Below are 57,381 nucleotides of genomic sequence, written 5' to 3' on the forward strand. Positions count from 1 at the left end.
ATTCAATATAACGTTGTTTGTACTTTTTCTTTCATAAAGAAAGAATGGTGGCTACTGCGGGATTCGAACCTGCGACCCCATCATTATGAGTGATGTGCTCTAACCAACTGAGCTAAGTAGCCATCTGAGAGCGAAGTAATATAATATAATCTCGCTTCCAATGCCATTATCTTTTTAAAGATAATTACACTTTAAATTGTGGCTGGGCTACCTGGATTCGAACCAGGGAATGCTGGCATCAAAAGCCAGTGCCTTACCGCTTGGCGATAGCCCAACAATGATATCATTTAAGATATCTAAATAATGGTGCGGTCGGAGAGACTTGAACTCTCACACCTCTCGGCGCCAGAACCTAAATCTGGTGCGTCTACCAATTCCGCCACGACCGCTTTATTTCCTAAAAACTCTTTGTTGTCAAAAGACATACGTTTAATAACAAACAGAGTGCTTAGGAAATGGTGGCTACTGCGGGATTCGAACCTGCGACCCCATCATTATGAGTGATGTGCTCTAACCAACTGAGCTAAGTAGCCATTTCCAAATTGTTGCTCATTTCGAGACGTTGCCGCTTCGTTGTGAACGGGGCGCATTATGCGGAGTTGAGTGAAACCCGTCAACTTTTTTTTTGAATAAATCACGAATAAACATCTGTTCGGTTTCTTTTTAGTCAAAGAGGCGTATTTGTCAGCAAGAAATAGGTTCAAATGCCGATATATATAGGAAGTTAAGTTTTGGATAAGAAGCTCTTTAGAAAGAGCGAAAACGAAAAAGGCCAGTGAATTCACTGGCCTTTTATTAGATGTTTATCGGTAATTAAACGTTGAAACGGAAGTGAACAACATCACCGTCTTTAACGATGTATTCTTTGCCTTCAAGACGCCATTTACCTGCATCTTTTGCTCCGCTTTCACCGCCAAATTCGATGAAATGTTCGTAACCAACTACTTCTGCACGGATGAATCCTTTTTCGAAGTCGGTGTGGATCTTGCCTGCAGCTTGTGGCGCAGTCGCACCTACAGGGATCGTCCAAGCGCGAACTTCTTTAACACCTGCAGTGAAGTAAGTCTGAAGAGTAAGTAGTTCGTAACCAGAGCGGATCACTCGGTTAAGGCCTGGTTCTTCGATACCCATGTCTGCAAGGAACTCTTCACGATCTTCATCGTCAAGTTCAGAAAGCTCAGATTCGATTGCAGCACAAACAGCAACAACAACGTTGTTCTCTTTTTCTGCGTACTCACGAACTGCGTCTAGGTAAGAGTTGTTTTCAAAACCATCTTCAGCAACGTTTGCGATGTACATTGTTGGCTTAAGCGTTAGGAAGTTAAGGTAGTCGATCGCCGCTACTTCTTCTTTAGCAAGTTCAACAGTACGAGCCATACCACCTTCTGTCAGGATAGGTAGTAGCTTTTCAAGAACCGTAGTTTCGAATTTAGCGTCTTTATCGCCGCCTTTTGCTTTTTTAGCATTGCGGAATATTGCACGTTCACAGCTATCTAGATCGGCAAGAGCAAGCTCAAGGTTGATCACTTCGATATCTTCGATAGGTGATACTTTGCCTGAAACGTGAACGATGTTTTCGTTTTCAAAGCAGCGTACAACGTGACCGATAGCATCAGTTTCGCGGATGTTAGCTAGGAACTTGTTACCTAGACCTTCGCCTTTAGATGCGCCAGCAACTAGGCCTGCGATATCTACGAATTCCATTGTCGTTGGAAGGATCTTCTGTGGATTAACAATTTTTGCTAATGCATCTAAGCGTAGATCTGGAACCGGAACGATACCTGTGTTTGGTTCGATCGTACAAAATGGAAAGTTTGCTGCTTCGATGCCTGCTTTAGTCAGTGCGTTAAACAGAGTTGACTTACCAACGTTTGGTAGACCAACGATGCCACATTTAAAACCCATGATATAAACCTTATTCTGCTTTGAACGTATGTAAGCGATTTTGTGCTTTTGGTAGGCCATCTTTCAATAAGATGTCTAGGCTACGAACCGATTCGTCAACGACAGCCTCGATACACTCTTGCTCTTTCGCAGGAGCTTTGCCTAATACATAACCTGCAACTTTATCTTTGTGTCCTGGATGGCCAATGCCTAATCTAAGACGATAGAATTCTTTATTGTTACCCTGTTTGCTGATGATGTCTTTCAGACCATTATGTCCACCATGACCACCACCTTTTTTAAACTTTCCAATACCTGGAGGAAGATCTAACTCATCGTGAGCGACCATGATCTCTTCTGGTTTAATTTGGTAAAACTTTGCTAAGGCCGCAACAGCTTTGCCTGACAAGTTCATAAAAGTCGTTGGGATCAGCAAACGAAGATCTTCACCATGAACCATGATACGACCCGTTAGGCCAAAGAACTTTGGTTCGTTCTTCAGTGTCACGTTGTGTACACGTGCTAATTCTTCAACTACCCAAGCACCCGCATTGTGGCGAGTTTTGGCGTATTCTGGACCTGGATTAGCCAGTCCAACGAGAAGTTTTATTTGTTGGCTCAAGGTATGGATCTCTCTTGGGATTTCAAAAAGCGCCGTATGATATCACAGTTTATGAAAAAGGTGCGAGCTAGCTGATAGCAACTCAATGATTCAAACTGTGGTCAAATTCACTTTGTGGTCGTTATACCAATCGTAGTAAATAACTGGTCACCCTAGCTGGTTAAAATGCTCGATAACTGCGTTATAATTTTTGATTGTAGAATAACTACTTATCAAAAAATCACGCCTTGTTCTCAAGCTTTTTTCCTGCGCTATTTCTGAATACTTACTTACTGTGATTGGTATTAGATATAAAAAAAGCACTTCATCGAATGAAGTGCTTAATATCTTTTTCAGATTGTTCTGCTAAAGCAAAGCTATAGAGCTTTGATTAGTTGAACATCGCAGAGATAGACTCTTCGTTGCTGATACGACGAATCGCTTCAGCAAGCATGCGAGAAAGGCTTAGCTCAGTCACTTTACCTGTCGCTGCCATTTCTGGAGAAAGCTTGATTGAATCGGTAACAATAACTTGGTCTAGAACTGAATTGCGGATGTTTTCTGCAGCAGTACCAGAGAATACTGCGTGAGTTGCGTAAGCGAATACACGCTTAGCACCGCGCTCTTTAAGCGCTTCAGCTGCTTTACACAGTGTGCCACCAGTATCGATCATGTCATCAACGATAACGCAGTCACGACCTTCAACATCACCGATTAGGTTCATTACTTCAGAAACGTTAGCACGTGGACGACGCTTATCAACGATAGCGATGTCAACATCACCTAGCGCTTTAGCTGTAGCACGAGCACGTACAACACCACCAAGGTCTGGAGAAACCACTACTGGGTTTTCTAGGCCACGGTTAGCCATGTCTTCTAGAAGAACTGGAGTGCCGAAAATGTTATCAACAGGTACATCGAAGAAGCCTTGGATTTGCTCCGCGTGTAGGTCGATAGTAAGAACGCGGTCAACGCCAACGTTAGAAAGGAAATCTGCAACAACTTTTGCAGTAATAGGCACACGAGCAGAACGTACACGACGATCTTGACGGGCATAACCGAAGTAAGGGATTACAGCAGTAATACGGCCAGCAGAAGCACGGCGCATTGCGTCAATCATTACCACCAATTCCATAAGGTTGTCATTGGTTGGTGCACAAGTTGATTGAATCAGGAATACATCGCTACCACGAACGTTTTCATTGATTTGAACAGCGACTTCGCCATCAGAAAAACGGTCTACAGTAGCATCGCCAAGAGAGATGTATAGACGATCAGCAATACGTTGGGCTAGTTCAGGTGTTGCGTTACCAGCAAATAGCTTCATATCAGGCACGGTGGAAACCTCGGGTTGCGTCCAGTTTTAAATAGATTGTGGGTGGGCTGATTGGTATTCAGCCAAAGTTTCTTTCAAAGGCGAAATGTTTCGTCCTTTCGCGACAAACGCGGAAACTGTGTCAGGTAGTTGCTCTAGCACCAGTTCGGCTTCTTTTTTGCTGCTAAATTCAGCAAAAACGCACGAACCTGTACCAGTCAATCTCGACGGCGCGTATTGTAGCAGCCATGAAAGTTGCTTATCAACCTCTGGGTACAGCATTCGCACAATTTTTTCGCAATCGTTTACGTATTCTTGCTCTAGAAGCGTTGATAGTGCTCGCTTCGGCGTATTTCGAGTTAATTCTGAATGTGTGAATATATCTACAGTTGCTATGCTCACTTGAGGTTTAACAACGAGATACCATTTTTCATCCGGATTAGCGGGTTGCAGTTGTTCACCAACACCTTCAGCAAAGGCGGCGTGGCCTCTAACGAAGACCGGAACGTCTGCACCAAGCTTTAAGCCAATCTCTGCTAACTGGTCATCAGACAGGTTGAGTTGCCATAAATGGTTGAGAGCGACTAACACGGTTGCGGCATTTGAAGAACCTCCGCCAATGCCACCTCCCATAGGAAGCACTTTCTTTAACTGAATATCCGCACCGAAAGTCGTCGATGTATGTTGTTGAAGGGCAGTTGCGGCTTTCCAAATCAGGTTATCTTCTGTCGCAACACCTGGAATTTCAGGTGTGATTGTTATCGAGCTTGTTTCTCGGTTTGCGGTAACCGTAAGTTCATCGCCAAAGTCGACAAACTGAAATAGGGTCTGAAGTTCGTGATAGCCATTGTCGCGTCGGCCAGTGATATAGAGAAATAAATTCAGCTTAGCTGGCGAAGGCCAGTGCGTTGGCGTTGTTATCATTTTTTCAGTGTCCACTTCGAAACTACAATGTTGATTTTGTTCTCGTCTTGCTTGAATGACAATCGAGTAGGGAGGGGAATTGTCTCTACCTTTGCGTTGTCTTCATCTGATAGTTGCTTACTCGGCATCTCTGTATTGCGATAGTTAGCAAAATTCAGTGTCCATAATTGACTGCTGACTTGTTTAGACAGAGATTCAAGCGTGTTGGTGCTGTTGAGTTGGTAGCTATCTGCTTGGTCGGGAATGCCAAGGAACCATTGCGGCAGGTGATCAATGGGGATCTGCAATCCAGTAAGTTGCTCTACCAATACAGATGCACTTGCATGGGTGAATACCTGATCATCATAAGTGACTACTTTGGCACCCGAGTTGTCAATCGTGAGGTTCAAGGCGGTCTGACCAAGGAAAGTGGTCAGTCTCAATTGGCTTTGATTTGGGGAGTGCTTCCAAATGAAATTAAGGCTTTGGCGTTGCTCTGGAGAAATGTAAGCGAGCTTGCCTGAGGCTTGGTAGTTTTCTATCTGTAGAAGACGGTTTTGGTGACTTTGCCACTCAACGCTGGTCGGTTGTTCTGGTATAGACGAGCAACCCACCATAATTATGGTCATAAAAATAAGAGACGTGATTTTACGAAGCTTGCTCATATTTGCTCACAACTTGTTCAAATTTATCTAAAAAACGCTTCAACTATAGCATTGAATTCACGAACTCAGGAAAACAAATCCCGCTTGCTCTTTAAATAGAGCCATGCATCAAGTAAAATTCGCCCCTTGTTTCCATTCCCTGATCGAGAACTTCTGATACATGTCTTTGCTTGCCGTAGGTATCAATCACAATACAGCGTCGGTTGAATTGCGAGAAAAAGTCGCTTTTGGTCCAGATAAATTATCTGAGGCACTTAAGCAACTTAACGCAAATGCACACGTAAATGGAAGTGTCATACTTTCTACCTGTAATCGAACTGAAGTGTATTGTGACGTCAAAGGCGTGGCAAAAAACAAGTTGATCGATTGGCTGTCTGTATTTCATCAAGTTAGCCCTGAAGAATTAAAACCGAGTATCTACATCCATGAAGAACAAGCCGCGATTAAGCATTTAATGCGCGTTGCCTGTGGTCTGGACTCTCTGGTTCTGGGCGAACCGCAAATTCTTGGTCAGGTAAAACAGGCTTACACCGATTCGCGAGAGAACAAATCTGTTGATGCTTCAATGGAAAAACTGTTCCAGAAATCATTTTCTGTTGCGAAGCGAGTTCGAACTGAAACCGAAATTGGTGGCAGTGCTGTTTCTGTTGCTTACGCAGCCTGTACGTTAGCTAAACACATCTTTGAATCAATTGCTGAATCAACGGTGTTATTGGTGGGTGCGGGAGAAACCATTGAACTGGTTGCTAAACACTTGTCAGCTAATGGTTGTACCAAGATGATTGTGGCTAACCGAACTCGTGAGCGTGCTTTAGGGCTAGCTGAAGAATTTGGTGCTGAAGTGATCAGCCTGAATGAGATTCCTGATCATCTGCATCGAGCGGATATTGTGATCAGCTCAACCGCAAGTCCGTTACCTATTATTGGTAAGGGCATGGTAGAGACCGCGCTCAAGACAAGAAAACATCAACCGATGTTGTTGGTTGATATCGCTGTGCCTCGTGATGTTGAGTCTCAGGTCGGTGAACTGAGTGATGCTTACCTGTATTCCGTTGATGATCTTCAGTCGATCGTTGATGGCAATATCGAGCAACGTAAAGTTGAAGCAATTCAGGCTGAAGCAATAGTCAGTGAAGAAAGCGCCGCGTTCATGAGTTGGATGCGTTCACTGCAAGCGGTAGACAGTATTCGCGACTATCGTAAATCGGCCAATGAAATCCGAGAAGAATTATTAAGTAAGAGTTTACAATCACTTGCTGCTGGCGGTGACCCTGAGAAAGTCTTACTTGAGCTAAGTAATAAGCTCACAAACAAATTGATCCATGCTCCAACGCGTGCACTTCAAAGTGCAGCAGAGCAAGGAGAACCTGCAAAATTAATGGTCATTAGACAGAGTTTGGGTCTAGAAAACCCTCAATAATATTCGACCTCCAACAGAATAAGACATTATGAAAGCCTCGATTCTAATAAAGCTTGAAACACTTGTTGAACGCTATGAAGAAGTTCAACATCTACTTGGTGATCCCGATGTACTTGGGAATCAAGATAAATTCCGTACCTTGTCAAAAGAGTATTCTCAATTAGAAGAGGTGACGGGGTGCTTTAAATCATACCAGCAAGCTCAAGAAGATTTAGAAGCTGCTGAAGAGATGGCAAATGAAGACGACGCAGAAATGCGTGAAATGGCTCAAGAAGAAATCAAAGATGCGAAAGCGAACATTGAACGTCTGACTGATGAGCTGCAAATTCTTCTGATTCCAAAAGATCCAAACGATGAGCGTAACTGCTTCTTAGAGATTCGTGCCGGCGCAGGTGGGGATGAAGCGGGTATCTTTGCGGGTAACCTTTTCCGTATGTACTCTAAGTTTGCCGAGAAAAAAGGCTGGCGCGTCGAAGTAATGAGCAGCAATGTTTCAGAGCAGGGCGGCTTTAAAGAGATGATCGCTAAAATCAGTGGCGACGCTGTTTACGGCACAATGAAGTTCGAGTCTGGCGGTCACCGTGTACAACGTGTACCTGAGACTGAATCTCAAGGTCGTGTTCATACATCAGCATGTACCGTTGCGGTTATGCCTGAGATCCCAGAAGCTGATCTACCAGAAATCAAAGCTGGCGACCTTAAGATCGACACTTTCCGTGCATCTGGCGCGGGTGGTCAGCACGTTAACACCACGGATTCAGCAATCCGTATTACTCACTTACCAACAGGTACAGTTGTAGAGTGTCAAGACGAGCGTTCTCAGCATAAAAACAAAGCGAAAGCGATGGCTGTTCTTGCGGCTCGTATCGTTCAAGCTGAAGAAGAGCGTCGTGCTGCCGCGATTTCAGATACACGTCGTAACCTATTAGGTTCTGGTGACCGTAGTGACCGTATTCGTACGTACAACTACCCTCAAGGCCGTGTTTCTGATCACCGCATTAACTTAACTATCTACCGCCTGAACGAAGTTCTAGAGGGTGATATGCAAAGCCTGCTTGATCCTGTTCTACAAGAGCACCAAGCCGATCAACTAGCAGCACTTGCTGAGCACAACTAATTACTATGCAGTCAGCATATACGGTTGAAAGTGCTTTAAAGTCAGCAATCGTACAGCTTCAAGAGGGCGATAACACGTCGCCCTCGATTGATGCTGCGGTACTGCTTTGTCACGCCTTAGATAAACCTAGATCTTACCTACTGACTTGGCCTGAGAAGCATCTCACTTCAGAACAAGAATCCGAATTCCATATCCTTCTAAAACGTCGCTTAATCGGTGAGCCTGTGGCTTATATTGTTGGTGAACGTGAGTTTTGGTCGCTACCGTTAAAAGTCTCTCCTTCTACTTTAATCCCGCGTCCAGATACGGAACGTTTGGTTGAAGTGGCGTTAGACAAAACGTATGGCAAGCAAGGTGCGATTCTCGATTTAGGAACTGGTACAGGTGCGATTGCTTTGGCATTGGCGTCTGAGATGCCGAACCGACCAGTGACGGGAATTGATCTTCGTCCGGAAGCGCAACAACTTGCGACAGAAAACGCTCAGCGATTAAATATCACTAACGCCACTTTTTTACATGGCAGTTGGTTTGAGCCTTTGAACCTGGCTAACTCTGAAAAAGAAGCGGTGAAGTTCTCGTTGATTGTCTCTAACCCACCTTACATTGAGAAGAATGACCCTCATTTATCTCAAGGTGATGTGCGTTTTGAACCGATCACAGCGTTAGTGGCTGAAGATAAAGGTTTAGCTGATATTCGATACATCTCTGAAAACGCACGAAGCTTTTTAGAAAACGAAGGTTGGTTAGCGTTTGAACACGGTTACGACCAAGGTTTAGCTGTACGTGAGATTATGCAGGCGCTCGGATATCTCGATGTTGTGACAGAGAAAGATTACGGTGGTAATGACCGAGTGACATTGGGTCGTTACTGTTCATAGGCTGCTGTTAATCATCTTGTGAGCAATAGATGATTAACTTGCTAAATTGATACCTTTAACTCGAAAATACACTTAGCTCGATAATGCATTTAACGCAGAAATACAGAGATTTTACGCAGAACTACAGAGCATTAACGGGTATTGTGTGGCTCGTGTTAACGAAAGACATATAAAAATATAAAGGAATACCATGTACGAAGGTCTAAAACATTTTCACCTATTAACGATTGCTATAAGCGCACTGCTTCTTTCGATTCGTTTCGTTCTTATGATGGCTAACTCACCGAAGCTTAAGCATCCTTTCTTACAGCGTTTCCCTCATATCAATGACTCATTGCTGTTGCTTTCGGGTATTGGTTTGATTTTTATCACTGGCTTTATTCCATTTACACCAGCAGCACCCTGGTTAACCGAAAAACTAACCTGTGTTATGGCTTACATCGCATTGGGTTTCTTTGCGCTTAAGCTAGGTAAAAACAAGCTACTGAGAGTGTTCTCTTTCTTTGGTGCGCTTGGCTGGTTAGCGATGGCAGGTAAAATTGCAATGACGAAGACACCAACATTTTTCGGTTAATTATCTCCTTATTTCGGTTAACTACCTATGTACGAATTTTTTGATGAAGACTTTGACCAGCTAGAGTTAGCTGAAGGTGCATTGATCTTAAATAAAGCGATTAACCCAGAAACTCAAGACAGTTGGGCAGAACAAGAGTTGGCGAGATTGTTGAAAGACGCCGAGTTTGCTTTGGTTAACGAAACGGATGAACAGCAGAAATTTGAATCCTTTATTCGACTATTCTTTTATGAGTGGGGTTTTGCTGGGGATAAAGATGCGTATTTTTCTTCGGAAAACGCATTTATCGATAAAGTACTTGAGAGAAAAAAAGGCATTCCAGTGAGTCTTGGTGCGATCTTTCTGTATCTAGGTCGCAAGTTAGGCTTCCCTGTTGAAGGCGTATCTTTCCCAACTCAATTCTTACTTAAAGTGAGTTGGTTCGGGCAAGCTGCTGTATACATTAACCCGTACAACGGCGAGTACGTTGGCGTGCAAACTTTACGAGCATGGCTTATTGGGCATGATGGCCCACTAGCTAAGGTAAAAGCTGAACACTTAGAAGTTGCTGACCACCCAACGATTATTGGTAAGTGGCTAGCGTTACTTAAGAGTGCATTGCTGCGAGAAGAGCGTTATACGCTTGCATTGAAGTGTACTGACCTTGCGTTAACGTTTGTGCCGGATGATCCGTATGAAATCCGCGACCGCGGCTTTATTTATCAGCAGCTAGACTGTCATCAAGTCGCTGCTACGGATTATCAATATTTTATCGACCAATGCCCAGATGACCCTGCATCTGAGCTACTAAAATCTCAAGTGAACGTCATGAACGAAAAGACAGTGGTTGTTCACTAATTAATAATTATTTAGAGAGAATATGATGGAACAGAAAACAGTTCACATTGGCAATATGCCAATTGCTAATGACAAGCCATTTACGCTATTTGCAGGTATGAACGTTCTTGAATCTCGCGATCTCGCTATGCAGATCTGTGAGCACTACGTGAAAGTAACAGAGAAGCTGGGTATCCCTTATGTATTTAAGGCGTCTTTCGACAAAGCAAACCGTAGCTCAGTTCACTCATACCGTGGTCCTGGCATGGAAGAAGGTCTTAAAATTTTCCAAGAGCTGAAAGATACTTTTGGCGTGAAGATCATTACTGATATTCACACAGAAGCACAAGCTCAGCCTGTTGCTGATGTGGTTGATGTAATCCAACTTCCGGCGTTCCTAGCTCGTCAAACCGACCTTGTTGAAGCGATGGCTAAGACTGGCGCGGTAATCAACGTGAAGAAACCTCAATTCATGAGCCCAGATCAAGTGGGTAACATCGTTGATAAGTTTGCTGAATGCGGCAACGACAACATCATTCTTTGTGAACGTGGTTCTTGCATGGGGTATGACAACTTAGTTGTTGATATGCTTGGCTTCGGTGTAATGAAAAAATCATCAAACGGCAGCCCAATCATCTTTGACGTGACTCACGCGCTTCAAATGCGTGATCCATCAGGTGCTGCATCTGGCGGTCGTCGTGAGCAAACGGTTGAACTAGCTAAAGCGGGCATTGCGACGGGTATTGCTGGTCTATTTCTTGAGGCTCACCCGAACCCGGATCAAGCACGCTGTGATGGCCCATCGGCGCTACCGCTAGATAAACTAGAACCGTTCTTGAAGCAGATGAAAGCACTTGATGACCTTATCAAAGGCTTCGAGCACATCGAAATTAAATAGTTTTATCTGATGTTAAGTCACTAGTATTAACTAGAGAATGTTAACTCGTTATTTGATTGCAATAGACAAACGCCCAACTCTTAGAGTTGGGCGTTTTTTAATGGAACATCCGTTGAGTTCACCGAAGCCTCGGCCTATTTGGGCTATGACTAAGCTGTCTGAATGGCTGTTCACGAACTTGTTTTTCAGTGCGTCAATCTACGATAGGCGATTAAATTCTTGTTAACAGAGCCTCTGATTCCCTAAGAAAGGGGTATAGGTGTGTGAGGTCTGTCCTGTTTGTAGTGAATTGCTGACATTCATCACACTTTATAAGTAAACGATTGCCTGTGATGCAGGGGAAGTTTGAGTGTAATCTCATAATTTTGTTACACTTAACTGTTGATCTATGCGTGACCAATTCGACATAAATATGAAATCGTCGTGTTACATTTAGAATGTTAATTTAAGATTAGTCATGTTGAAGTCTTATTGTTCGAACTCCAGACAAGGAGTCGCAATGGATTATAGAAAGCAGTGGATTCCCCTAAAAAGTTCAAAGGTATGACAATGAAGCAACGCCTTATTCTAAAAACAGCACTAAGTGCTGCAATCCTAGCTACTTTGGCTGGATGTGCGTCTCAATCAGCTCATGATTGGAACCAAGACGAAACTTATAAGCTAACTATCCTGCATACGAACGACAACCATGGTCGTTTTTGGCAGAACAAATATGGCGAATACGGCATGTCTGCACGTAAAACGCTTGTTGACCAACTTCGTGCAGAAGTTGAAGCTGAAGGCGGTAGCGTGTTGCTTCTATCTGGCGGTGACATCAACACTGGTGTACCAGAGTCAGACCTTCAGGATGCAGAACCTGATTTTAAAGGTATGAATAAAATTGGTTACGATGCAATGGCATTAGGTAACCACGAGTTCGATAACTCACTAGACGTACTGCAAAAACAGATCGACTGGGCAAACTTCCCAATGCTATCTGCAAACATCTACGACAAAGCGACAGGCGAACGTAAATTCCAAGCTTACGAGATGTTTGAAAAGCAAGGTATCAAGATTGCTGTTATCGGTCTAACGACTGAAGATACTGCGAAAATTGGTAACCCAGAATTTATTGCTGGTATCGATTTCCGTGACCCTAAAGAAGAAGCGAAGAAACTGATCGCTGAACTTAAAGAAACAGAAAAACCAGATCTTATCTTCGCTGTGACTCACATGGGTCACTACGAAAATGGTCAGCGTGGTGTTAATGCTCCGGGTGATGTAGCACTAGCTCGTTACCTAAATGAAGGCGATCTAGATATGATCGTTGGTGGTCACTCTCAAGAGCCTGTATGTATGGAAGGCCCTAACGTTGCGAAGCAAAACTTCAAGCCGGGTGATGAGTGTAAACCAGACGTTCAAAACGGTACTTACATCGTTCAAGCTCACGAGTGGGGCAAGTACGTAGGCCGTGCTGATTACGAATTCCGTAACGGCGAACTAGAGATGGTGAGCTACGACTTGGTTCCCGTTAACCTTAAGAAGAAAGTTAAGATTGACGGCAAGAAGCAACGAGTTCTTATTCAAGATGAAATCGCACAAGATCCAGAGCTGCTTGAATTCCTACGTCCTTTCCAAGAACAGGGCCAAGCTCAGTTAGAAGTTCAAATCGCTGAGACAAATGGCAAGCTTGAAGGTGACCGTAACGTAGTTCGCTTCCAACAAACTAATCTGGGTCGTTTGATTGCTACTTCTCACATGGAGCGTGCAAAAGCAGACTTCGCTGTGATGAACTCTGGTGGCGTTCGTGACTCAATTGAAGCCGGCGATGTGACTTATAAAGATGTACTAACAGTACAGCCTTTTGCAAACATCCTGACTTACACTGATATGACTGGTAAAGAAGTTCTAGATTACCTAAACGTAGTGGCGACTAAACCTGTTGATTCAGGTGCTTATGCACAGTTTGCAGGTATTTCTATGACTGTCGCTGACGGTGAAGTATCGAATGTCTTCATCGGTGGCAAGCAGCTTCGTTTAGATGAAACATACCGCTTTACGGTACCAAGCTTTAACGCTGCTGGCGGTGACGGTTACCCTAAACTGTCTGATCACCCTGGCTTTGTGAACACAGGTTTTGTTGACGCTGAAGTACTAAAAGAGTACCTAGAAGCAAACAGCCCTGTTGATGTGAACAAGTACGCGCCTTCAGGTCAAATGGTTTACAAGTAATTGAACCCAGTTAATTGAATCACTAGGTGCTAAATTAGATTGACTCTAGCACCATGATAAATTTAACTAAAGCGACGCCTCGGCGTCGCTTTTTGTTTATCTATCGTTTGGATTTGTTATGACCCCTGCAATCAATCTCGCCAAGAAAAAGAAAATCGCTCACAGTGTGCATCAGTATCATCATGATGCGAATAACACGAATTATGGATTAGAGGCTGTCGAAGCGCTTGGTCAAGATCCCAAACGTGTATTCAAAACGCTTTTGTTCAGCTTGAGTGGTGTGGCGAAAGATTTGGCGGTTGCCGTTATTCCCGTCGATCAGAAGCTAAATCTAAAGTTTGCAGCAAAAGCGGCGAAAGGTAAAAAAGCAGAGATGGCTGATCCAGATATTGCTCAGAAAACGACAGGTTATGTGGTGGGAGGAATCAGTCCTCTTGGTCAGAAAAAAGCATTGCCTACCTTTGTTCATTCCAGCGCTACCGATTTTGAAACGATATGCGTGAGTGCAGGGAAGAGAGGGTTAGAGATCGAGCTAGACCCGAAAGACTTAGTACTACTTACGCGTGGTCAGTTTGCTGAACTATGCCTGTAGCTTGCGCTTTCCATAACGATAAACGTACATGATCATAAATAAAACGCCCGCTAGACTAATCTAGCGGGCGTTTCTTTATCGACAGTCCCGTTTTGAAAGGATTCTGACTACTTTTTCAAACCTAAAGTACCACCAACACGTTTCGTTACAGGCTTGTTCGGTCTGTTTGAATCTGGACTGCGGTTTGTCGGTTTACCGCTTCTACGTTCGTTATTGTCGCGATCTGTGCGATTGCGATCCGAACGGTTTTTATCTGAATTAGAACGCTCTGAACGAGAGTTTGATTTCCAGTTCTCGGTATTGCCACCGCCACCGCTTTCACCGTTCGATGAGTTACGGCCACGCTTTGAGTTAGGCGCATGACGGAATTCATCCGCATTGTTACCGCGATAAGTGCGAGTACGGTTCTCGTTTTGATTACGGCGCGCTGTTGAAGTTTGGTTCTCTTCACGGCTATCAAAAAGTTTCGCGTCAGTCGCTTTACGAATGCGTTGACCTTTCGCGTTCATTTTTGACGCATCTTCAGTACTTACTGAGCCTTCACACATCGCCAAGATTTCAGTAATCTCTTCGTCGCTCAGGTAGCGCCATTTTCCGTTAGGAATGCCGTCTAATGAGATGTTCATAATACGAACACGGCGAAGCTTAAAGACTTCATATCCGAGGGCTTCACACATACGGCGAATCTGACGGTTAAGGCCTTGCATTAATGTGATGCGAAACGAGAACTTGGTCTCTTTCTCTACCTTACATGGCAAGGTAACAGTGTCGAGAATATGAACGCCAGCGCCCATTTGCTTCAAGAACTCAGTCGTAATAGGTTTATCTACACGAACCACGTATTCTTTTTCGTGGTTGTTACCTGCACGTAGGATTTTGTTTACGATATCGCCGTCGTTGGTCAAGAAGATAAGACCATCAGAAGGCTTATCTAGACGACCGATAGGGAATATACGCTTGTGGTGACCTATAAAGTCGACGATGTTGCCTGGAATATCACGCTCAGTAGTACAGGTGATACCTGTTGGTTTATTAAGAGCAATGTAGATCGGCTTTTCTCTTGAACGAACAGGTTTATTGTCGATCTCAACATCATCACCAGGCAAGACTTTAGTACCCATTTCAGGGATCTTACCGTTAATAGTAACTCGGCCAGCATCAATGAGCTTATCGGCTTCGCGGCGTGAGCAAAAACCAGTTTCACTGATGTATTTATTAAGGCGTTTAGCTTGGGATTCTTGTGACATGATATTCTCTTAGCGTTTCACAACGGAAATATAGATAAACAAAAAGCAACCTTTGGATAGTTGCTTTGAGTTGGGATTCGTTAACTGAGGACAATTTTAGCACTTGGTGTGAGTCTAGGCACGAAATATCGCTCTTGATGCAAGACCGCTATTAGCTTACTTATCTATCTCAACTTATCAACTGCTGCGCTTTTGATGGCGCTCTCTGTTCTCTAGCTTTTTGTCATTACTCTTTCTGAGCATGGCATAGACCGCACCTGTACCACCGTGAAATTGCTGAGCTGAATGAACACATTGAACATCGTTAATTTGTGTTAGCCAATTTGCCACGTAGCTTTTCATCATTGCTGGTGGATTCGAACGCTCACCTTTACCGTGGACAATGATAACGGTGCGAACATCCATTCTTAAACACTGGCGTAAAAATGAGAGTACTTCGTTACGAGCGTCTTTCAGTGTTTTCCTGTGAAGGTCGAGTTTGGCTTGAATTGGATACTTGCCCAAGCGCAGCTTTTTGTATACGCCTTCTTGTACGCCATCTTTTTTATAAGCAATGACATCGTCAGGTTTGATCATTGGAGAGTAGTCTAATGATAAGTAGTCTTTCTCGTCGTCAGACAGCCACATAGCGGCTTCACGCTTAGCAAGGTGAGATTCTGTGACTCGGTGTACTTTCTGGTGTTCGGCGGTGTCATGGTCGATACGTTTAACATCGCCCATCATTTCTTGGAATAGATCTAAGTCGTCATCATGAGACATAGTGTGTATCTCAAGTTGGATAAGGATAAGGTAAGTATACCTAAGTTGAGGCCGGGTTTAAAAATGAAAAAACCGGAGAAGACAATAAGTCGGCTCCGGTGCAAAGCGTTTTTACATCTACCTAAAGAAAATGATACTTAAAAGTAGATGATTTAGGCTGAGCGATTCTAGTGAGGAGATTTTTCAGTCATAACTTTGTAGATGAAGAAGCCTCCATAGAACATCATGAGACCCAGAGCCCCGAATATTACTATCATTGAAGATAGCCCCACCGCATTACCAAATAGGAGTTCTAGCCAAAAGTCCATGTGTATACCTCAAAGTTATATGACACGAGTTAGTGTATTAACTGGTGTTATCAATTCACTGATCTGGATCAATCCTGTTTCATAAGTTAAATACTTGTTGGTAACTGTGTGTTTTTCGTCACATTGGCATTTCACTTGTACGTCTTTTGTTCGAACGATTCGATATTGTAAAAAAGAGTGAAAAAAGCCCTTGCGGATAAACTCAGAATCCGTATTATACGCTTCATCGACAGGCAATCAGCCAGTTAGATATCTCGGTGAATAGCGCAGCTTGGTAGCGCATCTGGTTTGGGACCAGAGGGTCGGGGGTTCGAATCCCTCTTCACCGACCACATTAAGAAAGCCTGCTCAATGAGCAGGCTTTCGTCGTTTTAGAGCGTTGGAAATAGGATTAGAACCAAAGTGGGGTTCGCCTGATGTTCAAAATAAGATCTTCACTGCCACATTGAAGAAAGCCGTAGCACTCTCGTAATAGAGGGGGCTACGGCTTTTTTGCATTTTGGTATATGTGTCATTCCCTAGAGCGACGAAGGAGCGAGTCGGGAATCTCTTGTTGTTCTAAACATCCCGTATAGAGAAAGGATTGACTCAATAAGCCAGCCGAAAATCTGTTTACTTCACATCACACGTGATGTTCTTGATTGGCGTCTCTGAAGTAACAAAGCAAACATACGCTTCAACAGGGTTATTTCGACCAATTCGAATGTAACCCGCCTGTATTTCATCTTCGTTAAACGTCACCGAGTGAGAGTTACTCGTTTGGCCATCGTAAAAGCTCGCTTCAAATTTTCTATTCATTTGGCTCGCGATACGGTTGCGTGTCGTCGATGTAATGAACGTAATATTGGCACAGCGCATCGGTGGCTTCTCAGTGATCAGAAACTGGCCGCTTTCTTTATCTAACACACCGCCTTTTGTATCCGGTTGAATGTCTATCGCCTGAAACTGTTCGATGGTACAAGTTTCTTTAGCCGTCACTACCGTAGGCATGAGGATCGCTAGGGCTAAAGGTAAAGCAAAGAGTACTAGTTTCATGAGAACAACACCGTATATAAAAAGAGAGAAAGATAATAACACCGTTATGGTGCGATTAAGTGTAATGATTCAGTTATTAGGTAATGGTTATATTATGAGAAGGTCATGGTATCGAATTTAGTTAGTTGTCGTCACTAGTCTCAAATTGACACCGGGCCTGTTGGCTTTGTGATTGTTGAGTGACATTGAAACCTTTCTCTTCTAACAACTGCAATAAGTTACCTTCTCCTATTAGGTGCAAGGCGCCAACCACAATTAAGTAGCTCTCTTTCGAGTCAAGTTTCCAATCATTGGCGGATAGTTTGTTTGCCCAGTCTATATTGCGATCGGTTAAAAATGCTTTCTCTAGTTCAGGTGACATCTCAGACAGCTCTGCGAAAGCTTCCAGCTTCGCTAAATCACCCGCTTTCCAACTTTCGATTAAGCAATGAACCACACGATCAGTTTGGTCAAACTCTTCAAGGCTACTGACTAACCACTCCTTACCGTCGTCCTTTTGTTTTGTCATCAGGTCTATTTGGAATTGAAGCGGCTCTAAGCTGATAACGGGAACATCTTGGATAGTCGCTTTGTAAGCTAGCGTCGCATCAACGCCGCCGGCGGAGCCATAACCAAGTTTTTTTAACTGCTGCATCTGTATCGATAGAGAGGTTGCCCAAGGCGGTGAGTTAAGCAGTTGTTGCGTTGGCATACCCAATGATTTTGATATGTCGGTTAATAATTGTTTTTGTTGTTTGTTTAATACATCAGCGGTGGTCACTTTGGTCGTCGGATAAACGACACCCTCTGTCTTTCTTATATCCGTTTCGATAACTAAGCCATCACTGTTTTTTAGCGCGTCGGTGATGGCCGAAGGAAGTGGGTACATACTTTTATCCCCAACGTGCACAGAACCTAAGATAGTAAGCGTCAGATCATCCTTTTTGGCTTGCCAATAAAGAGGCTCGGCCGCAGCTTGTTTGGCTGAAAATGCGAGAACGAATAAAGTTACGTACAAAAATGTGCGCAAGGAAAGCTCCTATTAAAAGATATGAACTCGTTAAAATTGATTTTGACGGCGTTTTTTAACGGTTTTTTTTGAGAACGATGTCACGTTGTTTGTACGAAAAGTATAACCACACGAACAAACTCTTAAACCTTTCTCCCTACCAACAACACGATTTTATGAAATCCTTTAAAAAGATTGTGATTCAATTCTCAGTTTTTACGTCAAAATAAAAATGACGGAAGTGCCGTAGGTTGTAACTTTATGATTTTAATATAATTAATTTTATCAGTGTTTTTGAGATTTGAAGCCGATCACTTTATTAACCTGATTTAATTCACGGCAAAAAATAAGCCCATATAGTTTATCTAACTTTCGAAGCGCTCCACTTTGCTTCTAACTCAATTTTAAATTTATGGGTGAATACGATGTTGAAGAGAAACTTACTATCTGTAGCGGTACTGGCTGGTTTGACGGGTTGTGCTGTAACGCAAGCACCTGAGCAACAGGTGGTTAATGCACTGGCTGATAACCTTGATGTGCAATATGAAATTCTAACCAATCACGGTGCGAATGAAGGCATGGCTTGTCAGGACCTAGGTGCTGAGTGGGCGTCATGTAATAAAGTGAACATGACCCTGACCAATGACGGTGAAGCGATTGATTCGAAAGATTGGACTATCTACTTCCATAGTATTCGCCTTATTTTAGATGTTGATAACGAACAATTTAAAATCACTCGTGTAACGGGTGACCTACACAAACTAGAACCTACAGATAAGTTCGATGGTTTTGCCGCTGGTGAAGAAGTGATTCTTCCGTTAACGAGTGAGTACTGGCAACTGTTTGAAACTGACTTTATGCCGGGTGCATTCGTAACTGCGCCAAACGCAGAACCTAAGATGATTGCTTCATTGAATACTGAAGATGTCGCGTCGTTCGTAACAGGTTTGGAAGGAAACAACCTTAAGCGTACACCTGATGACAACAATGTCATGGCGACTGCGGTTACGCGTTTCGAAAAGAATGCGGATCTAGCAACGCAAGACGTTTCAACAACGCTTTTACCAACCCCAATGTCGGTAGAAGCGGGGGAAGGTTCAGTGAGTATTGCTGGTGGTATCGCCCTACCTAAAGAGGCATTCGATGCTGAGCAGTTCGCTGCAATTGAAGAACGTGCAGATGTGGTAAACGTAGATGTGAGTGGCGACCTACCTGTTAGTGTTGCCGTTGTTCCTACTCAGTTTACGGGTGATTTAGCAAAATCTGGCGCTTATGAACTAAGCATCTCGGAAGAGGGGATTGCGATTAAAGCGTTTGATAAAACAGGTGCTTTCTACGCAGTTCAGTCTATTTTTGGCCTAATAGACAGTCAGAACGCTGAATCACTACCACAACTGTCGATCAAAGATGCACCACGCTTTGATTACCGTGGTGTGATGGTGGATGTTGCTCGAAACTTTCACTCAAAAGATGCCATCCTAGCGACGCTAGATCAAATGGCTGCATACAAGATGAATAAACTTCACCTTCACTTAACTGATGATGAAGGTTGGCGTTTAGAAATCCCAGGTTTACCAGAGCTAACGGATGTAGGGTCTAATCGTTGTTTTGATTTGGAAGAGCAAAGCTGTTTACTGCCTCAGCTAGGTTCAGGTCCAACAACAGACAACTTTGGCTCTGGTTTCTTTAGTAAAGCGGATTACGTCGAGATCTTAAGCTACGCAAAAGCGCGCAGCATCGAAGTAATTCCAGAAATTGATATGCCAGCACACGCTCGTTCTGCTGTGGTATCAATGGAAGCGCGTTACACTCGCCTAATGGCGGAAGGCAAAGAAGCTGAAGCAAGTGAATATCGCTTGATGGATCCACAAGATACTTCAAACGTGACGACTATTCAGTTCTACGATAAGCACAGCTTCATCAACCCATGTATGGAATCATCGACTCGCTTTGTTGATAAAGTGATTACTGAAATTGCAGCAATGCACAATGAAGCGGGTATGCCGCTAACGACTTGGCACTTTGGTGGTGATGAAGCGAAAAACATCAAGCTAGGCGCAGGCTTTCAAGATGTTGATGCTCAAGACAAAGTGGCATGGAAAGGTAACATTGAGCTAGACAAGCAAGACAAGCCATTCCAACAGTCTCCACAATGTCAGTCTTTGATTGCTGATGGTTCAGTGAGTGATTTTGGTCACCTGCCTGGCTACTTTGCAAAAGAAGTATCAAAAATTGTTGCAGACAAAGGCATTCCTCACTTCCAAGCTTGGCAAGATGGCTTGAAGTATGTGGAAGAGGGTGAATCTGGCTTCGCTACTGAAACTACTCGCGTTAACTTCTGGGACGTTCTTTACTGGGGCGGCACTTCATCAGTGTACGACTGGTCAGCGAAAGGTTATGACGTGATTGTCTCTAACCCAGATTACGTATACATGGATATGCCATACGAAGTTGACGCAGCAGAGCGCGGTTACTACTGGGCAACGCGTGCAACGGATACTCGTAAGATGTTTGGCTTCGCACCAGAAAACATGCCACAAAACGCGGAAACCTCATTAGACCGTGACGGCAATGGCTTCACTGGTAAAGGCGAGATTGAAGCAAAACCTTTCTACGGCTTGTCTGCACAGCTTTGGTCTGAAACAGTACGTACCGACGAGCAGTATGAATACATGGTGTTCCCTCGCGTACTTGCAGCAGCAGAGCGCGCATGGCACAGAGCTGATTGGGAAAACGACTACAAAGTGGGCGTTGAATACTCTCAAGATACCGACCTAGTAAATAAGCAGTCTTTAAACAACGACTTTAATCGCTTCGCGAATATTGTTGGTCAACGTGAACTGGCTAAGCTTGAGAAAGCGGGTATTGATTACCGACTACCAGTTCCGGGGGCAAAAGTTATTGATGGCAAGCTAGCGATGAACGTTCAATTCCCTGGCGTAGAGCTTCAATACTCAGCGGATGGTGAAAACTGGTTAACGTACGATGAGCAACAACGTCCTTCGGTTTCAGGCGAAACTTACATCCGCTCTATCTCTGAAAGTGGCGAGAAAGTAAGTCGAGTGACTTCGGTGAAATAATCGATAAGCAACATTAATAGATGAGCTCCCTAACTATTATCTTACTCAGATAAAAGTGGGAGCTTTTTTTTCGTCCAAACTAAGTTCGGTACATTCGTTAAACTGAAACATATAGAAATAACCTTTGTTTATAACGTCAACAATGCACATAAGGTGAGCTTCATCGCAAAAGTGACGCACTTCTCATTCTTCTCTTCAAAAAATAAGTCCGCCATAAAAAACTATAAATCAGGTGTGATTGAAACAACTGAATCTAATTTTATGCCGTGAAATAACGTGATCTTGATCCGTTTTGATTATTGGGTTTCTTTTTTTATCTATTTTTATGTTTTTAAGTTGTTGATTTATTTAGGTTAAATAACTTTCCTTTTTTTGATGGTGAGAGAGATCACTCTGCTTGCCTTTTTATTTTGAAACGTAAATTAAATCGAGCAAGATAGATTTCATGCCAGGGAGGCTACCAATTACTCAAGCGGCGAAGGTGAATGATATACCGAAGATATGTCGCTGAAAAATTTAAACTAAGGCAGTTTACTATGAAAAAAATTATCGCTCTAAGTGCACTTTCTCTTGCTTTCGCTTCTAGTGCTTTCGCTGGTTCTTCTTACGTTACAGGTAATATCCAATTTCACGACGATGGCCGTATCCACGGTTCTGATATGACTTCGACTCTAGAAGCTGGCCACACGTTTGACAACTCTCTAGGCGGTTTAACTGTTTACACTGAGTTTGATGGCATCCAACTTGGCGACCTTGAAGGTCTAACTGCTGCTGAAACTGGTGGCGACGCAACAATTGGTCAAGCAAATGCATTCATCACTGTTGGTGGTGAGCAAGCTTTCAATATCACTGACAACCTATGGGTTACAGCGGGTTACCAACATGTCTTCTCTGCTGGCGAGAGCATTCAGTTCCGTCCACTGGTTAAAATTGGTTACAACTTCGACAACGGTATCTCTATTAGTAACCGTACTCGTGCACACATCGATGACACTTCTGCAGATGCTGACACTGATTACCGCATGGATAACCGCATTGCTTACTCTGTAAACGAAGACCTAGCGCTTAGCTACAACAACGTATACATGATTGATGCTGAAGCTATGGATCACGAGCTTCGTGCAACATGGACTCGTCAAGGTGTTCAACCTTACTTCGAATTTCGTAGCCAAGCTAACGGAGTTGATTTCGCGAACGGCGCGTCTAAAACAAACAACGCATTCGTATTCGGTGCATCTTACGGCTTCTAAGCTGACTCACTTGGCTGCTTAATCGATTAGATTATTAGCCAAGTGAGTTTCTTCGCTAATTAGCTTTTTTGTTAAATAGAGTTTTTGCTAACTAGCGACGAAAACATAGTGGTACTAACAGCCCGGTTGGTGCCGCGACAAGATTTGCTTTACTGTCCAAAAGCAAAGAGCCTAGTAAGTAAACCAGAGTCTTGGGTTTACTTAATGCTAGGCTCTATTTTTATTGCTGTTCGTAGGTCTAATTACGCTCTATTTTCCGTTGTAATGACGGTATTCAAACACCTGACCTTTCTCGTTAAACGCATACACAGAATACTCGTCTTTCTTATCGCCATACTCCATGCCCGGAGAGCCCATTGGCATGCCTGGAACCGCCAAGCCAATCGCATTGCGTGGTGGGTTCTCTAAAAAGGCTTTCACGTCCTCTGCAGGAATGTGCCCCTCAAATACGTAACCGTCGATCTCTGCCGTATGGCAAGAAGCCAGTTCTGGCGTTACTCCTAACTTCTGCTTGATTGGGTTCATGTCATCATGGAGTTTCTCTGTGACATCGAAACCTGCGTCTTGCATGTGTTCTGTCCATTCTGTGCAGCAGCCACAATATGGAGACTTATGGTTTAGTACATTAGTAGCGAGAGCTTGTCCTGAAATTGCAGCGAGTGCAGTAAGAGTCATAACTTTACGAATCATGGTGAACCTCATGAATATGGTTTTTGTTGATATTATAATGAGTGGGTTTGAACAATCTTAATCTGTTGGCATTGCTGACTACGGTGATTGATGACATCGCCATCGCAGCGCCTGCAACGACAGGGCTAAGTAAAAACCCGAAGAATGGGTAGAGCACACCAGCCGCAATTGGAATACCTAACGAGTTATAGATGAAGGCACCAAACAGGTTTTGCTTCATATTTCTCACGGTCGCCTGGGAGAGCTCGATCGCATTACTCACAGACAGTGGCGACGAGTTCAGCAGCGTCATTTGCGCACTTTCAATCGCCACATCACTACCACTGCCCATTGCGATTCCTATATCCGCTTGAGCAAGAGCTGGTGCATCGTTAATACCGTCTCCTACCATGGCAACGCTCTTATATTGTTGAAGCTGAACAATATGCTGAGCTTTCTGCTCTGGTAGTACTTCCGAGATAACCTCGTCGATACCGACGTTTTTACCTATTGCTTGAGCCACAGAGTCGTTGTCGCCCGTTAATAGTACGGTGTGAATTCCGGCGGATTTTAGTTGAGCAATGGCTTGTTTGCTATCTATTTTTAACGAGTCTGAAATGCCCAATATGCCTTCCAGCTTTTGATCGATTACAACGAAGATGGGTGTCCATGCTTGTGTACGACAAAGCTCGATGAAATCCGCGCCAATGTCTGTATTGACACCGAGTTGGGTGAGGAACTTAAGCGAGCCAACTTGCACGTTCTTGCCGTTAATTATTGCCTGTACCCCAAGCCCTCGTTGGTTTTCAAATTCGCTGTGGGGTAGTGCTGAAACTTGTAAGCTCTCAGCATATTGGCAAACGGCTTTCGCTAATGGGTGTTCTGACCCTACCTCTACCGAATAGGCGTAAGCCAGCAGTTCTTGTTCTGTTAAGTCGCCATAAAAGGCCTGCTGAACGGTTGGTTTACCTTGGGTTAGGGTGCCTGTTTTATCAAATACGACAGCATCAATTTTGCTTGCAGATTGCAACACATCTGCATCCTTGATCAGAACACCAAACTCAGCGGCTTTGCCAACGCCAACAGTAATAGAGAGCGGTGTCGCTAAGCCCAATGCGCATGGGCAGGCGATGATTAGCACTGTTGTTGATACCACTAGCATGTAACTTGCACTCGGTTGTGGTCCAACAAAAAACCAAACTAGGGCGGCAATGGCTGCGATCGCGACCACAACTGGTACGAAAACGGCAGAGATAGAGTCGGCAAGCTTCGCAATCTCAGGCTTGCTGCTTTGTGCTTGGCGAACCATCTGAATGATTCGAGCCAACATGGTACTTGAGCCAATCCCCGTAGCTTCAATGATTAAGCTGCCATCACCATTAATGGTACCTGCTGAAACGCCATCATTAATTGATTTAACGTTGGGAAGCGGTTCGCCAGTCAGCATCGATTCATCGATATAAGATTCGCCAGATACCACGACACCATCGACAGGGACTTTTTCTCCCGGTTTCACTCGTACGTGCATACCGACTTGAATAGCCTCGACGGCGATGGTTTGCTCTTTACCATCGACGATAACCACAGCCTTTTGTGGTTGTAAATTAATCAGTGCCTGCAAAGATTTGGTGGTGCGTGCCTTGGCTTTGGCTTCAATGTAGTGACCCAAAGAAATAAGGCCAACAATCATTGCGCTCGCTTCAAAATAGACATGGCGTGATGGTTCTGGGAACCATGATGGAATCAGCACAACCAACATTGAATAGAACCACGCAGCGCCTGTACCCAAAGCAACTAACGTGTCCATAGTAGCGCGCTTGTGCATCAGTGATTGCCAAGCGTTCGTGAAGAAGCTGCGTCCTGAAGTGGCTAGCAGTACCAAACAGACGACACCGACCAATCCCCAAGCCAATTGGTCGTTAAATGTAGCAATGGTCATGCTGCCACCGAACAGACCCCACGCCATCATTGGAGCACCGATCAGCAGCGCGCTTACTGAGTTCTTTAGGAAAGCTTTTTGGGTACGAAGTTGTTGTTCTTGCTGTTTTTGTTGTTGAGTTGCCGCGTCATCAACGAACTCGGCACCGTAACCTGCGTTTTTCACCGATTCTATTAGCGCGCTCTCGATGACGTCACGTGTTTCAGATGTGAAGACCAAGGCTGTCTGTTCAGCGAGGTTGATCTGAGCTTGGTCGACGAACTCATTCTTTTTCAGCGCTTTCTCTACCGAAGAAACACAACTCGCACACGTCATTCCCTCAAGAACAAGGTGATAGGTATATTGGCTAGCAGCAGGTTTATCTTGTGTCTGCTCCACTGGCGCTGTTTTTTTATCGTCTTCTGAATTAGATAAAGGCTCATTAACCTCAGAGTAGGGAGCCGCGTGATAACCCACACTTTCGATTAGCTCAATAAGCTCGGATTCTGAAAGCAGAGTAACCAAGGACAATTCATGTTTGCTGACTTCTAGGTCTGAGATTTGCTCGGTCTGCTCAAGCGCTTGTGTCATCTTGTTCACGCACTTACCGCAGCTAAGACCGGATAACGAAAGGTGCAGTTTATTGCCCATGCTATAACCAAGCGTCGCTAACTGTTGGTTGAGTTGAACGTAATTAAAAGGAGTAGAAATATCGATGTGGGTCGGCGATATATCATTGATCGTCGTGTTGTCGAATTCGCCAAACAGTGTGCGAACTTTCTTCGCACAACCCATGCAATTTAGGCCGTTGAGCATAGCTGTGTAATGGTTCATATCGATACTCCAATTCTCATCTACGCCTAACATAAACCTTCCCGTAAGGGTAAGGTCAAACATAAATTCAAGAATTTGATATTTGCTGGAATATTGAGTGATGGAATAGATGAGGTTTATCGCGAGCGTGGCGAGAATTTGCCGTTTTAGAGCATTTGACATGTGCTTGAGCTATTGGTTTGCTCCTTCTACGATAGCTTTCGTACAAGATCAGCGCATTAATCATTCACTACTGATTGTAGATTTAAGCGGTGGTGATAAAATAGCGCCCAAAATTTAGTGATATTTTTCTGTTGCAGGCTTTGTAATGGCAATCACTAAAAGAATCACCTACATAATCAAGGTATTTAAATGACGGTTAAAACTCGTTTTGCTCCTAGCCCAACTGGCTATCTTCACGTTGGTGGTGCACGTACTGCACTTTACTCTTGGCTATTCGCTAAGAATCAAGGTGGTGAATTCGTTCTGCGTATCGAAGACACGGACCTTGAGCGTAACTCTCAAGAAGCGGTTGATGCAATTCTAGAAGGCATGCAATGGATGGGTATGGAATGGGATGAAGGTCCTTACTACCAATCTAAGCGTTTTGACCGTTACAACGAAATGGTTGATAAGCTACTTGCTGAAGACAAAGCTTTCAAATGCTATGCGTCTAAAGAGCTGCTTGACGAAATTCGTGCAGAGCAAGAAGAAAACAAAGAGATGGCTCGTTACGATGCGAACCACCCTAAAATTGTTGCAGCAAACGAAGCAGCAAAAGAAGGTGATGCATGCGTTATCCGTTTCCGTAACCCTAAAGAAGGCAGCGTAGTATTTGATGACCAAATTCGTGGTCGCATTGAAATTTCTAACAGCCAACTTGATGACCTAATCATTCGTCGTACAGACGGTGCACCAACATACAACTTCGTTGTTGTAGTGGATGACTGGGACATGGGTATTACACACGTTGTACGTGGTGAAGACCACATCAACAACACACCTCGTCAAATCAACATCTATGAAGCACTAGGCGCGCCAGTTCCAACTTTCGCTCACTGTGCAATGATTCTTGGTGATGACGGTGCGAAACTTTCTAAGCGTCACGGTGCTGTTTCTGTAATGCAATACCGCGACGAAGGTTACCTACCAAATGCACTAAACAACTACCTAGTTCGTTTAGGTTGGTCTCACGGTGACCAAGAGATCTTCTCTCAAGAAGAGATGATTGAATTCTTCAGCCTGAACGCTATCAGCAAGTCTGCTTCTGCATTCAACACTGATAAGCTACTTTGGTTGAACAACCACTACATCAAGACTTCTGAGCCTGAGTACGTTGCTAAATACCTGCAATGGCACCTAGATGCACAAAAGATCGATACAACAAATGGCCCGGCTATCACTGAAGTGATCACGCTAGTTGGCGAGCGTTGTAATACGCTTATCGAACTTGCTGAACAGTCTCGTTACTTCTACGAAGATTTCTCTGAGTTTGAAGCTGGCGCAGCGAAGAAGCACCTACGTGGTGTTGCTAAAGGACCACTAGAGCTTGCTCTTGCTAAGGTTGAAGCGCTTGAGGATTTCACTACTGCAAACATCAAAGATGGTGTGATTGCAGCAGTATGTGAAGAGCTAGAGGTAGGCATGGGTAAAATCGGTATGCCACTTCGCGTAGCAGTAACAGGTGGCGGCCAGTCTCCTTCTGTTGATGCAGTGATGGAGCTTGTTGGTAAAGAGCGCGTAATCGCTCGCATTAAGATGGCTCTTGAGTTCATCGCTGAGCGTGAAGCTAACGCTTAATTGAGCATTAGCTAGATTGAAAAAAGGGTCAGTAACTTGGTTACTGACCCTTTTTATTTGTCTTGAGTTTTATCTAGCTAAGCTCAGATTTTCTTGAAGATGATTGAAGTGTTGATTCCGCCAAAGGCAAAGTTATTACTCATTACATACTCAACATTCAATTCGCGACCAGAACCTGTAATGTAATCGAGTTTACCGCAGCGTTCGTCGATGTTTTCAAGGTTCAATGTTGGGCTGAACCAACCGGAATGCATCATTTCTAGGCTCAACCAAGCCTCAATGGCACCACACGCTCCAAGCGTATGACCAAAGTAGCTTTTCAATGAACTGATTGGCACTTCACCAAAAATGTTCGCGGTCGCATTACTTTCTGCAATATCGCCTTTATCTGTTGCCGTTCCGTGCGCCGAAACGTAACCAATTTTTTCAGCAGGAAGCTGTGCATCTTTCAGCGCTTTCTCCATACAGATTTGCATGGTTTCCATTTGAGGTTGGGTCACATGGGCAGCATCGCAGTTGCTGGCAAAACCGATGATTTCCGCGTAGATCTTTGCACCGCGAGCAACCGCATGTTCATACTCTTCAAGAACAAGCGTACCAGCACCTTCACCGATAACCAGGCCATCGCGCTCACTGTCGTAAGGGCTAGGGGATTTTTCTGGCGTGTCGTTTTTTAAACTGGTAGCAAAAAGGGTATCGAAAACGGCAGATTCGGTTGGGCATAGCTCTTCACCACCACCGGCAACCATCACGGTTTGGTAACCGTGTTTGATTGCTTCATAGGCGTAGCCAATCGCTTGGCTACCTGAAGTACAGGCACTGCTGGTGGGAATCACACGTCCACGTAAGCCAAAGAATAGCCCGACGTTGACCGCTGCGGTGTGTGGCATCATCTGAACGTAAGTCGTTGCGGTGATAGCTCGTGTCGATTTCTCGTTAAGCATCACGCCAAATGCACCAACCGCATCAGTACTGCCAGTTGAAGAACCATAGGCAATGCCTGTTTCGCCATTAGTCAAAATGTCGTGGCCAATCAGCCCTGCTTGCTCTAGTGCATTTTCGGTTGCCACTGTTGCTAGGCGAGACACGCGGCCCATGCCACGAACCTGTTTGCGCTTATAGTGCTTAGGTAGTTGGAAGTCATCAATAGGTGCGGCAAGCTTAGTGTTGAGGCCATCGTACTGCTCAAAGCTAGGCATATACTGGGTCGCATTTTCACATGCTTTTAGTTTTGGCTCGATGTGCTGCCAATCGTTGCCAAAAGCGGTAACGCCTGACATGCCAGTTACAACAACGCGGCGGGTCATACTAAGCCTCCATTAACTGAAATCACTTGGCGAGTTACGTAGCCGGCAATATCCGACATTAGGTAGCTGACTAGGCCTGCTACTTCTTCTGGTTCACCCATGCGGCGCAGTGGCACTTGTGGAAGCGCATGATCTTTCACGTGCTCATCCACCATGCCAGTATCTATTAAACCCGGAGCGACACAGTTTACTGTGATTTTACGTTTCGCGAGCTCTAAAGCCAGAGACTTAGTAGCGCCAATCACGCCCGCTTTTGCTGCGGCATAGTTGGTTTGACCGCGGTTACCCATGATGCCGGATACAGAAGCCAGAGTAACGATTCGACCGCCTTTGCGTTTTTGAACCATTGGCATCACGCACGGGTGAAGTACGTTGTAGAAGCTGTCGAGGTTGGTATGGATAACACCATCCCACTCTTCTTCAGTCATAGCTGGGAATGCCGTGTCACGAGTAATACCGGCATTATTCACCACACCATAGTAAGCGCCGTGTTCGGCAATATCTGACTCAAGCGTTTCGCGACATTCGCTGCGATTGCTGATATCAAATTGGATCAGACGTCCTGCAGCACCGAGCTCAGTGATCGACTTTAATGTGTCTTCAGCACCTTGCTTGTCACCCATGTAATGAACGGCGATTTCAAAACCGTCTTTCGCGAGTTGAATAGCGATCGCTTTACCAATGCCTTTACTGGCACCAGTGACTAAAACCTGACGGCTCATGATGGGCTCCTAGTTTTCATTTCTTGTAATTTTTGTTCGGTCGGCACGTAGACGTTGAGTTGGCATTGAGCCACTAACTCGCCTTGGTCTTCGACTCGGGCGGTAAACACGGCCATGCCACTGTCTTCCATGAGTTGTTCAGCATAGATATCAAGGGTTTGACCTTGAGTAAATTCATCACACAGTGACTTGTAGCGACGAGAACCGAGTAAGAAGCCGATTGGAGGAGTAGTGCCGTTTTTCATCGCATGGTATCCAGACCAAGCTGCAACAGACTGCGCCATAAACTCGATGCCAACATAAGCTGGGACCGTTTGAGATTCGGCGTCAAAGAATAGGTTGTGCGCGCCAATATCGACCTGGCAGTGAATCGACAATGCCTCAACGTTGATAGCTCGATCGATTAATATCATCGGATCATCGTGTGGGAGAAGTTGGTCTACAGAAGGGATATCAGTCATTTATTACACCAAAAATCAGGCTAATGTTGTTGCCACCAAAAGCGAACGAGTTGCTTAAGATGTTCTTTACTTTAAGTTTCTGGGAACAGTTTACCAAATCAATCTCAATATCTTCAGCTTTATACTGACATTTTTGTAAGGGGAGTGGTAAGTCATATTTTAGAATATGCCACGCAATTGCAGCCTCTATCGCACTTGCCGCTCCAAGAGTATGTCCTGTTAGAGGTTTGGTTGAACTGACGGGAACCTTGTTTGCAAAAATACGATGGATGGCTTTGCTTTCCATTGAGTCATTGAGTGGGGTTGCGGTGCCATGGGCATTAATATAACCGATGTCTTCTGCTCGTAACTGTGCAGAATCTAAAGCCTTTTTCATTGCTTGCTCTGCGCCATTCCCTTCAGGGTGGGGCGCTGAAATATGGTGTGCGTCGGAGCTGTCGCCATAGCCTAATAGGGCTATATTCGAAGTGCTTTGAGTTGTATTGGTAGCGGTTGGTTTTGTCTTGCTAAGCAACATAAATGCCGCTGCTTCTCCGATGTTGATGCCATCACGAGAGGCGCTAAAGGGCTTACAATGTGTGGTTGATAGCGCTTCAAGACCATGAAAGCCATTGAGCGTCAGTTTACATAGTGTATCGACACCTCCAACCAACACAGCATCAGCCATTCCTGAATCTAACAAACGTTGGGCAGTAACAAATACACGGCCACTTGATGAGCAAGCAGTCGATATCGCATAGCTTGGCCCGGTTAATGCACAATGTTGGCTAACAAACTCAGAGGTGTTGCTTAGCTCTTGTTTTGAATAGTGGAAATCTTCGGGGAAAGAGTCATGTTCTAGTTTGTGTTTAAACGCCGTTTCACCATCAGAAATTCCCGAGGTGCTTGTGCCGATAACTACAGCAATCCTATCGGCACCAAATTGTGATTTTGCTTGCTCGATAGAGTCTTTGATTTGATTAACAGCCGATAACGCCAGTTGATTGTTGCGAGTGGCGTATTCCGCTTGTTCTGATGGGATTTCTGGTAATTCGCCAGCCACCTTACCAACGACCGTCGGCTTACCGTCGTTTAGCATGTCGCTCACTTCAACCATGTTTGATTCATGCTCGCCTTTGAGGCAGCCATGAATGTCAGCAACGCTTGAGCCTAATGCGGAGTGGAAACCACAGTCTTGGATATAAATAGGCATGATGTTTAGCTCTTACTTGGGTTATCGACAATCGTTGAGTTCAACGTTTGTATCGTGATGGTGTAGCCTTGAATCAAATGCTTGAAAACAATGTTGCCTGCGGTTTTGTGTGTTCCGGGCTCTGCTTGGTAATCAATTTTAATGATTGGCTGTTGGTTTTCATCAAATACGGAGCGGCTGTTTTCGGTATCGACCAAATACCAACCGATGTCTTGTAAAGGTTGAGCCCATGCTTCAACTGGCCATAGAGTCAGCATCAAATTAAATAGTACTTGCTCGGGTAGCGGCAGGGTAGCGCCAAGACCAGATAGAACTTGAGTATCAATCGTTTGGTTTTGGTATTGCAGCGATAGAATGCGAGTACCCCAAGAGGAGAAACCCGCCAACACGACTTTGTCTGATGTGACTTCGACTTGAACAGGAAGTTGCTGCGTATCATCTTGCCATGTTGCGCTGATCAGCTGGCTTGCCGTAAATGAGTATCCCAGTTCAGCAGGCAGCGGCAAGGCGAGCTCTGTGTCTTTGTCGATTGCGACACTTGCGCCTGTAGGCTGTTGAGACACCATCGAACAAGCGCTGAGTAGTAAGCCCAATCCAACGGCGAGCGCTATCTTGATTGTTTTGTTCATCTAAAAGCCTCTCGAGAGTTTGATTTTTCCGCTGCTTGTTCGTTGTTGATTGCAAGTGGCGAAAGCAACCACGCGACGAAAATACCAGTTAGGACGGTAACACCGAAGCTATGAATGGCATGAGTCTGACTCAGTGACAATAAGCCAAATGAGAGTAGCGTCGTGAGGCCTGACAAAGTAATCGCTAATAAGGTGCTTAGTGATTTCTTCTGTTCAGCAAAGAACAGGGTATAGTCGATACCAATCCCTAGAATCAGAATCAGTCCAAGCAGGTTAAACAGATTCAGTGTCGAGCCTAAAATTCCCGTGACCGCTAAACCAGCGACTCCGGCAATTAATGAAGGCAACAGCATTAATAGGCTTTGCTTCACACCATAACGCCAACCCAACACCATGCCAATAGCCGCTAATGCTATCAATAACAACTCGGTGATCTTGACTCTATATTCCGCAAAGAGAGCAGAGATTTCATCGGCTTTATTGAGGTGCTTTACACCTTGTTGCTGAGCAAAGCTTGAATCGAGCCATTGAGAGAACAGGTCTGAATCTGTGACGTCTTTGATCAAAATGACTGACGCGGCTTGTCCGTCGATCGGTTTTAACCAAAGTGGTCGAACAGGTTCTGACACTGGTGATTCTAAAAATCCAGATACCGTGATTGCCTCGAACTTTGGTAACTCTGGAAAGCTAGGCCAACCAAGAGTGTTCTGTAAGATATGGCTTTGTTGGCCATAGAGTTGCTCAACTAACTGATAGTTATCATGTTGTTGTTGCTTGCTTAGCAACTGTTGATTGATGCTGCGATATCCGGAGATACCTTGGCTATCGACCAAAGAATCTAAGCTCGTAGTGATCCCAGCCAGTTTTTTTAGCAGTTTTTGATCGCTGTTGGCGGTCACCAGCAGCATATTTTGACCACTGCCTAATCCTGATATCTCAGTAATGGCTTGTTCTTGCTGTTTTAGTTGATCAGGCATCGCTTGAAGTTGACGAATATCGTCGTCGTAGCGAATTTGACTGAGTGATATCAAACTAACGACAGTCACTATTAACGGTAAGCCAATTCTAAATTTTTGGTTGTTCCAGAGGCTTAACCAAGTATGCCAAAGCTTCGACAGAGGAAGTGGACGCTCTTGGCTTGGTTTTGCCGCTAAAACGGGGTACCAACACACCACGCTGGCGTAAGCGGCAATAAGTCCAATTGACGAGAACAGAGCAAGTTGCTGCAAGCCAGGGAAAGGTGCCACCAATAGACCTAGGTAGCCAATCAAACTGGTGATCAGACCCAAGGTGATCGCAACGAGAATGTGCTGCAAGCCTTTTTCACTTTGCCATTTACTCCCAGCTGCTAAGCGGTCAGTCAGGTAGTGAAAGGAGTAATCGATGGATACGCCAATTAAGCTGGCACCGAACACCAAACTAAACAGGTGAACTTTGCCGAAGATAGCGACGGTGCTTGCCAGTGCGACCAATAATCCGGTACTGATTGAAAGCAAAGACAAGACAAGAGGTAGGGCACTACGAAACGTCAGCCACACCAATAAAATCACACCTGCCAATGAGCCCAAACCAATGGTACTGATTTCTGATTTCGCGCTTTCGGTACCGTAATTGGCGTAGAACACCACACCGGTATGCTCTACTTTGACACCAAACTGCTTTTCGACCTCACGCTCAATTGAATCAAGATCGGGAAGTTGCTCTTGAATCGCTAAACTATAAGGCGAACCCGCCAGAGTCGCCGTCACCAAAATATGAGTTTGCTCATTAGACTGGGCTGTGAGGTATCCCTCTTTCACAACAAAGTTACTTGATTGAACGCCAACAGCACTGATGTAGTCGCGAAATAACAAGAATGGGTCGAGAGATAGCTCTGCTGCAGTGACGCCTGAGAACGGATTGTACAGAGACTGAATGACATATTGAGCTCGCGAATCCGGCGAATGTGTCAGCGTCTCTTTTTGTTGTTGAGTTAGAAGTTGAGCTCGGTGACGAAAATAGAAATCGCTCCATTGGCTTTGCGTGCTGGCGTTGATCTTTCCTTGAACTTGCTTAAACAGAGTTGGCTGATTTGAGAAAGCTCTTTGGTTGAGGGCTTTTTCAAAAGCGTCAGTCGCTGTCATGGCTTGTTCGATGGCGGAGGCACTTATGATAAATACCACTTGCTCGCTCATAGAGCTGGATATCTGCTGAAAGGCTTGTTCTACCATGGGGTCTTGCTGGTTTTCAGGCAGCAATTTCATGATGTTGCTTTCAATGGGTACTGACGAAGAAAAAGCGAATTGTTTGATCAACAATCCGCTAAACAGTATTACGACAACAAGCCAAGCAAGGGCTAGGCTAGAATTGGAATTGTTGCGCTTCAGCATCTGATAATACTTCCGGTAGATGACTTAACTGGCTAAATTCGATCACTGTGCTGTCCCCACGAACTTCTCTAAGTTCGATACGTTCAATGTCACCTTGTCCTTGCAGTGTGATGGCTTCAAACACCGCGTTCATTGGCGCATTCTTTGGCTTTAGAGAGAGTGTCCATCGTGTGTCTTGTGAACTTGAGTTTGCACTTTCATCAGAATTTTTCTCAGTCGCTGGTTCAAATGACAGTGAGAATTGCTCTTGAAGTTTTTGCGTGTCCCCGTGAAACACCGACAGGAATATATGGCTGAAATAAAATGCCATTGGGTTTTCTTTATCGGTAATGATCTTAGCGGGTTGATCTGCAAACCTTTGGCTCAGTTTGTTATCGGTTAGCACTAAGCTCACAGGGAAGGGGGTCTCTTGTGTCCAAAGCAAACCATTCGACTTGTCTAACAGGAACGTACCTTGTGATGTTAGAGGTTGGGCGAACATTTCCATGTTACGTGTTTGAGTAAACTCACCACGAACGATACTATTTTCGCTTAACACGGTTTGTAGTTCTGTAATAGAACCGACAGCATTCGTGTTCTCGCTAGCGCCAGCAAAGTGGCTCGCCATCATTGAAGCAAGCCCTAGCAGTGCGATACTGATTTGCTTACGCCCGTGTTTAAACAGACTCATGTTTCACCTGCTGCTGTGTGTTAGGTACTTGCGGTTGCTCTGATTGGTGATCGTTTGATTGCTGCTCAGTTGATTGGGGTAAGCAGCCAAATTGATGCCAGTGTTCGATTTTATCGGTAAACACTTTCGGCGAAGCAAAACACATCTCTTGCTCTTCAATGGTTACTGCAACCTGCATGGTGTGGGCGCGTGTCATACGAGCACCTGTATTGGCATCGTGAATTTCGTAGTCAACACGCAAGCGGTTTTCCCATTCAGTTAACTTAGCAGATACCTTGATCTGATGATTAAACGGTATCGCTTTGATGTACTTTACGCGCGTGTCGATGATCGGCCACATGTAGCCAGAATCCTTCATCTCATGGTAGTTGTACTCAATCTTATCCATCATGATGCGCCTAACTTCTTCAAAAAATCGGAAGTAGTTGCCGTGGTAGATCACGCCCATTGGGTCGGCATCTTGGAATGAGGTTACTAAAGTAACCTCTGATTTTAATGGATGAAGGATTTCAGACATAAATCGCTCTCAACAATATTGCGTAAAGGGTTAGCTACTCTAGGAGTAAAGTGACCAGTGTTGACTTTGAATACGAGCAATGAAGTGGCGTAGATCGCCTTCAAGTGGTCGATCTTCTACGATAAATTCAAACTCTTTAAGCACTTCGTCGCGAATGTGCTTTAGGTTTTCACTCATGTGGTGCTCATCAAGCTCATTGTGGCGTTTACGAAGTTCAAGCGCTTGTGTCCCAGCCAGAAGTGACGCTGCTGCTACTTGTTCAGTCAGTTCAAGAACGCGTAAGCAGTCACGAGCCGCAATGGTGCCCATGCTGACTTTGTCTTGGTTGTGACACTCGGTTGAACGAGAGAACACGCTTGCTGGCATGGTGTGTTTCAATGCTTCTGCTGTCCAAGCTGAAACGCCGATCTGTACCGCTTTGAAGCCATGGTTAATCGGCTTACGTTCGCCTTCTGCACCGGTTAGGTTGAATGGCAAGCCGTTATTGAACTTGTAATCCATTAGCTGCGCCATTTGGCGATCAAGTAGATCTGCAAGGTTGGCTACTGCTGTTTTTAGCGTATCCATTGCCATTGCGATGTGGCCACCGTAGAAGTGTCCACCGTGCAGTACGCGCTCATTGTCGCCATCGATAATTGGGTTATCGTTAGCGCTGTTGAGCTCGTTCTCAATCATTTGGCGTAGCCAAGGCAGAGAGTCTTGAACCACACCAATCACATGTGGAGCACAACGCAGTGAGTAACGATCTTGTAGGCGATCACTGTTGCGTGGCGGGCGATCCGCTTGTAAGTCATCACGTAGCCATGCAGCAACTTGCTGTTGACCCGGATGAGGCTTCACTGCAAACAGCGCTTCATCGAAATGGAAATCGTTGCCTTGCATACCTACAGACACCATTGCGGTAATTTTAGTCGACAGCTGAGCTAGGTATTCTGCACGTTTGTAGGCGATACAAGCCAAAGCCGTCATGACTGATGTGCCATTCATCAATGCCAAGCCTTCTTTTGGCTTAAGCTTGATAGGGTTAATCCCTAGCTCTTTGTAAACGTCACTAGTAGGGCGAACTTCACCTTTATAAATCACATCGCGCTCACCAATCAGGGCAGCTGCCAGATAAGACAGCGGCGTTAAATCACCACTGGCACCAACCGATCCTTCTTGAGGAATACGCGGTGAGATATCTTGATTGATCAGAGTGACGATCTGGTTGAGCAAATCGTGAGTCACACCAGAAACACCTTGTGACAATGAACAAAGGCGCGTTGCTAATACTGCACGAGATTGTTCGTGAGACAGTATTTCGCCTAAACCACAGCCATGAAAGCGCGTTAGATGCAGTGGTAATTCATCAACAAGGTTTGGTGGAATTGCAACGGTACATGAGTCACCGTAGCCCGTTGTCACACCATAGATCACGCCTTCTTCTTTCAATAGGCGTTCTAAAAAAGCGACACCGCGGTCGATCTTCGATGTGAACTCATTACTTGAGTTCATCGAGGCTTTTGCGCCTTGTGAAATAGCGACAACATCTTCAATCGTGAGGCGTTCGGCACCAAAGGTGATGCTATTTGGATTTTTTTTCGTCATGGTGCTTGCTCAATGTCCAAAAGTTAAAAAAGTTGTACCACTGAAGCGGTGCTTTCAGTGTGTAGTGCTGAAGTCGGTCTGCGTATTTCTGCACGACTTGCTGTAAAGATTGTTCGCGAGTCTTCCTTGGTAGCTCTATCTTGTCGCTGAAATGCTCAAAATAGACATTAAAATGCGGTTTGGTTTGTGAGTCATCTCGTAGGCCAAACAGTAAGAATACTGGCGCTTTGAGAACAGAGGCTAACATAAATGGCCCTTGAGGGAAGGGAGCTTCTTTACCCAAGAACTCTGCCCATACTGAGCGACTCTCTTTGCTGGTGGAGGTTCTATCGCCAACGATCACAATCCATTCACCTTGCTCCAATTTTTGTTGCAACAAGATGGCGGTATCAGGGCCCATCGATGTCACCTGAATCAGGTTTAAATCAGATTGTGGGTTTACTGCTTTCATCACCGAATTAAAGCGTTCGGCGTGTTCCGTGAAGACCAGCGCATTGATTTTGATGTGTGAGTGTCGACGTCCCAAAGCGCGGCACAACTCGATATTACCAAGGTGAGAACCTAGGATTAGCACACCTTGCTGGTTTTCCACCATACTTTCGAATTGCTCTTGCCCATGAATGGTCAGGTTATCGACTGAAAAATCGCCTTTCCATGCGGCTAATTTGTCTAGCATGGTGTGACCAAACGAAAGCAGGTGGTTATAACTGGTTAATTCAGCAGGTAACTCAATATTCTGTTGCTCTGCGTATGTCTTAAGCTGGAATAGGTATTGCTCAGAAGCGTTTCGCGCGCGCTTGCCAGTCAAATGGTAGTAACGCATCACACCGCGCAAAATTAGGTTGAATACTCCTCGGCCTAATAGTGAGTACACAGCTAACAACAGTTTGATACCGAGAACTGTGCCGCGCTCTTGAGTTCTGGACCAATGAGGCTGTTCAGTGCTATTTGGTGTCTGCTGCGCCTGATTGCTTTCTGAAAATTGTGTCGAACTTGTTAGGTGATCTTCAGAATCTGATTTGAAGTGACGAGCAATCAGCTTAGGGGCTCTTGGCAGCATGCCGAAGAACAGTCGAGTATGCATCCAACTGATTTTTACGTTGTCCCACAGCGCATCGAAATGAGAGACACCATTTTCAGGGTAGATGACTCGCGTCTCAATGAAGTCAATGTCGCAACCTTCCCAGTATAAGCGAACCAGAATCTCGATATCGAAGTCCATTCTCGAACCGACATCGTATTTATTCAGTACTGTTTGTGTCTTATCGATTGGATACGCTCTAAAGCCACACATGCTGTCTTTAATCGAGAGAGATAGAGTTTCTATCCACACCCAAATATGTGTCGCGTAGCGCCCGTAGAGCCTTGCCTTCGGTACGCTATCGTCATAGACAGGCTGACCTGAGATCAGGCGCTGGGGCTTAGCTTGTGACGCTTCGATTAAGGCGGGTAGGGCGTCTAGGTCATGTTGACCGTCAGCATCAATCTGAATGGCATGACTAAAGCCGAGCTGCTGTGCTCGCTTGATGCCAGCCTTTACGGCACCGCCTTTGCCTTGGTTCTGCTCAAGCGTCACCAAGGTTACGTTTGAATTCTCTACTAAGGGAGCCAGAAACTGTTTCGTGGTGAGTTCACTGCCATCGTCAACGATGATGATCGGCAACTCAAAATGATGGAGTGACGACACCACTGCAGGCATGGTTTCGCCGTGGTTAAAGCACGGAATTAGGAAGCAAGCTTTGTAGTCGCTTTCTTTTGTTACGTGTTGAGAAGCAGCCTCAGCAGGAGCGCTATTCACTTTTCTCTCCCAGCTTCATTTTTCCTGAAGAGTGGGTCTGTTCGCCGTTATTTGAGGTGTAACTGAAGCTCAGCTTGTCTTTGTCAGCATCCCATTTGAGTGATAGCTGGATTGTGGCGTCAGGAAGGATAGGCTCTTGGAATTTGATGACCTCCATACCTTTAAAGTAACCAGGGACATTTAACTCTTGGACAGCATAGTGAAGTGCCCAGTCAATTTGTGTCACACCGGGAAGAATAGGGAAGCTCTTAAAGTGCCCCTTAAAATCGGTGATGTCTCCGGTAACATGGAGTGTCAGGGTCGATTCTTTCTCTACAGTGTCAACAGCAATGACGTTTGGTTTTCTCTTATCCATAGCGTGTGCTTAGAATCCTTGGGCTAAAATGGGTGTTGTGACAAAAATATAAAAAGACAGTCTCAGTGTAAAACACGATAAGCGATTTCTATGATTTTACGAGCTGCTCTATGTGAGAGGTTAACCGCTTGCCTTGGCTGTTGAGGGGGATCTCATCAACAACACGATACTTTCTTGGAGTAGCGATTGGCTCTAACCATTTTCTGAGTTCTGAACGTAACATTAACCAGAATTTACCTTTACTCATGGTTGCGAGAGTCGCTTGGCCTTCCTCTGATAATACCAAAACTGACGCCAAGATTAAGCGTTCAGGCTCTTCAAAGGGAATGACCACACACTCGCTTATCCAAGGTAGTTGCTCCAGTCGCTTTTCAACTTCAACCAGTGATACTCGTTTTTCTTCTATCTTGATCACTCGGTCGGTTCGGCCTTTCAATATAAATTGATTCTCTGAGACCATTTCGCACTCGTCTGCGGTTTGATACCAGTTGTTTTTGTCGATGTACGGCGACAATAACTTAATGCAATTCTCACTATTGAGATTGGCCTTAATACAGTCAAAAAGCTGCCAAGGTGTTTGAACGCTCTGTTGCTGACGAAACGCGATGCCGCCGGTTTCTGTGCTGCCAAACACCTCGATAGGTAAATGCCCGAGCAGACCTCGTGATTGATGAGCCGACTCGGTAGGTAAAGGGCCACCAGAAGAGAATACCCCCGCTAGATGCGTAGACTTTGTCTCGTGTTTTAATCGTTTGAGTAGCGCAGGGCTGCTGATCAGCACGCTCTGCTTGTTAGCGTGAGATAGGATCTGTTCCGGGTATTCGAGATTGTTTCGAGAAAATGGAACGCCAGAACAAAGCGGCCATAAGATTCGAAACAACAGACCATAGATATGTTGGTGTGAGACGGTGCTGTGGACTTGGTTGTCTTTAAGCAAGGCGCCCCAGTTTTTATCTAGCTGAGCGATTTCAATATCTAGGTGTTCTAAGGTCTTATGGATTGCTTTTGGTGTACCGCTTGAGCCTGAAGTAAACAAGGTCAATTGGATTGCTGCTAACTCAATGGCGGGAAGATTATCGGTTAGAGGTTCTCGTATTTCGGTGTCTAATAAGGTTTGGATATTGCGAACTTCATTTATTTCCACTGCACCAATCGCATCATCGACCAACAGACAGTCAAAATGCTCACTCAGCTCGGCAAGCGCACACGGTTGATAGTTACCTGGCAAGATGATGTGTTTGTTGCTGGCTGCGCACGCTAAAAAGGCCACTGAAAATAGGTAGCTGTCTTGGGTGCAAATCGCAACTCGTTGAAAAGGGGATGAAGATAAAAGCTGTACGAGTTGAGATAAGTCGTCGTTAAATGTTTGCCACGAAATCTCGCTATTGTCGTCAAAGCAGACAATAGAATCAGGCGATCTGTTCTGACTGAGAAGTTCAGACAAGGAAGTGTAAGAGACGGTTTGTGTCATAACAATTTAACTCTGACGAATGCGCTGTCTTACTACCCACTCTCCTGCAAAGAGCAACCCTGCAAATACATAGCTGAGTAAGCCATTGTATAGGGTCCATATTTCAAGAGGTTGGAAGCAGGTGTAAAGGGCGATAGAGCCATTGATAACAAAGAACAGACACCAAACTTTGGTGACTGTTCGTGTGTAATCAACGCCACTTTGTGGAAGTTCTGGCTCTTGGAGGCGAGCAAGCCGCTCGATAATCGTTTGCGGTTGCCATAGGCTCGAGGCGAACACAACCAGCATACAAACATTAACGATGACGGGGTAATAAGTTAGCCAGCCGTGCCGTTTGAAGGTTAACCCTAATGCCAGCAGAACAATCCCGGCACTTCCGCTGATCCAAGCTAGGTGTTTTAGCTCTTTGATTTTAGCCTGACCACCGGTGAAAATGCGGACAGCAAAAATAGCGGCTAAGACGATACCAACGGTTTGTAGGCCAAACTTGTTGAGTCCAAAGTAAACCGCTATTGGATAAGTGAAAAGTATGATTGCCGACAGTAAAGTCAGCAGAGGACGCATTATGCGTCCTTCAATAGTTCAACCACAGACTCGACAACGTCATTAACGGTGCGTACTGCTTTGAACTCTTCAGGCTTGATCTTCTTACCTGTAACGTTCTGTAAGTGAACGACCAAATCAACGGCATCAATGCTGTCGAGATCTAGGTCGAGATAAAGGTGTGCTTCTGGAGTGATATCTTCAGCATCAAGCTCAAACAGCTCGATAAGCGCATCTTTAACCTGGTTGAATACTTCTTGTTGGTTAGCTTGTGTCATAAAGATCTGTCTAGTTGTTTGTTTTAGATGAAATGTAGTTAGCTAGGTTTTCAACCGATGCAAAATGCTGGCGAGTGTTTGAATCGTCGGCATCGATAACAATGTTGTACTTTTTCTTGATAGCAAGGCCGAGCTCAAGGGCATCGATAGAATCTAATCCAAGTCCATCACCAAACAGTGGTGCTTCCGTTTCAATTTCATCAATGCTCATATCTTCAAGATTCAGTGCGTCGATAATCAGTTGTTTTAGTTCGTTGTGTAATGTTTCCACTTAGGCCTACTTAGTACTTTATCTAAATGCTACGTCAAGGGGGGCGATTCTACATTATGTGATGTATTTTCGAAACGCTGATATCACCAGTTGTTTTATTGATGAGCTAAATATTCTCTTCGGAAGGAAAAATAGTCTGTGCAAGGTGTTGATTGAGGCGCCTTGCTGCCGAAGTTAAGTTGTTTGAATTCTCAATAAAGGGTGCGACGTCTATTTTACCTTTCACTGCGATATGAAAAAAGGGTTTAGTGGCAGGAACTTGATACCATTTTTTCTCTTTTGTTAAGAATGTCGGAGAAACTGTAATATAAATCACGCGTAAGTCGGTTTGTGTTCGAGTGGCAATTTGTGCCGCACCACGTTGTAAGGATGGTTCAATTCCTGGCGTTGTGCGAGTTCCTTCAGGGAAAACTAACAATACATTTCCACGCGAAAAGCGTTCTTCACAGCGTTCTAAAAGATCGTCAGGGGTTTGGTTGGGTATGTATCCCGCTGCTTTGACAATCCTCTTCATAAACGGGTTTTCCCATATTGCCGCTTTAACAAGACAATCACATTGAGGAAGTTGAGAGGCGATCAGTACATAGTCAATCAAGCTAGGGTGATTGGCGACAATGATGCAGTTGCGATCTTCGCGGAGCAGTTCGGCGCCATCAATTTGGTAATCAATCGCGCCTGTGAACTTCATTATTTGGCAGAATGCATTGAATGAGAAACGGATTAATCGTTGTGCTTTGAGCTCTCTTTCTATGACGTTGCGAGTCGTTAGGGCGATCGAAGGTAAGATTAAGAAGCTTAAGACTAAGCCTCCCAAACCAAAGATGGTAAAGCAGAGCCCCGTCGCGAATACTCGCCAACATTGGCCTACTTTGCTCATTTCTGTGCACCTGCTTGGGCGTTATTGACCCAGGACCAGTTTTGGTGCTTACCAGCAATAGTCCAATGCTGTGTTCCCAATAGGATATGTTGTAGCGTTTGTAGGCCTTGTGGTAAATCAGCTGCTGAGCTGTCTCTAACTTTGGGGGGGCTAGCGATTGGTTTACTTGTTACTGCTCTCGAAACTGAGTAGTCACTGCCTGCAGTGACTACTAAACCTAGAGCGTAGTCAGCATAGTGCTGATTTTCGTATTCTCGATATACATCAGGCAGAGGTTGGTCGAAGTCAATGACGAGTACACGATGTGACGGATACTGATGTAGGTAAAGATAAGCTTCAATCAGGGCGTTGTGAAAGGTATCTTGCCCAGAAGCGATAGAGGTCAGTGGAATCGGTGCTTTTGCAGCAATCGTTGTTAGGCCTGCTGCGGTGTTGTGTACTGATTGGGAAAACGCCATTGGAGAGGCATCGTCACCTTCTAATATTGATTGAATCAAAGCAACAGTTCGGTGGAGCTCACCATGTCGACTGGCAAAAACCAGATAATCAATCGAGGTATCTTTTAATAGGGTTAATGCGGTTTGGACGGCCAGTTTGCTTTGCAGGCTCATTCGGCGGCGCATCATAGGAGGGATGGCTTTAAATTCAGTTGAGCCATTTTGTGGCCAATCTAAATGAGTGCTCCACGTTTGCCACTCGGCAACGGAATAGAGGCCTGGCGAATTTGCTGACCATTTTTCAATATTAAACGACATTAATTGGGATTGATTTGACATAGAGTATTGATTTACTTTGGGTCTAACTAATACTATGCATGCTTATAAATAAACACGGGTAAGGAGTTTAAATGAAATTACTAAAAATAGCCGTTTCAATGTTATTTATACTCGTTCTTGCAGGCTGTGGACGTGTCCAACCTGTAATGAATGTTGAGGATACTCCAGTTGCTTTGAATCTTCAAAGTAAACAGGTGAAATCAGCGATTTATGAGTCTGCTGAGAACCGAGGTTGGTTGGTTTCAGAAATTAAGCCAGGCCTAATCCGTGCTGAACTGTATGTCCGTTCACATCATGCTGTGGTTGATATTCCATATAATGATAAGTTTTACTCTATTCTTTACGTCGAATCAGAGAATTTGAAGTACGACGATGGTGAAATTCACCGTAATTACAACCGTTGGGTTAATAACTTGAACGTTGATATTAAACGCAAGCTTGCACAAATGGCTGCTATGTAGCTCTCTATTATTTTAAAGTTAGGTTTTTCGTGTCGGAATATAAATTAGATCCATTTAACGCATTAGAAGCAAAAACAGAAGCGCAAAAATTGTCTTTTGCTCCTATTGTTTTTCATACAGCTCGTACACTTCGTGATTTAGGTATTTTGAAAGCGTTAGATGACGCGGGCAATGATGGTTTACCCGCTGAAACTATTTCTCAAGCAACGGGTGTATCCGAATACGGTGTCAAAGTTCTGCTTGATATGGCGTTGAGTGCTCACATCGTTACTTGGGATAAGCCTCATTATAAAATGGCTAACCTAGGTTTTTATCTATTGCACGATGGCATGACCAACGCAAATATGGATTTCACGGCTGATGTCTGTTACGCCGCGATGATGCATTTAACTGAAGCGATTGAAGAAGGTACACCCGCGGGCTTGAAAGAGCTGGGTGACTGGGAAACGATTTACCAAGGTTTGTCTCAATTGCCAGAAAAAGCAAAAGAGAGTTGGTTTAAGTTTGATCATTTCTACTCAGATCGTTCGTTCCCTGTGTTACTTGAGAAAGTTTTCAGTAAGAAGCCTAAATCGCTGGTGGATATTGGCGGTAATACAGGTAAGTGGGCAATGCAATGTTGTAACTACGACTCTGATGTCGAGGTGACGATTGTCGATTTGCCGCAGCAATTAGAAATGGCAATGGCAAACGCAACACAGCACGGTCATCAAGACCGAGTGACTCCATTCCCCGCTAACATGCTTGATAAACAGCAAGCGCTGCCGACAGGTACGGATGTGTGGTGGATGAGTCAGTTCCTTGATTGCTTCTCGCCAATGGAAATTCTTAGCATATTAAAGCGTGTTCGCTCTCATATGTCAGAAGACGCGACTGTTTATATTCTTGAACTGTTTTGGGATGCACAGAAATACGATGCGGCTTCTTATAGCTTAAATGCGACGTCTCTCTACTTCACTTGCTTGGCCAACGGCAACAGCCGCTTTTACCGCAGTGAAGATTTCCTAGAGATAGTGGAAGAGGCTGGCTTTGATGTGGTGACTCGTACCGACGATATCGGTCTTGGGCATACGCTTCTGGAGCTGAAAGCTAGCGCGAAATAATCATGGTAAACATGGCTTAAATTAATGAAAAAACTGTCAACTCAAGTAGTGATCATCGGAGCTGGCCCATCAGGGTCTATTGCGGCGTCTTTGCTTCATAAAAAAGGCATCGATGTTCGAGTGATTGAAAAAAGCCTTTTCCCCCGTTTTTCTATTGGTGAAAGCCTGTTACCAGCGTGCATGGAAGTGATCGAACAAGCGGGCATGAGCGAAGCTGTGGCTAATGCTAACTTCCAATTTAAAGATGGCGCGGCTTTTCGTAAAAATGGTGTTTATACGGCGTTTAATTTTGAAGATAAGTTCTCTTCTGGGCCGGGAACGACGTTTCAGGTTCAACGAGGTACTTTTGATAAGGTAATGGCAGACTGTGCTGAAGCGCAGGGTGTTACCATTGATTACCAACATGAACTGATAGGCATTAATTTCGCTGAAGACCATACTATACTAGATGTACAAATACAGGGTGGAGAGCGTTATCAGTTAGAGGCTCAATACGTCCTGGATGGTAGTGGTTTTGGTCGAGTGTTACCCAAGATGCTCGATTTAGAAGAGCCATCACGACTTCCTCCGCGCAAAGCTATCTTCACACATGTTAATGATCATATCTCAGCAACGGATACTGATCTTGAATACGATCGCAGTAAAATTTTGGTCTCGGTACATCCAACCAATCCTGATGTTTGGTATTGGTTGATTCCCTTCAGTAACGGAGTCTCTTCATTCGGTGTGGTAGGGGAACCTAAATTCTTTGAATCATACCCAGAAGACAAGATTTCGGCGATTAAGCAGCTGGCAACAGAAGAGTCGGGCTTGGCCGAGATTTTGGCAAATGCGGAGTATCCAAATCCCGCAGGCGAAATTGGTGGCTATTCTGTCAACGTTAAACATCTTGCAACCGATAAGTATGCATTACTGGGTAATGCAGGGGAATTTCTTGACCCTGTATTTTCATCGGGAGTGACTATTGCGATGAAGTCGACTGGGATCGTGAATACGCTGAACCATTGATGATTGGGGTAAATACTTTTAGAACGTATGTTGAAGGGTGGTACTCGGGGGCTCTTCAGGATGTGATTTTCTATCAAGAACCAAACCCGAAGATAAAGCAAATGGTATGTTCGATTTTGGCGGGCTACGCATGGGATCAAAGCAACCCCTATGTAAACGAGTCAAAACGTCGATTGAAGACGCTGGCAGAGATATGCCGAAGCTAGATGGTCTATTTAGTATGTAATAGCATGCTAAATGGTCACTATGGTTAGCCATAAATCAAAACAGCCGCAATGCGCGGCTGTTTTTGTATCTGATAATCAGCCTCTCAGCTCGAGTACCAACTCCAGTACGTCAGAATCCAAAGTTTCTAACGAAGTTATCGAGGTTGATACTACTTCAGATCAATGCTGTTCAATCGTCCCATAAAGATAAGCAGCTCAATCACATCTTTGTGAGCTTCAAGCAGTGCTCGTTTGGTTTGGCTGTAGGCTGCGAGTCGACCGTGTTTCCGTATAGAACATACTTTCGTTCTGTATTTGTAATCACCATTCTCAGAGAAAACACGCCATTTCGCTATGTAGCACTCGTCGCGATGTTCAGGGTCACTCTGCGTTGGATTAGGCTTAAATACAATTTTAGGCTCTAAACTATGAGGCAGACGTGTCATGAGATAGGGTTCTTTGAGGACCTTTGGCCAAAACTTGCCCCAAAGCTGTCTACCCAGCTCATCTCTTAATTTGATGGTTTTCTTGAGTGCTTTGTCTTCCCCCATACGAACAAAGCCAACTGAACGATGTAATACCGTATCGTCGGGTGTATGAATGTGGATCTTAAAAGCGGTCTTACCTTTCGAGATAAAGCGGTAACCGGTAGCACCAATTAGATTATTCTGGCTCATAGTTTGCTAAATGATGATTATGTTATTAATAAGGTTACGACAAATACCGCGAAACCGAAACTAATCCTCATGAAAAAAATAAAGCCTTAGTACTTTTGCTAAGGCTTTATTAGAAAACATGAGTTGATGGTGCTGCTAACTACATGATTTTCTGCATTACATCACCAATTTGAATGCTTCCCGCAAGGCTTGGTTGATCAATGGTGAGTTCAGCTTCGTTTTCATAAACGCGAGAAACCGTCAGGGTGATATCGCTTTGAGAGACCTTATTGCGTGGCAAGCCTCTTTGGTCGATAAATGAACCTGTGTGCCAAAGCTGAAGTTTGTCACCTTGTTCTACACCGTGTATTCGGCCTAAATCAATGGTCACCATATTCCCAAACACAGCAGCAACTTCAGGAAGCGTGATTTTACAAGATACTTCCGATTCTAAATCCAACATAATATTACGACTGACACGAAGCATCATGCTGCCATAGGTTGATGCCCAGAAACGAGCACTGCGTGTGTCGATTTCACTGGTCTTCGCAAATGGCCATTTTGCTACTTCACGATAGCTTCGGTTGTAAACCTGATGACCTGTTTTACCATCGAATACCTGCATTTCTAACGCAAATTGGCGATTGATAATGTCGTCTTTCAAAAGCTTCGATTCAATGGTTGCGGTTAAGTCGGTGATGTCACCACCTATGATGTACTGTGCCCCCGTATCTTGTGCGATCATTTTGGTCACTTCCGGTCGACGCTTGTCTATGTCGTAATTTGTTGTACCAACAGAGACAAAACTGCGAGATTCTTGCGCCAGTTGTCGGTTAACGACATGGCCAAAATCATCACCAATGTTATAGATTCGGCCCATCACAGCTTGTTGTGGAGAGCTTACATCAATATTACCGACCAAAAACGTCTTCTTATATTGGCTTTCATGGCAAGCACTTGCCGAAGGGTAGATGTCTATCCTTGCAGTGACCATTATATTGCCACCGCGTTTCTTCTCTTTTTCTACTAAGATGTAGCGCACTTCATGATTGGTAAATTGAAATTCTTTCTTTTTTGCATCTAAGTAGGGGGTGAGGTTTGCAATACTGCCGATGTCAGCGCCAGAGAACTGTATGGCTTTGTAAACGGCATCCTCTAGGGCATGAACCCTTGCCGCATCCTCTGACGATACGATGGTTGCAGTACCGGTAACTTCATACCAAGAGGCATGAGTACTGAAGCTGATGGTTGTCAGTAAACTTATTGAAAATAAGTAATAAATTATTTTTTTCATCTATTCGTTACCAGTTGGGTATAAATATTGCTTAACAAATATCTATAAGCTTAAAGCTGACTCAAGTGCGTTTTTCATAATCTGAACCATTAATGAAAAGCAAAGATTGTTCCAACATTGTAATCCATTGAAAAGAGTCATGGCGAGAACATATTGGAACAGCAAGCACTAAATATATCTGGAGATAAGAGAATGAAAAAATGGCTCGTAGTAATGAGTGTCATGTTAATGACATCATGCGCTTATTCGCCAATCTATAACGGTAAATCTGAGTATTCAGGCAGTCCGTTTATGTTGATGGACAGCCCGCGTCATACCATGGATTTTTTCGTGGAAAGCATGACCGAAGATTTGATCTTGTCGAATACGAGTATTTCAGCCAGAACACCCATTGCCATTACCTCGTTTGTCGATCTGCAACACATGGACACAACCAGTTGGTTAGGAAACTCGGTATCAGAAGGTTTCATTCATCAGTTTCAGCGTCGAGGTTTTAAAGTGGTTGATTTTAAAACCACAGGCTCTATCCAAGTGACCCACCAGGGGGATTTTGCTATTAGCCGCGATTGGAAAGACTTAGCCCAAGAGCAAGACGTCCAGTATGTTTTGACTGGAACTATGCTTCGTCAAGAAGGCGGTGTTCTAGTGAATGCTCGTGTGGTCGGAATGCAAACTCGCATCGTTGTTGCTTCCGCACAAGGCTTTTTACCTGCAGACCGTATTGGTCGTGACTTAGATACTCTGAACAGTATTCGAACTCAAGATGGGGTTATTATTCGTTCTGATCCAACGATCAGTCAGCCTCATACTGTTATTCTTCGCCCTTAGGAGTTCGTGATGAAGAAGTTAATATTTGTTGTTGCCGCTTTATTGCTTGTCGGCTGCCAACCATTACAAAGCATGAGACCTAATGACTTTTTGGTTGCGGTTGGCTACGCGAGTGTCAGCGAGCAGAAAGGTCGTAATGACGAAGAGAAACGTATTCGAGCAATGAGAGCCTCTAAAATTGATGCGTATCGTGAACTTGCCGAGCAAGTGTATGGTATGCGCGTGAGTGGTCGAGCTGAGCTTGAAGATCAGCGTCTTGGTACTGAGAGAACTTCAGGCGCGGTTGATGGTGTTATCCGTGGTGCCGAAGTGGTGCGCAGTTACCCTGTTGGCGACAGCTATGTGACTGAACTGCGGTTAGATATCCAAAAAATGGAACAACTGCGTAATTATGGCGAAGTTCAGCCAGTGCCTGAGAAGAGACAACAAACGTTGTTCTAGTTTAAGGATCGTCTAGTTATAGGTTTCTCCTTTTATATTGGCTGCTATTCGCTTTCCAGATGGCGTAACGGCAACCAGTAACGGTTATGAATAAGAAAGCGGTAAGTATTAAAGTACTTGCCGCTTTTTTGTTTATCGGCTTGGGGAGTACATTCACAGGTTTAGTGGGAGATTTGACTGGTGTAACGAGAAGGGTAGGCTGAGATACAGATACAGATACAGATACAGATACAGATACAGATACAGATACAGATACAGATACAGATATGAGAAGGAGGTGGTTTACCTAACTAGGCTTTAACGTTGGTTCCTAGCGTAGAAATTGTATGCGTTTGGCCTCCGGCATTGTAGGTCATGCCAATTTTGCCGTGACTTTGCTGCATCATATTGCTGAGTTTTTTGAAGCTAAGGTGTGCTCGATTCAAGGCTTCGCCATTTACCAAGTTCGCTTGATGGCAGTCGTGCACTATGGATTTGATGGTTGTGACTAACTGAGCAAGTTCAGGGTTCTCGGTCAGTTCAGATATATTAGTATGGGCAGCGATTCGTTGATCGGTTGATCTTAGTTGTTCAACAAGAACCACTTTCTCTTTGGCTATTCGCTCAATATCGCTTGATTGTCGGCTTGTAATAGCGATTTTCTCTGAACTCAATAATTCAGATAAGGCTTTGGCATTTTGAAGTTGGAAATTAACTAAATCTGCTAGTGCCGCCATAATGTAACCTACTAATAACCTCGTGTACTTTAAGATAATAACTTTATTTTAAAGCTAATGTTTGCTTAAAGACCTTTTAATTCGTTTTCAAATTTCATCATGTTGTCGGCCAACTTTTCTGGATCAACAGTGTATGAACCATTTGCGATCGCTTCTTTTATTGCCGCGACTTTCACTGAATCGAAACTTGGTTGTGCTGCCATCTCTTGATGGAGTTGACCAATCGCCTTGCCTTGTTGGCTTAGTGAAACCGCATCTTTGCTTGCGGGTGATTTAGATGACACATCAGCTCTTGATGCCTCAGACTTAGAATCAGAGCGCACTGCTGAGCGGTTAGTGCTCGCTAGGGTTTGCCCTGAACGAATATTATCAATACCTGCCATAGTTAAGCCTTTTTCTTCAAAATGGGAACCTGTACAGTCAATATCGACCATGGGTGAGAATACTTTAGCAATTTTTAGCTCAATAGTCGAAAACGAACCAAACACCTCAACCGTTATAATTGGATGTTAGAGTTGAGAATAAAAGCGCTAACGATACCGACACTTTAAAGTGAAGTGTTAAAAGTAAACCGTGACTTCAGACATGCTGGTAACAATACCTTCGATTATACGCTGTGATTTGTCATTTTTCACCCTAACTTGATCACCCATTGAGCCATCGGTAAGTGCAGTACCTTTGGTGGTAATGGTCATGCCACCTTTTACTGCCTGTATGATAACCTTCTCATTTCGGCATACGACACAAATATCGCCTCTTTCGACAACATCACCAGGTCTTAGGTTCTTTTTTACCTTAGCACCGATGACTTGTTGTGGAGTGGTAAAGCCTTGGCGACGAAATTTGTTGAGAGAGATCATCGCAGTTGTGACGTCGTATTGACCGACAATTTCGCCTCTCGCTAGTGAACGAGTCGTTGTGACAAGTGGTACTGACATTGAAAGGCGCACTGGCACGTAAACACGCCATTCATCAGGAACACAACGAACTAAAACAGTAATGCTGCTGCGAGTGTTGGTTGTTGTAGAGGCACTTGTCTCAAGGGGGATAGGACAATTTGTTGCTTTGATTCTAGAGTCTACATTAGCGGAATTAACAAAAAGTTCACCGCCTCGCGGTTGCTCCACCGAGTCAAGGATGTGTTGCTCAGCCGCTGATTGGATCATGTCAATTTGTTCCGGCGTTGCCGCGTGTGTAAAAAAACTAAACAATATTGTTAGAATGCCGATAAACTTAGCGACAGTTTTAAAAATAGTTCTACACATAGCTATGGAAAAAAGATATATGTTTGCTTTATGATATGTCATTTTATTTCTCTAGTGGTTCGTAGCCTGCAGTAGACTAACACTTTCTATCCAAAAAGTTTGATATGGAGATGAGCTCATGACGGGTATTCTTGATTCAGTGAATCAGCGTACGCAACTCGTCGGTCAAAACCGATTAGAATTACTAACCTTTCGCCTAATGGGGCGTCAGCGTTACGGTATTAATGTATTTAAAGTGAAAGAGGTTTTACAATGCCCTCGTCTGACTTTAATGCCAAATTTACATCATCTCGTAAAAGGTGTGGCTCATATTCGTGGTCAGACAGTTTCTGTCATTGATTTGAGCCTAGCGGTAGGCGGACGTCCTACATCTGATATCGATAAGTGCTTTGTGGTGATTGCTGAATTTAACCGTACTATCCAAGCATTCCTCGTAAGCTCTGTAGATAGAATTGTTAATATGCACTGGGAAGCTATTCTTCCACCACCAGATGGTTCAGGTAAAGATAACTACCTAACAGCGGTAACCAACATCGATAATGAATTGGTTGAAATTCTGGATGTTGAAAAGATCCTTGCTGAGATCTCACCTGTTGATGAGACCATGGATAGCAGAATCGCAGAGGAAATTGCAGAAGTTGAACAAGAGAAAGAATTGGTTCGCCGAATCTTGATTGCTGATGACTCGACGGTTGCTCGTAAGCAGGTTCAACGTGCTATAGAATCTATTGGTTTTGAGGTCATTGCTGTTAAAGATGGTAAAGAAGCCTATGAGACTCTGATGAAAATGGCATCGGAAGGCCGTATTTACGATCAAATTTCATTGGTGATTTCAGATATCGAAATGCCTGAAATGGATGGATACACGCTGACTGCTGAGATTCGTCGTCACGCAGAACTAAAAGATTTATACGTAATTTTGCACTCATCATTGAGTGGTGTATTTAACCAAGCCATGGTTGAGCGCGTAGGGGCTAACTCCTTCATCGCGAAATTCAATCCTGATGAGCTTGGTGGCGCGGTTAAAGCTGCGTTAACTAACTAAAAGAGACATTAATGACTGCTATAACAATAAGTGATCAAGAGTATCGCGATTTCAGCCGTTTCTTAGAATCTCAATGTGGCATTGTATTAGGTGACAGTAAGCAGTATTTAGTGCGCAGTCGTCTAAGCCCATTAGTAACGAAGTTTAATGTAGCTTCATTGTCTGATTTGCTAAGAGATGTAGTGACAGGTCGAAACCGTGAGTTGAGAGTGGCGGCAGTGGATGCTATGACGACTAACGAGACACTTTGGTTCCGAGATACTTATCCGTTTGCTGTACTAGCGGATAAACTTCTACCGGAAATAGCGGCAAATAAACGTCCTATCAAGATTTGGTCTGCGGCAAGCTCTTCAGGCCAAGAACCATACTCAATGGCTATGACGATACTTGAGACCCAAGCACGTAAGCCGGGTATGTTGCCAAATGTATCGATTACCGCTACTGATATTTCAGCAAGTATGTTGGATATGTGCCGCACCGGCGCTTATGACAACCTTGCCTTGGGCCGAGGACTTTCTCCTGAGCGCCGTCGCACTTTCTTTGAAGATGCTGGCGATGGTCGTATGAAAGTGAAAGACAACGTTAAGCGAATGGTAAACTTCCGTCCTCAGAACTTGATGGAGAGCTATGCACTGTTAGGCAAATTCGACATTATCTTTTGTCGTAACGTGTTGATTTATTTCTCTCCAGATATGAAGTCAAAAGTACTTAACCAGATGGCAAATAGCCTGAATCCTGGTGGTTACTTGTTATTGGGTGCGTCTGAATCGTTAACCGGCTTAACGGATCGTTTTGAAATGGTTCGCTGTAATCCAGGCATCATCTACAAATTAAAGTAATTAGTGTCACCACTTTAAGGTGCAATATTACTGTCCAAATTTAAAACCCAGCCAAGTGCTGGGTTTTCTTTTTCTAATTTAATCTATATCTTTAAGTCAGAGTGACATTCCAATTTACTCTATTTGTTGGCTTGTATATTGCAAGTTTACCCACGAGTAACCTGTAAAAGTAATGGTCGGCCACTTTGTTTTTAAAGTTGGTATATATATTGCTTAGGTTATTTCATAACAGTCAGTTCTTGAGTTGAGGTTTACATGGCTATTTCTTTTGACAATGCTTTAGGCATTCACCAGCACACAGTTGGTGTACGTGAGCGTAACGCTGAGGTGCTTTCCACCAATATCGCGCAAGCTAACACGCCTGGGTATAAAGCAAAGGGATTAGACTTTAATAAATCACTGCAGGCGGCAAGTTCTGGGGCAAGCATTGGTCTTAGCCGAACAGACGGTCGGCATATTTCTGCCTCAACAACGGTGAATGGGGAAACGAAGTATCGAATTCCTACGCAACCTGATACTGGAGATGGCAATACGGTTGATTTGGATTTGGAACGAAATCTTTTCATGCAAAACCAAATTAGGCATCAAGCCTCTCTCGACTTCTTAGGAAGTAAGTTCAAGAATTTAACTAAAGCGATAAAAGGGGAATAACTAGATGAGCTTATTTAATGTATTCAATGTGACTGGTTCTGCGATGAGTGCTGAATCTGTTCGTCTAAATACTACCTCAAGTAACCTTGCTAACGCAGACAGTGTAAGTAGCTCTGCTAAAGACACTTACAAGGCTCGCCACGCAGTGTTTGGCGCTGAGTTAAATCAGGCACGTAATAGTGGTCACACTGTGCCAGTAAAAGTATTAGGTATCGTAGAAAGCGATAAACCGCTGAATGCGGAGTACAACCCAGATCACCCGTTAGCGAACAACGAAGGCTACATCTATAAGCCTAACGTGAACGTTATGGAAGAAATGGCAAACATGATTTCAGCATCACGTGCGTATCAAACAAACGTACAGGTTGCTGACTCGAGTAAACAAATGCTGCTGCGTACGCTGCAGATGGGTCAATAAGGATAAGGAGGTAGCAAATGGCTGGAATCAACAATGTTGGTCAAAGCGGCTTGTCCTATGTTGACCAGCTGAAGAGTCTTCAAGATGGTGCTAAGAAGCCCGATGAAACGACAGGTAAGCAAGATCTTAAACAAGATGACTTCTTATCGTTGTTGACTAAGCAACTTGCACAACAAGACCCTTTTAAGCCGGTTAGCAATGACCAGATGATTGCGCAAATGGCTTCATTTGCGACCGTAGATGGCATTGGCAAAATGAATACACAGTTTGAAAGCTTGAATTCATCAATGACCTCTAACCAAGCACTGCAGGCATCTTCTTTGGTTGGCCGCGATGTATTGGTTCCTGGAGCGGCAGGTGTGAAACAAGGTGATGGCGGTATGGCGTCAATGGTTAAGCTTCCTCAGGCAATGGACAATGTAATGGTCCGTGTTGAGAATGAAGTTGGCCAATTGGTTCGCACTTTTGATATCGGCTCAAAACCATCGGGTGACACGCGTGTTGAGTGGGACGGAAAAGACGAAGACGGTAATCCATTGCCGGCCGGTAAATACAACGTGAAAGCGTCGGGTTTATTGGAAGGTGAGAACACAGAGTTCCAAGTGTCGAGTTATGCGAACGTGAACAGTGTGCTTCTTGGTAAAGGCGATGGCAACGTACTACTCAATCTGGCTGGTTTTACATCGCCAGTACGACTTGCTGAAGTACTAGAAGTTGGTAAAGCGTAGCTCTTTTTAGAGTGATTATGCTAGCTAGATTAGGAGAATATTGGAATGTCATATGTATCTTTAAGCGGTCTATCCGCTGCACAGTTAGACCTGAATACAACCAGTAACAACATTGCGAACGCAAACACATTTGGCTTTAAAGAGTCTCGTGCGGAGTTCGGGGATGTTTACTCAAGCTCGTTGTTCACTAACGCAAAAACGACGCCAGGAGGCGGTGCGCAAGCTAGCCAAGTGGCACAACAGTTCCATGAAGGTTCAAGTATCTATACGAATAACCCAATGGACTTGCGTGTAAGTGGTACAGGTTTCTTTGCAGTATCGAAAGACCGTATGGTGCCAGAGATCAATGAACTAACGCGTAATGGTGCATTTCACCTAAACAAAGACAACTACATGGTTACGGCCAATGATGAGTTTCTTTTAGGTTATGATGTCGATCCAAACTCGGGTGAAGTTCTTTCTTATGCACCAAAGCCTCTCGACATTCCAGCTGAGTTTGGTAAGCCTAAACAGACAGAAAACATTGAAGTAGGGGTTAACCTTCCTGCGAACGGTGATCTTAAAGACCCGGCAACATTTGATTTCAAAGATCCAGATACCTATAACCGTGCAACGTCTTCGACGGTCTACGATTCTATGGGACAGTCTTACAAGTTAACGACTTACTACCTAAAAGATCAGACTCAACCGAATACTTGGCAAACGTACTACACCATGTCAGATGAAACGGGCGAGAAGCCGGTAAACATTACTGGTGGCGACGCGACGAATTCAGCAGGTCATGTTGGTCACACCATGAAATTCAACAATGACGGTACCTTAGCAAGCCTTAACAGTGGTCAGCCAATTCTATCTGATCCAATCGGCGCTGGTGAGAACGCAGTTGATTTGAACGGTGCAGATCCGACACAGGTACTTAACTTTGGTCTGGATTCTTCAACTCAGTTTGCCGCTCCATTCGAACTGTCTAGGTTTGATGAAGATGGCGCGACAACTGGTTTCTTAACGAAAATCGATTTTGATGAGTACGGCAGTGTTCTAGGCAGTTACTCAAACGGTGAAAATGTGATACTAGGCCGCGTAGGTTTAGTTCGTGTACCTAATGAGCATGGTCTAGATAAGAAAGGCGGCACTCAATGGGATTCTACTAAGGCTTCAGGTGATAAAATCTGGGGTGAATCAAATAAAGGTTCATTTGGTAGTATCAACAATGGCTCACTAGAGCAGTCGAATATCGATATGACTCAAGAATTGGTTGATTTGATTTCTGCTCAACGTAACTTCCAAGCGAACTCTCGTTCTCTAGAAGTACACAACCAACTACAACAGAATATTCTTCAGATTCGTTAATCGTTTCGAGCGTTTGAATCATCTGCGAATACCCAATTCAATGTTATTGAATTGGGTATTGTTGGTGAATTACGTATGGCTGCTTGCTTGTCTATTTGCCGCCCCTATTGCCGCCCGGTAATGCCTCTGGCAACAATTCTTCCTCAATGATCCTTTGCGATCAGTCTTTTTTGTTGTTTTTTCATTTAAGTTTTTGATAAATAACAGTTAAAAATATTGGCATAGTGTTTGCTTTATTAGTTCCAGAAAATGATTTTTTGGAGCAAAATTATGGATCGCGCACTGTTTCTTGCCATGAGTGGCGCTAAGCAAAATATGCAGGCTTTGCAGCTGCGTTCAAACAACCTCGCCAACGTAAGTACAACGGGTTTCCGTGCTGATTTAGCACAGGCACGTTCAATGCAAGCGTATGGCGAAGGCATGCCTACTCGTGTTTTCAGCATGACAGAGCGTCCGGGTCATAATTTCGCTCAGGGTAGTGTGGTTACTACTGGCCGAGATCTCGATGTCACCATTCAAGGTGATGGTTGGATTTCAGTAATGGACAATACTGGCCGTGAAGGTTTAACCCGTAACGGTAACCTAAGGGTTGACCAAAACGGTTTGCTTACCAACGCAAGTGGCCATTTAGTGCTTGGTGAAAACGACGCACCAATCACGCTCCCAATCCCAATCAGTAAAGTAGAAATTGGTACAGATGGTACGATTTCGGTGATTCCTCAAGGCGCTCCAGCTGAAGAATTAGCCGTAGTTGATCGTATCAAGCTTGTGCGTCCAGATAACCAAAGCTTGTTTAAAGATACGAATG

The 57,381-nt window shown here is 44.3% G+C and carries 56 protein-coding genes, 5 tRNA genes and 1 pseudogene (1 of these 62 only partly in view); 24 read left to right on the top strand and 38 right to left on the bottom strand.

Translation table 11 applies throughout. The features are described 5' to 3' along the window. Positions 1-45 precede the first annotated feature (45 nt). From AB4589_RS16740 to lolB, 9 genes are all read right to left on the bottom strand, one after another. Positions 46-122: transfer RNA gene (locus AB4589_RS16740), tRNA-Met, on the bottom strand. Positions 123-199: 77 nt separating this feature from the next. After that, positions 200-274, bottom strand: a tRNA-Gln gene (locus tag AB4589_RS16745). Between the two features lie 30 nt (positions 275-304). Further along, a tRNA-Leu gene (locus AB4589_RS16750) sits at positions 305-389 on the bottom strand. Between the two features lie 67 nt (positions 390-456). Then, positions 457-533 (bottom strand) — tRNA-Met (locus tag AB4589_RS16755). A gap of 280 nt (positions 534-813) precedes the next feature. Further along, positions 814-1,905 carry a redox-regulated ATPase YchF gene (ychF, locus tag AB4589_RS16760; RefSeq protein ID WP_372101208.1) on the bottom strand — a complete coding sequence of 364 codons (1,092 nt, stop codon included), beginning with the start codon at positions 1,903-1,905 and terminating at the stop codon, positions 814-816. 10 nt (positions 1,906-1,915) lie between these two features. Next, complete coding sequence (pth, locus tag AB4589_RS16765; RefSeq protein ID WP_010439162.1) at positions 1,916-2,506, bottom strand: aminoacyl-tRNA hydrolase; 591 nt, start codon at positions 2,504-2,506, stop codon at positions 1,916-1,918. 370 nt (positions 2,507-2,876) lie between these two features. Beyond that, positions 2,877-3,821: a ribose-phosphate pyrophosphokinase gene (locus AB4589_RS16770; RefSeq protein ID WP_012603389.1), complete on the bottom strand. Its 945-nt coding sequence runs from the start codon at positions 3,819-3,821 to the stop codon at positions 2,877-2,879. Positions 3,822-3,848: 27 nt separating this feature from the next. Beyond that, positions 3,849-4,724 carry a 4-(cytidine 5'-diphospho)-2-C-methyl-D-erythritol kinase gene (ispE, locus tag AB4589_RS16775; protein WP_041472749.1) on the bottom strand — a complete coding sequence of 292 codons (876 nt, stop codon included), beginning with the start codon at positions 4,722-4,724 and terminating at the stop codon, positions 3,849-3,851. Next, positions 4,721-5,368, bottom strand: coding sequence for a lipoprotein insertase outer membrane protein LolB (gene lolB / locus AB4589_RS16780; protein ID WP_076668657.1), 648 nt, complete (start codon positions 5,366-5,368; stop codon positions 4,721-4,723). Before lolB ends, ispE begins: the two co-directional genes overlap by 4 nt. Positions 5,369-5,528: 160 nt before the next feature. Here lolB and hemA point away from each other — a divergent pair, with 160 nt between their 5' ends. The 8 genes from hemA (at position 5,529) to ybaK (ending at position 13,874) form a co-directional block, all read left to right on the top strand. Further along, positions 5,529-6,788 (top strand): glutamyl-tRNA reductase, encoded by a 1,260-nt coding sequence (hemA, locus tag AB4589_RS16785; protein WP_017110181.1) that lies wholly within the window; start codon positions 5,529-5,531, stop codon positions 6,786-6,788. Between the two features lie 28 nt (positions 6,789-6,816). Beyond that, on the top strand, positions 6,817-7,905 hold the full coding sequence (prfA, locus tag AB4589_RS16790; protein ID WP_372101211.1) for a peptide chain release factor 1: 1,089 nt from the start codon (positions 6,817-6,819) through the stop codon (positions 7,903-7,905). Positions 7,906-7,910: 5 nt separating this feature from the next. Continuing rightward, positions 7,911-8,783, top strand: a complete 873-nt coding sequence (prmC, locus tag AB4589_RS16795) for a peptide chain release factor N(5)-glutamine methyltransferase (RefSeq protein ID WP_135444905.1) — start codon at positions 7,911-7,913, stop codon at positions 8,781-8,783. Between the two features lie 190 nt (positions 8,784-8,973). Next, positions 8,974-9,357 (top strand): SirB2 family protein, encoded by a 384-nt coding sequence (locus AB4589_RS16800; RefSeq protein ID WP_371710127.1) that lies wholly within the window; start codon positions 8,974-8,976, stop codon positions 9,355-9,357. Positions 9,358-9,384: 27 nt separating this feature from the next. Beyond that, positions 9,385-10,194 (top strand): SirB1 family protein, encoded by an 810-nt coding sequence (locus AB4589_RS16805; RefSeq protein WP_009848725.1) that lies wholly within the window; start codon positions 9,385-9,387, stop codon positions 10,192-10,194. A gap of 22 nt (positions 10,195-10,216) precedes the next feature. Then, complete coding sequence (gene kdsA / locus AB4589_RS16810; protein WP_083784152.1) at positions 10,217-11,071, top strand: 3-deoxy-8-phosphooctulonate synthase; 855 nt, start codon at positions 10,217-10,219, stop codon at positions 11,069-11,071. 549 nt (positions 11,072-11,620) lie between these two features. Further along, entirely contained in the window at positions 11,621-13,282 is a 1,662-nt protein-coding gene (ushA, locus tag AB4589_RS16815; RefSeq protein WP_029223112.1) for a bifunctional UDP-sugar hydrolase/5'-nucleotidase UshA, read from the top strand. A 118-nt stretch (positions 13,283-13,400) separates the two neighbouring features. Next, on the top strand, positions 13,401-13,874 hold the full coding sequence (gene ybaK, locus AB4589_RS16820; protein ID WP_372101214.1) for a Cys-tRNA(Pro) deacylase: 474 nt from the start codon (positions 13,401-13,403) through the stop codon (positions 13,872-13,874). Between the two features lie 107 nt (positions 13,875-13,981). On the opposite strand, the gene rluF is transcribed toward ybaK, so the two are convergent. The 3 genes from rluF to AB4589_RS16835 all read right to left on the bottom strand — a co-directional run bounded on the left by rluF (position 13,982) and on the right by AB4589_RS16835 (position 16,188). Then, complete coding sequence (gene rluF, locus AB4589_RS16825; RefSeq protein ID WP_372101216.1) at positions 13,982-15,121, bottom strand: 23S rRNA pseudouridine(2604) synthase RluF; 1,140 nt, start codon at positions 15,119-15,121, stop codon at positions 13,982-13,984. A 177-nt stretch (positions 15,122-15,298) separates the two neighbouring features. Continuing rightward, positions 15,299-15,880 (bottom strand): DNA endonuclease SmrA, encoded by a 582-nt coding sequence (smrA, locus tag AB4589_RS16830; RefSeq protein ID WP_372101218.1) that lies wholly within the window; start codon positions 15,878-15,880, stop codon positions 15,299-15,301. 167 nt (positions 15,881-16,047) lie between these two features. Further along, positions 16,048-16,188 (bottom strand): DUF3149 domain-containing protein, encoded by a 141-nt coding sequence (locus AB4589_RS16835; protein WP_004736246.1) that lies wholly within the window; start codon positions 16,186-16,188, stop codon positions 16,048-16,050. Between the two features lie 255 nt (positions 16,189-16,443). On the opposite strand from AB4589_RS16835, the gene AB4589_RS16840 reads away from it, so the two are divergent. Then, positions 16,444-16,520: transfer RNA gene (locus AB4589_RS16840), tRNA-Pro, on the top strand. Between the two features lie 280 nt (positions 16,521-16,800). On the opposite strand, the gene AB4589_RS16845 is transcribed toward AB4589_RS16840, so the two are convergent. After that, positions 16,801-17,223: a hypothetical protein gene (locus AB4589_RS16845; protein WP_017103972.1), complete on the bottom strand. Its 423-nt coding sequence runs from the start codon at positions 17,221-17,223 to the stop codon at positions 16,801-16,803. A gap of 121 nt (positions 17,224-17,344) precedes the next feature. Continuing rightward, positions 17,345-18,232 carry a TraB/GumN family protein gene (locus tag AB4589_RS16850; protein ID WP_017103973.1) on the bottom strand — a complete coding sequence of 296 codons (888 nt, stop codon included), beginning with the start codon at positions 18,230-18,232 and terminating at the stop codon, positions 17,345-17,347. Between the two features lie 404 nt (positions 18,233-18,636). Here AB4589_RS16850 and AB4589_RS16855 point away from each other — a divergent pair, with 404 nt between their 5' ends. After that, complete coding sequence (locus tag AB4589_RS16855) at positions 18,637-21,291, top strand: beta-N-acetylhexosaminidase (RefSeq protein ID WP_017099142.1); 2,655 nt, start codon at positions 18,637-18,639, stop codon at positions 21,289-21,291. Between the two features lie 536 nt (positions 21,292-21,827). Next, positions 21,828-22,541: an oligogalacturonate-specific porin KdgM family protein gene (locus AB4589_RS16860; protein WP_372101221.1), complete on the top strand. Its 714-nt coding sequence runs from the start codon at positions 21,828-21,830 to the stop codon at positions 22,539-22,541. 249 nt (positions 22,542-22,790) lie between these two features. Here AB4589_RS16860 and AB4589_RS16865 read toward each other — a convergent pair whose 3' ends face one another. Both AB4589_RS16865 and AB4589_RS16870 read right to left on the bottom strand, forming a co-directional pair. Then, the gene (locus tag AB4589_RS16865) at positions 22,791-23,231 is read right to left on the bottom strand and encodes a DUF411 domain-containing protein (protein WP_029223113.1); all 441 of its coding nucleotides are present in this window, start codon (positions 23,229-23,231) and stop codon (positions 22,791-22,793) included. Then, positions 23,221-25,995 carry a copper-translocating P-type ATPase gene (locus AB4589_RS16870; RefSeq protein WP_372101223.1) on the bottom strand — a complete coding sequence of 925 codons (2,775 nt, stop codon included), beginning with the start codon at positions 25,993-25,995 and terminating at the stop codon, positions 23,221-23,223. The genes AB4589_RS16865 and AB4589_RS16870 overlap by 11 nt, the downstream gene beginning before the upstream one ends. 318 nt (positions 25,996-26,313) lie before the next feature. Between AB4589_RS16870 and gltX the strand changes: the two genes are divergently transcribed. Then, positions 26,314-27,741, top strand: coding sequence for a glutamate--tRNA ligase (gltX, locus tag AB4589_RS16875; protein ID WP_009848605.1), 1,428 nt, complete (start codon positions 26,314-26,316; stop codon positions 27,739-27,741). Positions 27,742-27,824: 83 nt separating this feature from the next. Here the strand turns inward: gltX and AB4589_RS16880 are convergent, their stop codons facing one another. From AB4589_RS16880 to AB4589_RS16960, 17 genes are all read right to left on the bottom strand, one after another. Further along, on the bottom strand, positions 27,825-29,048 hold the full coding sequence (locus AB4589_RS16880) for a beta-ketoacyl-ACP synthase (RefSeq protein WP_371710131.1): 1,224 nt from the start codon (positions 29,046-29,048) through the stop codon (positions 27,825-27,827). Continuing rightward, positions 29,045-29,770: a 3-ketoacyl-ACP reductase FabG2 gene (locus AB4589_RS16885; RefSeq protein WP_371710132.1), complete on the bottom strand. Its 726-nt coding sequence runs from the start codon at positions 29,768-29,770 to the stop codon at positions 29,045-29,047. The genes AB4589_RS16880 and AB4589_RS16885 overlap by 4 nt, the downstream gene beginning before the upstream one ends. Then, positions 29,767-30,231: a hotdog family protein gene (locus AB4589_RS16890; RefSeq protein WP_371710133.1), complete on the bottom strand. Its 465-nt coding sequence runs from the start codon at positions 30,229-30,231 to the stop codon at positions 29,767-29,769. The genes AB4589_RS16885 and AB4589_RS16890 overlap by 4 nt, the downstream gene beginning before the upstream one ends. Continuing rightward, positions 30,224-31,423, bottom strand: coding sequence for a beta-ketoacyl-[acyl-carrier-protein] synthase family protein (locus AB4589_RS16895; RefSeq protein ID WP_371710134.1), 1,200 nt, complete (start codon positions 31,421-31,423; stop codon positions 30,224-30,226). The genes AB4589_RS16890 and AB4589_RS16895 overlap by 8 nt, the downstream gene beginning before the upstream one ends. 5 nt (positions 31,424-31,428) lie before the next feature. Next, positions 31,429-32,052 carry a DUF3261 domain-containing protein gene (locus AB4589_RS16900; protein ID WP_372101226.1) on the bottom strand — a complete coding sequence of 208 codons (624 nt, stop codon included), beginning with the start codon at positions 32,050-32,052 and terminating at the stop codon, positions 31,429-31,431. Beyond that, positions 32,049-34,421: an MMPL family transporter gene (locus tag AB4589_RS16905; RefSeq protein ID WP_372101228.1), complete on the bottom strand. Its 2,373-nt coding sequence runs from the start codon at positions 34,419-34,421 to the stop codon at positions 32,049-32,051. The genes AB4589_RS16900 and AB4589_RS16905 overlap by 4 nt, the downstream gene beginning before the upstream one ends. Further along, positions 34,393-35,091 carry an outer membrane lipoprotein carrier protein LolA gene (locus AB4589_RS16910; protein WP_372101230.1) on the bottom strand — a complete coding sequence of 233 codons (699 nt, stop codon included), beginning with the start codon at positions 35,089-35,091 and terminating at the stop codon, positions 34,393-34,395. The genes AB4589_RS16905 and AB4589_RS16910 overlap by 29 nt, the downstream gene beginning before the upstream one ends. Next, entirely contained in the window at positions 35,078-35,608 is a 531-nt protein-coding gene (locus AB4589_RS16915; RefSeq protein ID WP_372101232.1) for an acyl-CoA thioesterase, read from the bottom strand. Before AB4589_RS16915 ends, AB4589_RS16910 begins: the two co-directional genes overlap by 14 nt. Before the next feature lie 39 nt (positions 35,609-35,647). Next, positions 35,648-37,195 (bottom strand): histidine ammonia-lyase, encoded by a 1,548-nt coding sequence (hutH, locus tag AB4589_RS16920; RefSeq protein WP_065678578.1) that lies wholly within the window; start codon positions 37,193-37,195, stop codon positions 35,648-35,650. Further along, on the bottom strand, positions 37,173-38,993 hold the full coding sequence (locus tag AB4589_RS16925; RefSeq protein ID WP_372101234.1) for a glycosyltransferase: 1,821 nt from the start codon (positions 38,991-38,993) through the stop codon (positions 37,173-37,175). The genes hutH and AB4589_RS16925 overlap by 23 nt, the downstream gene beginning before the upstream one ends. Then, positions 38,986-39,348 carry a 3-hydroxyacyl-ACP dehydratase gene (locus AB4589_RS16930; protein ID WP_065678580.1) on the bottom strand — a complete coding sequence of 121 codons (363 nt, stop codon included), beginning with the start codon at positions 39,346-39,348 and terminating at the stop codon, positions 38,986-38,988. Before AB4589_RS16930 ends, AB4589_RS16925 begins: the two co-directional genes overlap by 8 nt. An 88-nt stretch (positions 39,349-39,436) precedes the next feature. Next, on the bottom strand, positions 39,437-40,819 hold the full coding sequence (locus AB4589_RS16935; RefSeq protein ID WP_371710140.1) for an AMP-binding protein: 1,383 nt from the start codon (positions 40,817-40,819) through the stop codon (positions 39,437-39,439). A gap of 6 nt (positions 40,820-40,825) precedes the next feature. Continuing rightward, positions 40,826-41,383, bottom strand: coding sequence for a hypothetical protein (locus tag AB4589_RS16940; protein ID WP_372101236.1), 558 nt, complete (start codon positions 41,381-41,383; stop codon positions 40,826-40,828). Next, on the bottom strand, positions 41,383-41,640 hold the full coding sequence (locus AB4589_RS16945) for an acyl carrier protein (protein ID WP_009848591.1): 258 nt from the start codon (positions 41,638-41,640) through the stop codon (positions 41,383-41,385). The genes AB4589_RS16940 and AB4589_RS16945 overlap by 1 nt, the downstream gene beginning before the upstream one ends. A 10-nt stretch (positions 41,641-41,650) precedes the next feature. Further along, entirely contained in the window at positions 41,651-41,911 is a 261-nt protein-coding gene (locus AB4589_RS16950) for a phosphopantetheine-binding protein (RefSeq protein WP_009848590.1), read from the bottom strand. Positions 41,912-42,017: 106 nt separating this feature from the next. Further along, positions 42,018-42,788, bottom strand: a complete 771-nt coding sequence (locus AB4589_RS16955; RefSeq protein WP_372101238.1) for a lysophospholipid acyltransferase family protein — start codon at positions 42,786-42,788, stop codon at positions 42,018-42,020. After that, on the bottom strand, positions 42,785-43,564 hold the full coding sequence (locus AB4589_RS16960) for a beta-ketoacyl synthase chain length factor (RefSeq protein ID WP_371707866.1): 780 nt from the start codon (positions 43,562-43,564) through the stop codon (positions 42,785-42,787). The genes AB4589_RS16955 and AB4589_RS16960 overlap by 4 nt, the downstream gene beginning before the upstream one ends. 71 nt (positions 43,565-43,635) lie before the next feature. Between AB4589_RS16960 and AB4589_RS16965 the strand changes: the two genes are divergently transcribed. From AB4589_RS16965 to AB4589_RS16975, 3 genes and pseudogenes are all read left to right on the top strand, one after another. Continuing rightward, positions 43,636-44,025, top strand: a complete 390-nt coding sequence (locus tag AB4589_RS16965) for a hypothetical protein (RefSeq protein WP_017103990.1) — start codon at positions 43,636-43,638, stop codon at positions 44,023-44,025. 29 nt (positions 44,026-44,054) lie between these two features. After that, positions 44,055-45,128, top strand: a complete 1,074-nt coding sequence (locus tag AB4589_RS16970; RefSeq protein ID WP_009848586.1) for a methyltransferase — start codon at positions 44,055-44,057, stop codon at positions 45,126-45,128. Between the two features lie 24 nt (positions 45,129-45,152). After that, a pseudogene (locus AB4589_RS16975) lies at positions 45,153-46,342 on the top strand (NAD(P)/FAD-dependent oxidoreductase). Between the two features lie 170 nt (positions 46,343-46,512). On the opposite strand, the gene AB4589_RS16980 reads toward AB4589_RS16975, so the two are convergent. Together AB4589_RS16980 and AB4589_RS16985 are read right to left on the bottom strand one after the other, a co-directional pair. Further along, positions 46,513-47,019: a hypothetical protein gene (locus tag AB4589_RS16980; RefSeq protein ID WP_009848584.1), complete on the bottom strand. Its 507-nt coding sequence runs from the start codon at positions 47,017-47,019 to the stop codon at positions 46,513-46,515. 139 nt (positions 47,020-47,158) lie between these two features. Further along, positions 47,159-48,292: a flagellar assembly protein FlgT gene (locus AB4589_RS16985; protein WP_372101240.1), complete on the bottom strand. Its 1,134-nt coding sequence runs from the start codon at positions 48,290-48,292 to the stop codon at positions 47,159-47,161. Between the two features lie 192 nt (positions 48,293-48,484). Here AB4589_RS16985 and AB4589_RS16990 point away from each other — a divergent pair, with 192 nt between their 5' ends. Next, positions 48,485-49,120, top strand: coding sequence for a FlgO family outer membrane protein (locus AB4589_RS16990; RefSeq protein ID WP_012603422.1), 636 nt, complete (start codon positions 48,485-48,487; stop codon positions 49,118-49,120). A gap of 9 nt (positions 49,121-49,129) precedes the next feature. Beyond that, a complete protein-coding gene (flgP, locus tag AB4589_RS16995) occupies positions 49,130-49,561 on the top strand; it encodes a flagellar assembly lipoprotein FlgP (protein WP_012603423.1) in 432 nt (143 codons plus the stop codon). Positions 49,562-49,851: 290 nt separating this feature from the next. Here the strand turns inward: flgP and AB4589_RS17000 are convergent, their stop codons facing one another. From AB4589_RS17000 to flgA, 3 genes are all read right to left on the bottom strand, one after another. Next, positions 49,852-50,277, bottom strand: coding sequence for a flagella synthesis protein FlgN (locus tag AB4589_RS17000; protein WP_086048932.1), 426 nt, complete (start codon positions 50,275-50,277; stop codon positions 49,852-49,854). A gap of 65 nt (positions 50,278-50,342) precedes the next feature. After that, positions 50,343-50,660, bottom strand: coding sequence for a flagellar biosynthesis anti-sigma factor FlgM (gene flgM, locus AB4589_RS17005; protein ID WP_029225445.1), 318 nt, complete (start codon positions 50,658-50,660; stop codon positions 50,343-50,345). A 177-nt stretch (positions 50,661-50,837) separates the two neighbouring features. Continuing rightward, positions 50,838-51,584: a flagellar basal body P-ring formation chaperone FlgA gene (gene flgA / locus AB4589_RS17010; protein ID WP_012603426.1), complete on the bottom strand. Its 747-nt coding sequence runs from the start codon at positions 51,582-51,584 to the stop codon at positions 50,838-50,840. Between the two features lie 76 nt (positions 51,585-51,660). Between flgA and AB4589_RS17015 the strand changes: the two genes are divergently transcribed. The 7 genes from AB4589_RS17015 to flgF all read left to right on the top strand — a co-directional run. After that, a complete protein-coding gene (locus AB4589_RS17015) occupies positions 51,661-52,587 on the top strand; it encodes a chemotaxis protein CheV (protein WP_372101242.1) in 927 nt (308 codons plus the stop codon). An 11-nt stretch (positions 52,588-52,598) separates the two neighbouring features. Further along, positions 52,599-53,426 carry a protein-glutamate O-methyltransferase gene (locus AB4589_RS17020; RefSeq protein ID WP_009848576.1) on the top strand — a complete coding sequence of 276 codons (828 nt, stop codon included), beginning with the start codon at positions 52,599-52,601 and terminating at the stop codon, positions 53,424-53,426. Between the two features lie 255 nt (positions 53,427-53,681). Then, on the top strand, positions 53,682-54,077 hold the full coding sequence (gene flgB, locus AB4589_RS17025) for a flagellar basal body rod protein FlgB (RefSeq protein ID WP_009848575.1): 396 nt from the start codon (positions 53,682-53,684) through the stop codon (positions 54,075-54,077). 4 nt (positions 54,078-54,081) lie between these two features. Next, on the top strand, positions 54,082-54,495 hold the full coding sequence (gene flgC / locus AB4589_RS17030) for a flagellar basal body rod protein FlgC (protein WP_009848574.1): 414 nt from the start codon (positions 54,082-54,084) through the stop codon (positions 54,493-54,495). A gap of 17 nt (positions 54,496-54,512) precedes the next feature. Further along, positions 54,513-55,223: a flagellar hook assembly protein FlgD gene (gene flgD / locus AB4589_RS17035; protein WP_009848573.1), complete on the top strand. Its 711-nt coding sequence runs from the start codon at positions 54,513-54,515 to the stop codon at positions 55,221-55,223. Positions 55,224-55,268: 45 nt separating this feature from the next. Next, positions 55,269-56,573, top strand: a complete 1,305-nt coding sequence (gene flgE / locus AB4589_RS17040; protein WP_017100669.1) for a flagellar hook protein FlgE — start codon at positions 55,269-55,271, stop codon at positions 56,571-56,573. 270 nt (positions 56,574-56,843) lie between these two features. Further along, positions 56,844-57,381 carry the 5' portion of a flagellar basal-body rod protein FlgF gene (gene flgF, locus AB4589_RS17045; protein WP_009848571.1) on the top strand. Its footprint extends 212 nt past the window's final position, so only the first 538 of its 750 coding nucleotides appear in the window; its start codon is at positions 56,844-56,846; its stop codon lies beyond the right edge, outside the window.

This window comes from Vibrio sp. 10N.222.49.A3, assembly GCF_041475145.1.
Lineage (GTDB): Bacteria > Pseudomonadota > Gammaproteobacteria > Enterobacterales > Vibrionaceae > Vibrio > Vibrio tasmaniensis_A.

Bases quoted from the DNA above. Each gene is read 5' to 3' on its own strand.
- ychF (WP_372101208.1), bottom strand. From the start codon at position 1,905: ATGGGTTTTAAATGTGGCATCGTTGGTCTACCAAACGTTGGTAAGTCA.
- ispE (WP_041472749.1), bottom strand. From the start codon at position 4,724: ATGATAACAACGCCAACGCACTGGCCTTCGCCAGCTAAGCTGAATTTA.
- lolB (WP_076668657.1), bottom strand. From the start codon at position 5,368: ATGAGCAAGCTTCGTAAAATCACGTCTCTTATTTTTATGACCATAATT.
- hemA (WP_017110181.1), top strand. From the start codon at position 5,529: ATGTCTTTGCTTGCCGTAGGTATCAATCACAATACAGCGTCGGTTGAA.
- prfA (WP_372101211.1), top strand. From the start codon at position 6,817: ATGAAAGCCTCGATTCTAATAAAGCTTGAAACACTTGTTGAACGCTAT.
- prmC (WP_135444905.1), top strand. From the start codon at position 7,911: ATGCAGTCAGCATATACGGTTGAAAGTGCTTTAAAGTCAGCAATCGTA.
- AB4589_RS16800 (WP_371710127.1), top strand. From the start codon at position 8,974: ATGTACGAAGGTCTAAAACATTTTCACCTATTAACGATTGCTATAAGC.
- AB4589_RS16805 (WP_009848725.1), top strand. From the start codon at position 9,385: ATGTACGAATTTTTTGATGAAGACTTTGACCAGCTAGAGTTAGCTGAA.
- kdsA (WP_083784152.1), top strand. From the start codon at position 10,217: ATGATGGAACAGAAAACAGTTCACATTGGCAATATGCCAATTGCTAAT.
- ushA (WP_029223112.1), top strand. From the start codon at position 11,621: ATGAAGCAACGCCTTATTCTAAAAACAGCACTAAGTGCTGCAATCCTA.
- ybaK (WP_372101214.1), top strand. From the start codon at position 13,401: ATGACCCCTGCAATCAATCTCGCCAAGAAAAAGAAAATCGCTCACAGT.
- rluF (WP_372101216.1), bottom strand. From the start codon at position 15,121: ATGTCACAAGAATCCCAAGCTAAACGCCTTAATAAATACATCAGTGAA.
- smrA (WP_372101218.1), bottom strand. From the start codon at position 15,880: ATGTCTCATGATGACGACTTAGATCTATTCCAAGAAATGATGGGCGAT.
- AB4589_RS16835 (WP_004736246.1), bottom strand. From the start codon at position 16,188: ATGGACTTTTGGCTAGAACTCCTATTTGGTAATGCGGTGGGGCTATCT.
- AB4589_RS16845 (WP_017103972.1), bottom strand. From the start codon at position 17,223: ATGAAACTAGTACTCTTTGCTTTACCTTTAGCCCTAGCGATCCTCATG.
- AB4589_RS16855 (WP_017099142.1), top strand. From the start codon at position 18,637: ATGTTGAAGAGAAACTTACTATCTGTAGCGGTACTGGCTGGTTTGACG.
- AB4589_RS16860 (WP_372101221.1), top strand. From the start codon at position 21,828: ATGAAAAAAATTATCGCTCTAAGTGCACTTTCTCTTGCTTTCGCTTCT.
- AB4589_RS16865 (WP_029223113.1), bottom strand. From the start codon at position 23,231: ATGATTCGTAAAGTTATGACTCTTACTGCACTCGCTGCAATTTCAGGA.
- AB4589_RS16870 (WP_372101223.1), bottom strand. From the start codon at position 25,995: ATGTTAGGCGTAGATGAGAATTGGAGTATCGATATGAACCATTACACA.
- gltX (WP_009848605.1), top strand. From the start codon at position 26,314: ATGACGGTTAAAACTCGTTTTGCTCCTAGCCCAACTGGCTATCTTCAC.
- AB4589_RS16880 (WP_371710131.1), bottom strand. From the start codon at position 29,048: ATGACCCGCCGCGTTGTTGTAACTGGCATGTCAGGCGTTACCGCTTTT.
- AB4589_RS16885 (WP_371710132.1), bottom strand. From the start codon at position 29,770: ATGAGCCGTCAGGTTTTAGTCACTGGTGCCAGTAAAGGCATTGGTAAA.
- AB4589_RS16890 (WP_371710133.1), bottom strand. From the start codon at position 30,231: ATGACTGATATCCCTTCTGTAGACCAACTTCTCCCACACGATGATCCG.
- AB4589_RS16895 (WP_371710134.1), bottom strand. From the start codon at position 31,423: ATGCCTATTTATATCCAAGACTGTGGTTTCCACTCCGCATTAGGCTCA.
- AB4589_RS16900 (WP_372101226.1), bottom strand. From the start codon at position 32,052: ATGAACAAAACAATCAAGATAGCGCTCGCCGTTGGATTGGGCTTACTA.
- AB4589_RS16905 (WP_372101228.1), bottom strand. From the start codon at position 34,421: ATGCTGAAGCGCAACAATTCCAATTCTAGCCTAGCCCTTGCTTGGCTT.
- AB4589_RS16910 (WP_372101230.1), bottom strand. From the start codon at position 35,091: ATGAGTCTGTTTAAACACGGGCGTAAGCAAATCAGTATCGCACTGCTA.
- AB4589_RS16915 (WP_372101232.1), bottom strand. From the start codon at position 35,608: ATGTCTGAAATCCTTCATCCATTAAAATCAGAGGTTACTTTAGTAACC.
- hutH (WP_065678578.1), bottom strand. From the start codon at position 37,195: ATGACGAAAAAAAATCCAAATAGCATCACCTTTGGTGCCGAACGCCTC.
- AB4589_RS16930 (WP_065678580.1), bottom strand. From the start codon at position 39,348: ATGGATAAGAGAAAACCAAACGTCATTGCTGTTGACACTGTAGAGAAA.
- AB4589_RS16935 (WP_371710140.1), bottom strand. From the start codon at position 40,819: ATGACACAAACCGTCTCTTACACTTCCTTGTCTGAACTTCTCAGTCAG.
- AB4589_RS16940 (WP_372101236.1), bottom strand. From the start codon at position 41,383: ATGCGTCCTCTGCTGACTTTACTGTCGGCAATCATACTTTTCACTTAT.
- AB4589_RS16945 (WP_009848591.1), bottom strand. From the start codon at position 41,640: ATGACACAAGCTAACCAACAAGAAGTATTCAACCAGGTTAAAGATGCG.
- AB4589_RS16955 (WP_372101238.1), bottom strand. From the start codon at position 42,788: ATGAGCAAAGTAGGCCAATGTTGGCGAGTATTCGCGACGGGGCTCTGC.
- AB4589_RS16960 (WP_371707866.1), bottom strand. From the start codon at position 43,564: ATGTCAAATCAATCCCAATTAATGTCGTTTAATATTGAAAAATGGTCA.
- AB4589_RS16965 (WP_017103990.1), top strand. From the start codon at position 43,636: ATGAAATTACTAAAAATAGCCGTTTCAATGTTATTTATACTCGTTCTT.
- AB4589_RS16980 (WP_009848584.1), bottom strand. From the start codon at position 47,019: ATGAGCCAGAATAATCTAATTGGTGCTACCGGTTACCGCTTTATCTCG.
- AB4589_RS16985 (WP_372101240.1), bottom strand. From the start codon at position 48,292: ATGAAAAAAATAATTTATTACTTATTTTCAATAAGTTTACTGACAACC.
- AB4589_RS16990 (WP_012603422.1), top strand. From the start codon at position 48,485: ATGAAAAAATGGCTCGTAGTAATGAGTGTCATGTTAATGACATCATGC.
- flgP (WP_012603423.1), top strand. From the start codon at position 49,130: ATGAAGAAGTTAATATTTGTTGTTGCCGCTTTATTGCTTGTCGGCTGC.
- AB4589_RS17000 (WP_086048932.1), bottom strand. From the start codon at position 50,277: ATGGCGGCACTAGCAGATTTAGTTAATTTCCAACTTCAAAATGCCAAA.
- flgM (WP_029225445.1), bottom strand. From the start codon at position 50,660: ATGGCAGGTATTGATAATATTCGTTCAGGGCAAACCCTAGCGAGCACT.
- flgA (WP_012603426.1), bottom strand. From the start codon at position 51,584: ATGACATATCATAAAGCAAACATATATCTTTTTTCCATAGCTATGTGT.
- AB4589_RS17015 (WP_372101242.1), top strand. From the start codon at position 51,661: ATGACGGGTATTCTTGATTCAGTGAATCAGCGTACGCAACTCGTCGGT.
- AB4589_RS17020 (WP_009848576.1), top strand. From the start codon at position 52,599: ATGACTGCTATAACAATAAGTGATCAAGAGTATCGCGATTTCAGCCGT.
- flgB (WP_009848575.1), top strand. From the start codon at position 53,682: ATGGCTATTTCTTTTGACAATGCTTTAGGCATTCACCAGCACACAGTT.
- flgC (WP_009848574.1), top strand. From the start codon at position 54,082: ATGAGCTTATTTAATGTATTCAATGTGACTGGTTCTGCGATGAGTGCT.
- flgD (WP_009848573.1), top strand. From the start codon at position 54,513: ATGGCTGGAATCAACAATGTTGGTCAAAGCGGCTTGTCCTATGTTGAC.
- flgE (WP_017100669.1), top strand. From the start codon at position 55,269: ATGTCATATGTATCTTTAAGCGGTCTATCCGCTGCACAGTTAGACCTG.